At 40.6% G+C, this 57671-nt stretch carries 62 protein-coding genes and 1 riboswitch (2 of these 63 only partly in view); of the genes, 28 read left to right on the top strand and 34 right to left on the bottom strand.

Annotation, left to right across the window (positions count from 1 at the left end):
- A protein-coding gene (gene queC / locus CFH81_00955) for a 7-cyano-7-deazaguanine synthase QueC (protein DAB41401.1) crosses the window boundary here: on the bottom strand, positions 1 to 597 show its 5' portion. Its footprint begins 81 nt before the window's first position; 597 of the gene's 678 nt are visible here — the first part of the coding sequence; its start codon is at positions 595 to 597; the stop codon falls past the left edge of the window.
- Between the two features lie 46 nt (positions 598 to 643).
- On the opposite strand from queC, the gene CFH81_00950 reads away from it, so the two are divergent.
- Both CFH81_00950 and CFH81_00945 read left to right on the top strand, forming a co-directional pair.
- Positions 644 to 1081, top strand: coding sequence for an rRNA maturation RNase YbeY (locus CFH81_00950; GenBank protein ID DAB40903.1), 438 nt, complete (start codon positions 644 to 646; stop codon positions 1079 to 1081).
- Positions 1078 to 2010, top strand: a complete 933-nt coding sequence (locus CFH81_00945) for a sodium:proton exchanger (GenBank protein DAB40902.1) — start codon at positions 1078 to 1080, stop codon at positions 2008 to 2010. Before CFH81_00950 ends, CFH81_00945 begins: the two co-directional genes overlap by 4 nt.
- A gap of 30 nt (positions 2011 to 2040) precedes the next feature.
- On the opposite strand, the gene mrdA is transcribed toward CFH81_00945, so the two are convergent.
- The 9 genes from mrdA to CFH81_00900 all read right to left on the bottom strand — a co-directional run bounded on the left by mrdA (position 2041) and on the right by CFH81_00900 (position 8271).
- Positions 2041 to 3831, bottom strand: a complete 1791-nt coding sequence (mrdA, locus tag CFH81_00940; GenBank protein DAB40901.1) for a penicillin-binding protein 2 — start codon at positions 3829 to 3831, stop codon at positions 2041 to 2043.
- Positions 3828 to 4283, bottom strand: a complete 456-nt coding sequence (locus CFH81_00935) for a hypothetical protein (protein ID DAB40900.1) — start codon at positions 4281 to 4283, stop codon at positions 3828 to 3830. Before CFH81_00935 ends, mrdA begins: the two co-directional genes overlap by 4 nt.
- A gap of 19 nt (positions 4284 to 4302) precedes the next feature.
- Positions 4303 to 4767 (bottom strand): GNAT family N-acetyltransferase, encoded by a 465-nt coding sequence (locus CFH81_00930; GenBank protein DAB40899.1) that lies wholly within the window; start codon positions 4765 to 4767, stop codon positions 4303 to 4305.
- The gene (locus tag CFH81_00925; GenBank protein ID DAB40898.1) at positions 4764 to 5387 is read right to left on the bottom strand and encodes a YihA family ribosome biogenesis GTP-binding protein; all 624 of its coding nucleotides are present in this window, start codon (positions 5385 to 5387) and stop codon (positions 4764 to 4766) included. Before CFH81_00925 ends, CFH81_00930 begins: the two co-directional genes overlap by 4 nt.
- Positions 5384 to 5800: a lipopolysaccharide transport periplasmic protein LptA gene (gene lptA / locus CFH81_00920; GenBank protein ID DAB41400.1), complete on the bottom strand. Its 417-nt coding sequence runs from the start codon at positions 5798 to 5800 to the stop codon at positions 5384 to 5386. Before lptA ends, CFH81_00925 begins: the two co-directional genes overlap by 4 nt.
- A 95-nt stretch (positions 5801 to 5895) precedes the next feature.
- Entirely contained in the window at positions 5896 to 6408 is a 513-nt protein-coding gene (locus CFH81_00915; GenBank protein DAB40897.1) for a hypothetical protein, read from the bottom strand.
- Complete coding sequence (locus CFH81_00910; GenBank protein DAB40896.1) at positions 6399 to 6896, bottom strand: 3-deoxy-D-manno-octulosonate 8-phosphate phosphatase; 498 nt, start codon at positions 6894 to 6896, stop codon at positions 6399 to 6401. The genes CFH81_00915 and CFH81_00910 overlap by 10 nt, the downstream gene beginning before the upstream one ends.
- Entirely contained in the window at positions 6893 to 7465 is a 573-nt protein-coding gene (locus tag CFH81_00905) for an imidazoleglycerol-phosphate dehydratase (GenBank protein DAB40895.1), read from the bottom strand. Before CFH81_00905 ends, CFH81_00910 begins: the two co-directional genes overlap by 4 nt.
- 17 nt (positions 7466 to 7482) lie before the next feature.
- Positions 7483 to 8271, bottom strand: a complete 789-nt coding sequence (locus CFH81_00900; GenBank protein ID DAB40894.1) for a septal ring lytic transglycosylase RlpA family lipoprotein — start codon at positions 8269 to 8271, stop codon at positions 7483 to 7485.
- A 168-nt stretch (positions 8272 to 8439) separates the two neighbouring features.
- Here CFH81_00900 and CFH81_00895 point away from each other — a divergent pair, with 168 nt between their 5' ends.
- Together CFH81_00895 and CFH81_00890 are read left to right on the top strand one after the other, a co-directional pair.
- The gene (locus CFH81_00895; protein DAB40893.1) at positions 8440 to 9414 is read left to right on the top strand and encodes a hypothetical protein; all 975 of its coding nucleotides are present in this window, start codon (positions 8440 to 8442) and stop codon (positions 9412 to 9414) included.
- 153 nt (positions 9415 to 9567) lie between these two features.
- On the top strand, positions 9568 to 10038 hold the full coding sequence (locus CFH81_00890) for a peptidylprolyl isomerase (protein ID DAB40892.1): 471 nt from the start codon (positions 9568 to 9570) through the stop codon (positions 10036 to 10038).
- Between the two features lie 138 nt (positions 10039 to 10176).
- Here the strand turns inward: CFH81_00890 and CFH81_00885 are convergent, their stop codons facing one another.
- Entirely contained in the window at positions 10177 to 11442 is a 1266-nt protein-coding gene (locus CFH81_00885) for a hypothetical protein (GenBank protein ID DAB40891.1), read from the bottom strand.
- A 258-nt stretch (positions 11443 to 11700) separates the two neighbouring features.
- Between CFH81_00885 and CFH81_00880 the strand changes: the two genes are divergently transcribed.
- On the top strand, positions 11701 to 12303 hold the full coding sequence (locus CFH81_00880; GenBank protein ID DAB40890.1) for a hypothetical protein: 603 nt from the start codon (positions 11701 to 11703) through the stop codon (positions 12301 to 12303).
- Positions 12304 to 12316: 13 nt separating this feature from the next.
- Here CFH81_00880 and CFH81_00875 read toward each other — a convergent pair whose 3' ends face one another.
- From CFH81_00875 to CFH81_00865, 3 genes are read right to left on the bottom strand one after another with little or no spacing between them, the layout of a single operon-like run.
- Positions 12317 to 13438 (bottom strand): ABC transporter permease, encoded by a 1122-nt coding sequence (locus tag CFH81_00875; GenBank protein DAB40889.1) that lies wholly within the window; start codon positions 13436 to 13438, stop codon positions 12317 to 12319.
- Positions 13438 to 16143: a multidrug ABC transporter ATP-binding protein gene (locus CFH81_00870; protein ID DAB40888.1), complete on the bottom strand. Its 2706-nt coding sequence runs from the start codon at positions 16141 to 16143 to the stop codon at positions 13438 to 13440. Before CFH81_00870 ends, CFH81_00875 begins: the two co-directional genes overlap by 1 nt.
- A 1-nt stretch (position 16144) precedes the next feature.
- A complete protein-coding gene (locus tag CFH81_00865) occupies positions 16145 to 17149 on the bottom strand; it encodes an efflux transporter periplasmic adaptor subunit (GenBank protein ID DAB40887.1) in 1005 nt (334 codons plus the stop codon).
- 216 nt (positions 17150 to 17365) lie between these two features.
- Here CFH81_00865 and CFH81_00860 point away from each other — a divergent pair, with 216 nt between their 5' ends.
- Positions 17366 to 18988 (top strand): hypothetical protein, encoded by a 1623-nt coding sequence (locus CFH81_00860; GenBank protein DAB40886.1) that lies wholly within the window; start codon positions 17366 to 17368, stop codon positions 18986 to 18988.
- Positions 18989 to 18994: 6 nt separating this feature from the next.
- On the opposite strand, the gene CFH81_00855 is transcribed toward CFH81_00860, so the two are convergent.
- Positions 18995 to 20086, bottom strand: coding sequence for a lytic transglycosylase (locus CFH81_00855; GenBank protein ID DAB40885.1), 1092 nt, complete (start codon positions 20084 to 20086; stop codon positions 18995 to 18997).
- A 3-nt stretch (positions 20087 to 20089) separates the two neighbouring features.
- Positions 20090 to 20860, bottom strand: coding sequence for a hydrolase TatD (locus CFH81_00850; GenBank protein DAB40884.1), 771 nt, complete (start codon positions 20858 to 20860; stop codon positions 20090 to 20092).
- A 114-nt stretch (positions 20861 to 20974) separates the two neighbouring features.
- On the opposite strand from CFH81_00850, the gene CFH81_00845 reads away from it, so the two are divergent.
- The gene (locus CFH81_00845) at positions 20975 to 21502 is read left to right on the top strand and encodes a hypothetical protein (protein ID DAB40883.1); all 528 of its coding nucleotides are present in this window, start codon (positions 20975 to 20977) and stop codon (positions 21500 to 21502) included.
- Here the strand turns inward: CFH81_00845 and CFH81_00840 are convergent.
- Together CFH81_00840 and CFH81_00835 are read right to left on the bottom strand one after the other, a co-directional pair.
- A complete protein-coding gene (locus CFH81_00840) occupies positions 21499 to 23031 on the bottom strand; it encodes a DNA recombination protein RecN (protein ID DAB40882.1) in 1533 nt (510 codons plus the stop codon). The genes CFH81_00845 and CFH81_00840 overlap by 4 nt on opposite strands.
- Positions 23028 to 23906 (bottom strand): NAD(+) kinase, encoded by an 879-nt coding sequence (locus tag CFH81_00835; GenBank protein DAB40881.1) that lies wholly within the window; start codon positions 23904 to 23906, stop codon positions 23028 to 23030. Before CFH81_00835 ends, CFH81_00840 begins: the two co-directional genes overlap by 4 nt.
- A 157-nt stretch (positions 23907 to 24063) precedes the next feature.
- On the opposite strand from CFH81_00835, the gene CFH81_00830 reads away from it, so the two are divergent.
- The 3 genes from CFH81_00830 (at position 24064) to CFH81_00820 (ending at position 27219) form a co-directional block, all read left to right on the top strand.
- Positions 24064 to 25815 carry an aspartate--tRNA ligase gene (locus CFH81_00830; protein DAB40880.1) on the top strand — a complete coding sequence of 584 codons (1752 nt, stop codon included), beginning with the start codon at positions 24064 to 24066 and terminating at the stop codon, positions 25813 to 25815.
- A 65-nt stretch (positions 25816 to 25880) separates the two neighbouring features.
- On the top strand, positions 25881 to 26468 hold the full coding sequence (locus tag CFH81_00825) for an adenylate kinase (GenBank protein ID DAB40879.1): 588 nt from the start codon (positions 25881 to 25883) through the stop codon (positions 26466 to 26468).
- Between the two features lie 202 nt (positions 26469 to 26670).
- On the top strand, positions 26671 to 27219 hold the full coding sequence (locus tag CFH81_00820; GenBank protein ID DAB40878.1) for a hypothetical protein: 549 nt from the start codon (positions 26671 to 26673) through the stop codon (positions 27217 to 27219).
- An 86-nt stretch (positions 27220 to 27305) separates the two neighbouring features.
- Here CFH81_00820 and CFH81_00815 read toward each other — a convergent pair whose 3' ends face one another.
- From CFH81_00815 to CFH81_00790, 6 genes are all read right to left on the bottom strand, one after another.
- The gene (locus tag CFH81_00815; protein ID DAB40877.1) at positions 27306 to 28190 is read right to left on the bottom strand and encodes a radical SAM protein; all 885 of its coding nucleotides are present in this window, start codon (positions 28188 to 28190) and stop codon (positions 27306 to 27308) included.
- 4 nt (positions 28191 to 28194) lie between these two features.
- Positions 28195 to 29265: a hypothetical protein gene (locus CFH81_00810; GenBank protein DAB40876.1), complete on the bottom strand. Its 1071-nt coding sequence runs from the start codon at positions 29263 to 29265 to the stop codon at positions 28195 to 28197.
- 129 nt (positions 29266 to 29394) lie between these two features.
- Positions 29395 to 29970, bottom strand: a complete 576-nt coding sequence (locus CFH81_00805; protein ID DAB40875.1) for a hypothetical protein — start codon at positions 29968 to 29970, stop codon at positions 29395 to 29397.
- A complete protein-coding gene (locus tag CFH81_00800; GenBank protein DAB40874.1) occupies positions 29970 to 31607 on the bottom strand; it encodes a hypothetical protein in 1638 nt (545 codons plus the stop codon). Before CFH81_00800 ends, CFH81_00805 begins: the two co-directional genes overlap by 1 nt.
- 57 nt (positions 31608 to 31664) lie before the next feature.
- Positions 31665 to 32264 carry a paraquat-inducible membrane protein A gene (locus CFH81_00795; GenBank protein DAB40873.1) on the bottom strand — a complete coding sequence of 200 codons (600 nt, stop codon included), beginning with the start codon at positions 32262 to 32264 and terminating at the stop codon, positions 31665 to 31667.
- The gene (locus CFH81_00790; protein DAB41399.1) at positions 32251 to 32904 is read right to left on the bottom strand and encodes a paraquat-inducible membrane protein A; all 654 of its coding nucleotides are present in this window, start codon (positions 32902 to 32904) and stop codon (positions 32251 to 32253) included. The genes CFH81_00795 and CFH81_00790 overlap by 14 nt, the downstream gene beginning before the upstream one ends.
- A 93-nt stretch (positions 32905 to 32997) precedes the next feature.
- Here CFH81_00790 and CFH81_00785 point away from each other — a divergent pair, with 93 nt between their 5' ends.
- The 5 genes from CFH81_00785 (at position 32998) to CFH81_00765 (ending at position 36539) form a co-directional block, all read left to right on the top strand.
- Entirely contained in the window at positions 32998 to 33681 is a 684-nt protein-coding gene (locus CFH81_00785; GenBank protein DAB40872.1) for a hypothetical protein, read from the top strand.
- A gap of 126 nt (positions 33682 to 33807) precedes the next feature.
- Positions 33808 to 34506 (top strand): hypothetical protein, encoded by a 699-nt coding sequence (locus tag CFH81_00780; GenBank protein DAB40871.1) that lies wholly within the window; start codon positions 33808 to 33810, stop codon positions 34504 to 34506.
- A complete protein-coding gene (locus tag CFH81_00775; GenBank protein ID DAB40870.1) occupies positions 34503 to 34868 on the top strand; it encodes a dinitrogenase iron-molybdenum cofactor biosynthesis protein in 366 nt (121 codons plus the stop codon). The genes CFH81_00780 and CFH81_00775 overlap by 4 nt, the downstream gene beginning before the upstream one ends.
- Positions 34869 to 34896: 28 nt before the next feature.
- Positions 34897 to 36114 carry an MFS transporter gene (locus CFH81_00770; GenBank protein DAB40869.1) on the top strand — a complete coding sequence of 406 codons (1218 nt, stop codon included), beginning with the start codon at positions 34897 to 34899 and terminating at the stop codon, positions 36112 to 36114.
- A 77-nt stretch (positions 36115 to 36191) separates the two neighbouring features.
- Positions 36192 to 36539 carry a hypothetical protein gene (locus CFH81_00765; protein ID DAB40868.1) on the top strand — a complete coding sequence of 116 codons (348 nt, stop codon included), beginning with the start codon at positions 36192 to 36194 and terminating at the stop codon, positions 36537 to 36539.
- Positions 36540 to 36560: 21 nt separating this feature from the next.
- On the opposite strand, the gene CFH81_00760 is transcribed toward CFH81_00765, so the two are convergent.
- Together CFH81_00760 and CFH81_00755 are read right to left on the bottom strand one after the other, a co-directional pair.
- Positions 36561 to 37844 (bottom strand): PIF1 helicase, encoded by a 1284-nt coding sequence (locus tag CFH81_00760; GenBank protein DAB40867.1) that lies wholly within the window; start codon positions 37842 to 37844, stop codon positions 36561 to 36563.
- Between the two features lie 112 nt (positions 37845 to 37956).
- Positions 37957 to 38313 carry a sulfur reduction protein DsrE gene (locus tag CFH81_00755; GenBank protein DAB40866.1) on the bottom strand — a complete coding sequence of 119 codons (357 nt, stop codon included), beginning with the start codon at positions 38311 to 38313 and terminating at the stop codon, positions 37957 to 37959.
- Positions 38314 to 38566: 253 nt separating this feature from the next.
- On the opposite strand from CFH81_00755, the gene CFH81_00750 reads away from it, so the two are divergent.
- From CFH81_00750 to CFH81_00715, 8 genes are all read left to right on the top strand, one after another.
- Positions 38567 to 39136 carry an SAM-dependent methyltransferase gene (locus CFH81_00750; protein DAB40865.1) on the top strand — a complete coding sequence of 190 codons (570 nt, stop codon included), beginning with the start codon at positions 38567 to 38569 and terminating at the stop codon, positions 39134 to 39136.
- Positions 39137 to 39311: 175 nt separating this feature from the next.
- The gene (locus CFH81_00745) at positions 39312 to 39857 is read left to right on the top strand and encodes a hypothetical protein (protein DAB40864.1); all 546 of its coding nucleotides are present in this window, start codon (positions 39312 to 39314) and stop codon (positions 39855 to 39857) included.
- Positions 39858 to 39995: 138 nt separating this feature from the next.
- Positions 39996 to 40529, top strand: a complete 534-nt coding sequence (locus CFH81_00740) for a transposase (protein ID DAB40863.1) — start codon at positions 39996 to 39998, stop codon at positions 40527 to 40529.
- Between the two features lie 199 nt (positions 40530 to 40728).
- A complete protein-coding gene (locus CFH81_00735) occupies positions 40729 to 41271 on the top strand; it encodes a hypothetical protein (protein DAB40862.1) in 543 nt (180 codons plus the stop codon).
- 55 nt (positions 41272 to 41326) lie between these two features.
- Positions 41327 to 41656, top strand: a complete 330-nt coding sequence (locus CFH81_00730; protein ID DAB40861.1) for a hypothetical protein — start codon at positions 41327 to 41329, stop codon at positions 41654 to 41656.
- A gap of 90 nt (positions 41657 to 41746) precedes the next feature.
- Complete coding sequence (locus tag CFH81_00725; protein DAB40860.1) at positions 41747 to 42298, top strand: hypothetical protein; 552 nt, start codon at positions 41747 to 41749, stop codon at positions 42296 to 42298.
- Positions 42298 to 42516, top strand: coding sequence for a hypothetical protein (locus CFH81_00720; GenBank protein ID DAB40859.1), 219 nt, complete (start codon positions 42298 to 42300; stop codon positions 42514 to 42516). The genes CFH81_00725 and CFH81_00720 overlap by 1 nt, the downstream gene beginning before the upstream one ends.
- Before the next feature lie 50 nt (positions 42517 to 42566).
- Positions 42567 to 43109 carry a flavin reductase gene (locus CFH81_00715; GenBank protein DAB40858.1) on the top strand — a complete coding sequence of 181 codons (543 nt, stop codon included), beginning with the start codon at positions 42567 to 42569 and terminating at the stop codon, positions 43107 to 43109.
- Positions 43110 to 43190: 81 nt separating this feature from the next.
- On the opposite strand, the gene CFH81_00710 is transcribed toward CFH81_00715, so the two are convergent.
- Positions 43191 to 44174 (bottom strand): hypothetical protein, encoded by a 984-nt coding sequence (locus CFH81_00710; GenBank protein DAB40857.1) that lies wholly within the window; start codon positions 44172 to 44174, stop codon positions 43191 to 43193.
- Between the two features lie 317 nt (positions 44175 to 44491).
- Between CFH81_00710 and CFH81_00705 the strand changes: the two genes are divergently transcribed.
- A complete protein-coding gene (locus CFH81_00705) occupies positions 44492 to 46414 on the top strand; it encodes a nitrite reductase (protein ID DAB40856.1) in 1923 nt (640 codons plus the stop codon).
- Positions 46415 to 46565: 151 nt separating this feature from the next.
- Here the strand turns inward: CFH81_00705 and CFH81_00700 are convergent, their stop codons facing one another.
- Positions 46566 to 47075 carry a metal-dependent hydrolase gene (locus CFH81_00700; protein DAB40855.1) on the bottom strand — a complete coding sequence of 170 codons (510 nt, stop codon included), beginning with the start codon at positions 47073 to 47075 and terminating at the stop codon, positions 46566 to 46568.
- A gap of 111 nt (positions 47076 to 47186) precedes the next feature.
- Here CFH81_00700 and CFH81_00695 point away from each other — a divergent pair, with 111 nt between their 5' ends.
- Positions 47187 to 48062, top strand: coding sequence for a CoA ester lyase (locus tag CFH81_00695; protein ID DAB41398.1), 876 nt, complete (start codon positions 47187 to 47189; stop codon positions 48060 to 48062).
- 9 nt (positions 48063 to 48071) lie between these two features.
- Positions 48072 to 49061, top strand: a complete 990-nt coding sequence (locus CFH81_00690; protein ID DAB40854.1) for a murein transglycosylase — start codon at positions 48072 to 48074, stop codon at positions 49059 to 49061.
- A 66-nt stretch (positions 49062 to 49127) separates the two neighbouring features.
- Here CFH81_00690 and CFH81_00685 read toward each other — a convergent pair whose 3' ends face one another.
- The 6 genes from CFH81_00685 to CFH81_00660 form a co-directional block, all read right to left on the bottom strand.
- On the bottom strand, positions 49128 to 50012 hold the full coding sequence (locus CFH81_00685; GenBank protein ID DAB40853.1) for a hypothetical protein: 885 nt from the start codon (positions 50010 to 50012) through the stop codon (positions 49128 to 49130).
- Between the two features lie 191 nt (positions 50013 to 50203).
- Positions 50204 to 50278: riboswitch (cyclic di-GMP riboswitch) on the bottom strand.
- A gap of 86 nt (positions 50279 to 50364) precedes the next feature.
- Positions 50365 to 50988, bottom strand: a complete 624-nt coding sequence (gene pcm, locus CFH81_00680; protein ID DAB40852.1) for a protein-L-isoaspartate O-methyltransferase — start codon at positions 50986 to 50988, stop codon at positions 50365 to 50367.
- The gene (gene amrB, locus CFH81_00675) at positions 50985 to 51794 is read right to left on the bottom strand and encodes an AmmeMemoRadiSam system protein B (GenBank protein DAB41397.1); all 810 of its coding nucleotides are present in this window, start codon (positions 51792 to 51794) and stop codon (positions 50985 to 50987) included. Before amrB ends, pcm begins: the two co-directional genes overlap by 4 nt.
- Positions 51791 to 52801, bottom strand: a complete 1011-nt coding sequence (gene amrS, locus CFH81_00670) for an AmmeMemoRadiSam system radical SAM enzyme (GenBank protein ID DAB40851.1) — start codon at positions 52799 to 52801, stop codon at positions 51791 to 51793. Before amrS ends, amrB begins: the two co-directional genes overlap by 4 nt.
- Before the next feature lie 85 nt (positions 52802 to 52886).
- Entirely contained in the window at positions 52887 to 53159 is a 273-nt protein-coding gene (locus CFH81_00665; GenBank protein DAB41396.1) for a hypothetical protein, read from the bottom strand.
- A gap of 201 nt (positions 53160 to 53360) precedes the next feature.
- Positions 53361 to 53816: a hypothetical protein gene (locus CFH81_00660; GenBank protein ID DAB40850.1), complete on the bottom strand. Its 456-nt coding sequence runs from the start codon at positions 53814 to 53816 to the stop codon at positions 53361 to 53363.
- Between the two features lie 257 nt (positions 53817 to 54073).
- Between CFH81_00660 and CFH81_00655 the strand changes: the two genes are divergently transcribed.
- Both CFH81_00655 and CFH81_00650 read left to right on the top strand, forming a co-directional pair.
- Complete coding sequence (locus CFH81_00655; protein ID DAB40849.1) at positions 54074 to 56389, top strand: copper-translocating P-type ATPase; 2316 nt, start codon at positions 54074 to 54076, stop codon at positions 56387 to 56389.
- A gap of 208 nt (positions 56390 to 56597) precedes the next feature.
- Positions 56598 to 57671, top strand: partial view of a TIGR00341 family protein gene (locus CFH81_00650; GenBank protein ID DAB40848.1) — the 5' portion only. The gene runs 945 nt beyond the window's last position; 1074 of the gene's 2019 nt are visible here — the first part of the coding sequence; it begins with the start codon at positions 56598 to 56600; the stop codon falls past the right edge of the window.

Below are 57671 nucleotides of genomic sequence, written 5' to 3'. Positions count from 1 at the left end.
GCAAGCCTTTTCTTCGGACTGATAACAACTCCAGGTGTGCTCCAATGGTACGCCCAACTCCAATGCTTTTTGTACAATCTGGCTTTTGCTAAGTCTCACCAAAGGCATTTTAATCTCTAAGTTTGTTTCTTTTTTGGTTCCCAGATTGATCGCTTTTTGCATCTGCTTTATGTATACCTCAGTGCAATCGGGGTATCCGCTGCTGTCTTCTTCCACTACGCCGATAAACAAAACAGTTGCGCCGTGTTTTTCTGCTATAGCAGTTGCTATGGATAGAAAAATACCATTTCGAAAAGGCACATACGTCACAGGAACCCCCTCTTGCAAACCACCGGTAGGCACGGCAATATTATTATCCGTTAATGCCGAAGCACCTATCTGCTTAAAAAAATTTAAATCTATCTCATAAGAGCATGCAGCATTAATATCTTTGGCAACATATCTAAAACATTCCAACTCTTTGGTTTGGGTGCGTTGCGCATAATTAAAATGCAAAGCAATTATCTCATACCCTTCTTTTTGGGCAATTTTTGCACTCAAAGCGCTATCCATGCCTCCGGAAATGATACATACTGCTTTTTTCTTTTTCATTTTGATCCTATTTTTTAATCTCATTTTACCAAGATTCAGGTAAACTTAGAGCATGCTAATAGACCTAGAGAACCAAACATCATTGCCATTTGAATTGGAAATATTGGAGAAGATTGCTGCAAGTCTTACCGCCAAACACATAGAACTTATCATTACCGATAACAACACGATACAATCGCTCAATCAAATACATAGAGGCAAAGATGCCCCCACTGACGTACTCAGTTTTCCTCTGGAGGATGCCTTTTCGGGAATGCCTTTGGGCTCCATAGTTATCTCTGAAGAATTTGTTAAAAATAAATCCAAACTCTATGGCCACACCATACAGGATGAATTGAATTTACTTTTTATTCACGGACTGCTTCATTTGCTTGGCTTCGATCATGAATGCGACCGGGGAGAAATGCGTGCCAAAGAAAAAGAGCTTATCGAAGTTTTTGGTTTGCCGACAAGCCTTATTGTTAGAACAGATGCCCAGGAAGCTGAATGAATTTTTTGATTTTCGTTATTGCGATGGGTTCCTTGATTTGGGGAGTCGAGCTACTCATCAATCAGAGTGAACGCATTGCATTGAAATTCAATATGCCGGAGTTTATCATTGGGGCCACACTTATTGCTTTTGGAACCAGTTTGCCCGAAATGGCTGCCTCTATCGCTGCAAGCTATACAAATAAACCGCAAATTGCCATTTCCAACGTCATAGGAAGCAATATCATCAACATTACTCTTGTTTTAGCTTCAGTATTTCTTGTGGCAAAAAAAATAAACCCCAGCAGAGACTTTTTTGCAAAAGACAGCACATGGGCATTGATGCCCGCATTAATTTTTCTTTTGATGATATTGGATGGAATAATTTCCAGATTTGATGCAATCCTTTTGCTGCTGCTAATGGGAGCATATCTTCTTTTTTTGACACAAGATGCCAAAAATATAGTACAAGAGCATCTCAGCGAAATAGATATGCTTCAATTTTCTTGGATAAAAACGCTCCTTTTGCTGTTTGCGGGTTTGATTTTGGTTATTATCGGCGCCCATTTTACCATAGAAAGCGCATCCGAAATCGCCAAAAACTTTGGTATTAGTGAGTGGATTATCGGTATTATTATGATTTCATTTGGAACTTCTTTGCCGGAGCTGGCTGTGAGTATCTCGGCAGCCGCAAGAGGCAAAGTAGATATGGCGATTGGAAATATCATCGGCTCGAATATGGCAAATACTTCGGTTGTATTGGGAACTGCGGCTTTGGCAAAACCGATGCCTATCGAGGGTATGACCCATATGTTTGACATTGCCACAATGATCATAGCAACATTTCTGCTTGTTTTTATCACAGCAAACAAACTCTATAACAAATCAGCAGGTATTGGATTGATCATTATTTTAGGACTTTTTCTCAATAATACCCTGCAAAACATTTAGGTGTTTTATATTTAAACGGTTTACAAAAAACTACTCTTGTTTCTTGAAGTATCCATTTTTATAAAGCCATCTATAAATGTTTGCAGCAATCGGTCCGGCTGTACTGCCCCCATGTCCGCCATGTTCAACAAGTACAGTCACAATATATTGCGGATCTTCATAGGGGGCATAGGTGGTGATCCAGGCATGAGATCGATGGAAATAAGCCAACTCTTCTTCTTTGAGCCTTTTAACAGCTGCCTGAGGGATGGATGTTACCTGAGAGGTTCCCGTTTTACCGGCAACAACTACAGGCAGACTTCCCATTGCGGAAAATGCTGTCCCTTTTCTTGTATTGCAGACATCATACATACCTTTTCTGATTTCACTTAAATAATACGGGTTAAAAGAGACAGGGGTGATGCTTGCATTAAGTTCTTTGTTGTCCACCTGTTTTGTAATATGCGGTATCACGAGATTAGAAGTCGCGATCAGATTGGTATGCCGCACCAATTGCAATGGCGTCACCAGATCGTACCCCTGGCCTATAGACGCGATGACGGTCTCGCCTAAATACCAAGGCTGCTTATAGCGTTTCATCTTCCATGCCTTATCCGGAATTACGCCTGCATATTCATCAGGCAGATCAACCCCTGTAGATACACCCAAACCAAAAGACCTAAGGTATTTTGCCATTGCGTCAATGCCTACCTTTAAACTCTTGTTGTAAAAATAAACATCGCAGCTTTCACGAATAGCTTTTCGTAAATCTACACTGCCATGCCCCCATGTTGACCAGCATCTGAACTTATGATTACTTGTCCCTAATTTGATATGTCCGCTGCAAAATTCACTTGTATCCAAAATTCCTTTTTTGGCTTTGGAAAAAGCCAGCGCCATTCCCATTTTTATGGTTGAGCCGGGAGGATAGGTCCCATGTATAAATTTGTTGGTAAAAGGATGGGCAAGATCTTCCTGAAGCGCTCTCCAGTCTTTACTGCTGATGCCTCCGACAAAAAGATTGGGATCAAAAGAAGGGTAACTCACCGCAGCCAGAACCTCTCCATTGGTTCGCATCACTATGGCAACGCCTGTTTTATCTGCAAACTCTTCGTGGATCATCTTTTGTAAATTAATATCAATATTAAGCTTAAGATTTTTATTGTCTTTGGGATCTTCTTTTTCTAAAATGTCAATTGCCTGATTGGTTGCTGTTACTTTACTGACTTCATATCCAAGTTCACCCTGCAAAACATCATTATAATATTTTTCCAATCCGCTTTTGCCCACCTTGCCTACCTCATTGACAACAGGGTCTTCTTTATTTTCTTTTTCATTAGACCTCCCCGTGTAGCCCACAATATGTGAACAATATTTTCCGTATGGATAGTAACGTTTTGTTTCAGCCTCTATTTGGATTTGAGGCATAAGGCTTAGTTTAGGATAAGCACCCATCATGTCCGGGTAATGGATAAAATCCACCACTTTAATAAATTTATGATTATAGGGAGAATTATTTTTTTCATAAACTTTCATCATAACCGTTTTATTGAGATCGGGAAAACTGGCAACCAATGTATCAACAACACTCTCCAGCATAGCTGATTGTGCTTTTAGATGGGGTTCGATGGAGATAGAAAAACCTATCTGGTTCATTGCAAGAAGATTACCATGGGTATCCATTATCTCCCCTCTTACAGGCTTGATAAATTGTTTTCTCTCGATATTTTCTTTGGCAAGCTTTTGATAATAAAAATTTGATTTAATACTCACATGATATAATCTAACTATCATTACCCCCCAAAAGAGCAAAAACACGCCCAATGCAATTTTATATCTCATAATATAACCACGATCAGCAGATCTACTATCAATGAATAGAGCAATATTGAATCCAAAATGACGCTTGTATCTTCAAATAAAAAATCGTAAAAAAGCAAAAATCCCAAATAGAAACCATCCAAAAGCAACACGGTTAGTATTCGCGCGCACGCAACACATCTCCTAAAATGTCTCAAATAAGGGTAAAATAATACATAAATCAATAAGGCAGAAATAAAAGTTAAGAAAAAAGGCAAAGAGAGGTTTACCTCTAAATTAATATAATAAAGCGATGCAATGAGCACATAAGTTATTTTTCCTTTTTCTATCCCTTCTAGCAACAGGTATCCCATAACGCCTATCAGCAAAGGCAAAAAAACATAAATGGAGATAAACATAGGATAAAAGGCAATAAACAAAACAATCAGCGTCCAAAGAATGGGATGCTGTATGGCTGTATAAAATCTGCCCATAATATTACGCATCAACCTTTTATGATAATTTATAAATCAGCGCGACCTCGTTGCATACCGGAAAATGTATACACTTGATGCAGTCTGCCCAAATTTTATGTTCCGGGATCGCTTCTTTATTAATTTCATGAAAGCCTAATTTTTCAAAAAATTGCGGCACATATGTTAGTGCAAGCACATCTTCTTCTACCTTTAAGGCTTTTGCTTCATCCAGAGCAAATTGAACCATGCGCTGTCCTATTTTCTGACCTCGATAGGGCTGGTCAACAACGAGGCTGCGAATTTCTGCAAGACGTTTTGAATGGATATGCAACGCTGTATACCCAACAAGTTTCTCCCCTTCTTTTGCTAAAACATACGAACGTATATTCGTTGCGACTTCGTCTTCGGTTCGCTTAAGAATGACGCCTTTTTGTACCTCTGCAATTACCATGGCTTGCATTTGGGGAATATCATCCAGCGTTGCTTTTACAAGTGAAATCAAATTTTAACTCCTTCTTTTTCTATACCGAATATCGTTTGCAATATCTCCAAATGAACTTTGTCGTGCCCTTTCGTCTTAAGATTGGACAGCACAATACAACCGGGAAAATCATTTTTGAGCTTTGCCCGTTCTTTTTGGTTAAGCTTGTCAATCTTAGTAAAGACGGTAAGATAGCGCTGATCAGGTCTTATAAACTCTTTAATATACTTTTCCACCTCATGATCGATTTTTGCATGAGGATGTCTCGCATCCCTAAGATGAATAAAAAGACGTATAGAAATACGCTGCTGAATAAATTCAACAAGATTTTTCTGCCATACCTCTTTGAGCGACTTGGATACCTTGGCATATCCAAAACCTGGCAAATCCACAAAACGGACAGGATACTCTTCTTCGTTATATCTGTATCGTGTTTCAAAAAAATTGATTAGTTGTGTTTTTCCCGGTGTTGCCGAACTTTTTGCCAAATTTTTTCTGTTCGTAAGAGAATTAAGCGTAGAGCTTTTCCCTACATTAGATCGCCCCAAAAAAACAACCTCACTCATATCTTCTGGCAGACTATCTGCAATACTTTGCGCGGATTTTATAAATTTAGCCTCTACAATTCGGGGCATACTCATTTTTTCTCCTCCATATCGAAGATAAATTTCACAGGTTTTTTCTTGCTTCCCTGGACATCTGCATTACCCGTCATCATATCTAAGGTAATCGCCTCGCCATTTACACGGCGCTTATTTAGCAAATCATCTATTACCGCATTACCCTGAAGCATATAATAGGATTTTTGAGGATAATAGATTACTTTCTGTGCACTGCCTTTGTAAAAATTTTTTTCGTTTTTAAGTTCAAAAGTAACCCCGCCGGAAGCTTCATACATTTTGGTTTCATTGTTTTCGTCAAAATAAACAATCACTCTCTCTCCATGCAACCAGCTCTGCGACTGCTTAATCATAACATTGCCGATAAAATGAACCTCTTTTTGCAACTCCCGCGCATTCATAGACTCTGAAGTAATTTCTATCTTCTCAGCCATTAAAAAAGTGGCAAAACCAAAACAAAGTAAAAGTATCCATTTAAAAAAATACAATGCAAAACCTTTCAGAAAAATCGCTATATTGTACCATGATATTACTTTTCTGCAGTATAAATCACAGCTGCGATATCTTTGGCAAGCACCTCTTTTTGGCGCAAATTATAACGCATAGAATTCCCCCGTATTGTGTTTTTATTCATTTTGGCAAAAAAAGGCGAAGTAACATCAAGTATCTCTATTGCTTTGTCATATACGGCATGTTGTGCTCTATATTCAAATCCTTCTTTTTGGCGAACAAAAACATCACCGTCCAAAAAAATCTTATCATCACGGTAAGTGCCTTTTTTTGCACGTAAACGTTCTAAATTGCTGCTGTGATAATTTAACTCATTAAGCATCAAAACACCATCCGCTCTAACACCATAACCGCTATGGGCAATACTTTGCATTGCCTTCATATCAACTTCGATCAAAGTGGTATCCGTAAATTCAATCTCTTTGCCGGAGAATTGCTTTTTGATATCAATATCACTTACTTTTATGCCAAAAGTCAATACCAATATGGCTCCCATTATAAATAGGAGCACTAACTCCAATCTTACTCCCATAATGCCAAATACTTTGCTTCAAGACCTTCTTTTTTAATAAGATATTCTATCATTTCGCGAACAGCGCCATCTCCGCCTTTTTTACCAAGGACAACGGTAGCCATTTTGTCAACATAAGCACTTGCATCCTGTGGCACAAATGAGATTTTAGCAGATTTAAGCATTTGCAAATCATTGAGATCATCTCCTATGGCAGCCACATTTTCCATTGTCAAATGAAGTTCGGCCAAAAGCGATTCTAGAATTTCTTTTTTATTGTGTACGCCTTGATAAAAATATTCAATGCCCAACTCTTTTGCGCGGCGCGCAACAATCGCTGAACTTCTTCCTGTAATGATGGCTACTTGTTTTCCCAATTTTTTCCAACTGGCAATTGCCAATCCATCTTTTACGTTAAATGATTTAATTTCATCCCCCATTTCACTGTAGGTAATACGGCTGTCCGTCATTGTGCCGTCTACATCCAAAACAATTAATTCAATACTCACAATACACCCTTTGTGCTTGGGATTCCGGCATTTTCATTGATAGCTGCAGCTCTTCTAAGCGCCACAGCAAGCGCCTTGAATGCTGCTTCTATAATATGGTGTTTGTTTTTACCGCGGTTGTAAACCAAATGCATCGTAAAGGGTGCATTAAACGCAAGTGCTCTAAAAAATTCTTCGACAAGCTCAACGTCAAATTGGCCCACCTTTCCCCCTACCGGAAGATCAAAAAAAAGAAAACCGCGATTTGATATATCCATATCGCATGTTACACTGGCTTCATCCATCACTACCGTTGCATTTCCAAAGCGCTCTATGCTTTGCACAGGATAAAGCGCTTTATGAAGTGCTTGGCCTATAGCAATACCTACATCTTCAACACTGTGGTGGTCATCAATATGAATATCTCCTTTGCAAAATACTTCCATATCCATATGCGCATGCTTAACAAACGCTTCAAGCATATGATCAAAGAAGCCAACACCCGTATTGATCTTAGACTGACCCGTCCCATACATATTAAGCTTTATGCAAATGTCGGTTTCTTTTGTGGTTCTACATATTTCTATCATTGAACACTCCATATTTTTTAATTTCTTACAATAAACGCACCCTCAAGACCATGACACAGGATAAAATCTTTAGCCTCATCTTCAGTTTTAAAGCCCATCAGCCATACGCGATAAAGTGGGGCACCCTCTACATCATCGAAACGTTTAACGATCGGCTGATAGCGTTTGTCAAGTTGAGCATATTTTTTCTTATAAATCTGTGCGCCCTCAAAGCGTCTAAATGCTCCGACTTGTATACCAAAGTCGGTAATGACAACACGCGCTTCTGTGTGTTCTCTGATATTTCTGGCGATTGTAGCATCTGACTGAACTTCTCCCGCGAATCCTACTACCTTGATTTGCACTTTGGCAATCCCCATCCTGTCAAGTCCAATCGCTTTTCCTGCCGCATAACTGCAATCAATGATCCTGCCTTGCACAAACGGTCCCCTGTCATTGATCCTCGCTATCGTGCTTTTTCCATTTTGAAGATTTTTAATTTTTACCATGGTATCCATCGGCCATGTTTTGTGCGCTGCGGTTTGGCCATGCATATTATACACTTCGCCATTACTCGTCATTTTTCCGTGAAAATCAGGCCCATACCAACTTGAGATACCATTCATCGTTTGCCCTACACTCACATAAGTGGGCTTATAGTTTTTTCCCAATACGCAATACTCTTTCATCGTCCATTTATGACGTGCGGCACTTGTAAATTTTGTGGCTTTTGGCTTATGCATACTCGATTTTTGAGAGCATCCCGTATTTAAAAATACCGCCACTAAAAATACAAATAAAGATAAAATGATATTCAATTTTTTCATAAGGCCTCTGCTGTATTATTGGATATTATTATCCCTTTATTTGACTTTAGCTTTCCTTGTTTAAAATACAAGGCAGCAGCCAAAGGCATACTTGGCTCACCGGGCAATGTCTGCACGATAAAATAAAAAAATTTGGCTACAATTGCACATCAATTTTAAAGGGTATATATGCGTTACTTTTACGGTTCATTTATCATAATGGCAACAGGTCTTTTTGCGGCTTACTTTTTGGGTGGTCTCGCTGCTCTTTATATCACTTTTTTGCTCATTATTCTTGAGATATCGCTTTCTTTTGATAATGCGGTAGTAAATGCCAAAGTGCTCGACACAATGGATCCTGTCTGGCAAAAACGATTTATCGTTTTTGGTATACCGATTGCTGTTTTTGGAATGCGTTTTATCTTTCCTTTGGCTATCGTTGCAATAGCGACAGGTATGGGAATTTTTGAGACGTTTGATGTTGCCATGAATCAGCCTGAACAGTATGAAGCGGTTTTAAAATCAACAGAAAAAACCATTTTTGCCTTTGGCGGTGCTTTTTTATTGATGGTTTTTTTAGATTTCTTTTTTGAAGAACGGGATATAAAATGGGTTACCTTCATCGAGGGTTCAAGGGTTATGGAACGCTTTTCGGGTGTAGCAAACATCGAACTGATCATGGCCATTATGACCGGGATTGTATTGGGGCACATCACTCAGGATTTTAATGTTTTGCTCGCATTTATGTATGGCGTACTGCTTCATTCGCTTCTGGGAATGCTCGATCATTTTCTCTCTTCTGAGACAGTTAAGAGCGGAATTGCCGGATTTATCTATCTTGAAGTTCTTGACGCAAGTTTTAGTTTTGATGGCGTCATTGGAGCATTTGCGCTTACAAGTAATATTTTTATCATCATGATAGGACTTGGTGTGGGCGCTATGTTTGTGCGTAGCATCACTCTCTACTTTGTGGCACACAAAACTCTTGCTGCCTTCCGTTATCTTGAACACGGTGCGCACTATGCCATCGGTATTTTGGCCTTCATTATGCTTGCCAAAATCACAATGCACATCAGCGAAATCGTAACAGGAACAATCGGCATAGGGCTAATCACGATCGCATTTTTACACTCTGTCTGGAAAAATAAAAAAGAAAATGAGTAAAAGGCGCAGAAGCTCTTTCTGCCTGCCGCAGCACTCTTGTTCTTGCGCAATTGCAAGAGAACAAAAGCTTGCAGGCTCAGTCTAAAATCCGGTTCACTTCTCCTCCTCTGTATTTTTACAGTATAATAATTTTATTGAAAAAAAAGGACCCTTATGGTTATTACCAAAAACAGACTTGTCGCTCTGGAGTATCGTCTTGCCGATACCGAAGGCAATCTCCTCAACGAAGGCCAGGAGTCCGTTATCTATTTGCACGGCGGCTATGGACATATTTTTACGGCCCTGGAAGAAAAACTGGAAGGAAAATCAGAAGGGGACACCTTTTGTGTCACACTATCTCCGCTTGAAGCATTTGGCGGGTATCAAGAAGACCTGGTTGTCACCGAAGCACTCAGCGAACTCCCCGAAGATCTCTTTATTGGCATGGAAGTAGACGGATACATGGAGGATGCTCCCGAGGATATCCTTATCTATACAGTCACCGAGATTCATTCTGACTATGCCGTATTGGATGCAAATCACCCGCTTGCAGGCATCAGTCTCACTTTTGAAGGATCAGTTGAAGAAATTCAGGAGATAAACGAAGAGGCTATCAAGGAGATACTTGAGCATCATGACCGCTGACGCCGTCAACAATAAAACAAAATCGGATTAAATGTAAATATATCTATGCTATCTCGCGTTAATCCGAAAACCGTACCTCTTTATTCTTGCTCTTTCTCGGCAAACAAAAAAGCATTGAAGTCAAATAAATTATATTATTTATAAATCATTTCCATAAAAATTAAGTTTATTTTCTCTTTTTTTGGTATACATTTTTTTATCTGTCTGCTTGAAAAAATCATAAATACTCTGCCCCTCATATTGGCCAACCCCAATACTCAATCCTATCGAATAACGTTTTTTAATATCCGAAAGATCAAAGAGATCTTCGAGTTTTTGTGTTATTTTTTGAGCATTTTCTTCTGTTATGGAATACAGCAAAATCACAAATTCATCCCCGCCGTATCTAAATATATCATCATTTTTTCTGACATATTGTTTTAAAAATTTTGCAATGAGCCTAAGCACTTCATCTCCCTCTTCATGCCCCATGGTGTCATTGACCATCTTGAAATTATCAAGATCCACAAACATCATTGAAAAATTTTCACCTGTCGTTTCATATCTGTCAACCGCTGCATTTAATTTCAAGTCAAGCATTTTTCGATTAAAGAGTTTTGTGAGCACGTCCAGATAAAGATCTCTATTTAACTGTTGCTTATTTTCCATTTCTTCATCATAATTTTTACCAATAGAAACAAATCCTATAACACTTTCGTTTTTAACAATAGGAGTAATAGTTTGTTTTTCATAATATATCTCACCCCTTGAATTTCTATTGCAAAAAAGTGCTTCAACCGACTCTTTGTTGAGAAGTTTTTTCCATAAATTAGAATAAAAATTATCTGAATGATCCCCAGAATGTAAGATTTTTGTTTTTTGCCCCACAAGTTGAGAGATATCATAGCCGCACCTTTTTAAATAAGAAGCATTGGCATGGATATACTCTCCCCCTGCATTAAACAAAGCTATGGAATCATGGTTTTGGTCAATCGCTTTTTTAAAAAGCTTTATATGATCAAGTAGTTTCTGGGCGATTGAGACATCTTTTTGGATGGAAATGAAAGCTATCAAATTTTTATTTTCATCATAAACCGGCGATATATTCCACTCCACCCAATATTCTTCTTTATTCTTGGTGTAGTTTATAGTTTTACCTTCAAAATACGCTTCATTTTTTAGACACTCTTTGAGCCTTTTCAAGACCTCTTTGTCCGTTTTTTCGCCCTGGAGTATTCTGGGGGTTTGGCCTAAAATTTCCTCTTTTGTGTAGCCACTCATTTTTGTGAAAGCATCATTCACATATATGATTTTTGGGTGATCGTCTTCCAGGAAAGGGGTTGTGATGACCATTGGACTGTATGATTGTTCAAATATAGTGAGCTCAAATGGATTTAGCTCTAAATTTCCATTATTTAAAATCAAAGTAACCTCTCTCTTTTGTCTAGGTCTAAACTAAAACCGGACAACCCCTCTTTTTTATAATTGCTGCTTATATTGTACCTTAAATTTTATAGGGGACAATAACTTTCTGCGGCTTCTTGGTATGAAAGAATGAAAAATCGGATATTTTCGGCTATACTCTACTCTGTTTGGTTGCCAATGACAAAAATAGGCATAAGAAAATGATAAGTTAATATAATATTATTCGCCATGAATAGTTTTAAATCAAAAAGGTTAAATATGAATGAAAAAATTAATGGCATTGCACAACAAATCAGAGAGCTGCAAGTCGAATTAGAAACGGAACTCAAGAAAAAACAATCAGATTTTTTTTACAGGATCGAGAACAGCAAAGCTGTCTTTGAGCAAAAAGTGATCAATGAAGGAAGAGCTAAAATTATTAGTTCATTGGAGTATCTTTCTTCGTTTTCGATGCTTGCTGTTTTAACCATTCCTTTTATTTGGGCCATGATGATACCGGCATTTCTGGTTGATATCTTTGTGACCATTTTTCAATATATTTGCTTTCCTATATACAAAATTCCAAAAGTAAAAAGAAGTGATTATATCGTTATGGACAGATACACTCTTTTTTATTTGGATCAAGTCGAAAAAATAAACTGCTGGTATTGCGAATACTTCAACGGCGTTATCTACTATGTCAGAGAGATCGCCGCACGAACCGAACAGTTTTGGTGCCCCATCAAGCATTCAAAAAACATCAAAGACAAACATTCAAGGTATGGCTATTTTTTTGAATACGGAGACTATGCGACTTACAGAAAGGAGCTTGAAGAAAGAAGAAGCGATTTTAAGGATCTTAAAGAAAAAGATACTATCTAAACCGTACTGATTCTCAACTTTGCGATTTTAAACTCTTCTTGAAAACAAGCAGCGAAAATAAAAAAAAGAATAAACCTATAAAAAAGATGGCAACCAAATCTTTCCAGACGATCTCAAATCCGGCTCCTCTAAACAGTATTGCCTGTGCGACATTGATATAATGGCTAGTCGGCGATAAAGACATAAGATACTGCAAGCTCACCGGCATGCTCTCATAGGGCGTTACACCGCCGGAGAGCATAAGTAGTGGCAAAATAACCAAAATAAACATCATCCCCAGCTGCGGCATTGATTTTGTAACAGATCCCATGAAAATACCTATGGATGACGTAGAAAAAAGAACCAAAAACGAACTGAACAAAAAAAGCGGCATGGAACCCGATAACGGAACCTGCAGGATGGTTTCAACTACGATTTTCAACGAAAGAACAATCCCCAGCAAAATCACAAGCCCCATCGACCAGACTTTTGCCAGCATAATCTCAACGGCGCTTAAAGGCATGACCAAAAGATGCTCAATGGTTCCGTGTTCCCGCTCCCTCATAAGCGCTGCACCTGAGAGCAATATGGACAATGTCATGATATTGCTGATAACCTCATTGATGCTTCCAAACCAGCTGCTTTCCAAATTTGGGTTGTATTGATAATTCACCGCCAAAGAAATCTCCGGTTTTTGCGACGGTGCTTTTAAAAAAACGCCGACCTCTTGGGCTATAATCTGCTGAATGTATCCCGCCCCTATGCCTGCTTGCGTCATTCTTGTCGCATCGATGTTCAGCTGTACTTCGGTTTTTATGCCTTTTAGGATATCTCTTTCAAAATGGCTTGGGATAACCACCACAAACGTATAGACACCCGCATCCATTCCTTTATCCATCTCATTGTACGAAATTGTTTTTGGCGGAAGAAACCTCGGCTTATAAAATGCGTCCATTATTTTTTGAGAAAGCATGGACCGATCTTCGTTTACAAAAGCGATAGGGGCGTTATGCAGCTCTGTCGAGGAAGCGGTAGCACTGATATATATCGCAAAACTAAACGAATGAATGATGAGAAACAGCATGATTTTATCTCTCAAAAGCGTTCTTAGCTCTTTAATCCCCAGATGATAAATGTTAAAAATTGTTCGTAACATTATCGCTCCTGTTTTTTTAGCGTGATCAAGCTAAGTGCCGTGATCACAACGATTGCAGCAAACAGCGCCGCAAAGTCAAAATAATGGCCCGACAATCCTACATCCTTGCTAAAAATCCCTCTGCTGACATTGATAAAATAGGTCGCAGGAAAAATGTTTCCGATCACTGCCCCGACCCCCTCAAGCGAACTGACAGGATCTTTCAGGCCTGAAAAACTGATGGTTGGAAGCATTGTGAGGATCGCCGTTGAGCCCAATGCGGCTATCTGTGTTTTTGTAAAAGCGGACATCAAAAAACCGATCCCGGTTGTTGCCGTAACGTACAAAAGTGCAGCAAAAAATAAAATGGCAAAATTTCCTTTGATCGGCACCCCAAAAACAAAAACAGCCAATACAATCAACCCTAAAAAACTTATCATGCTTACCGCAATGTAGGGGAGCTGTTTGCCCAGTAAAAACTCGAGCCTTGTAACAGGGGTAGCATAAAAATTGATAATCGACCCCAGCTCCTTTTCTCTCACGACACTTAGCGCCATCAAGATGGAAGGGATAAAGATCAGCAACATCGGGATGACGGCAGGCACCATGGAAAATATGCTTTTAAAATCTTGATTATAACGATACCGCATCTGTATATCAAGCGCCGAAAAAGCATCCGCCTGGGATGATTGCCTCAAATAATCCCCGTGAAGTCCCTCAATATAGCCTTTGATCGTTTCGGCCCTAAAGACGGTTGTCCCATCGATCCAAACGCCCACTTCAACTCCGCTGCCTTTTTTCAAACTTCTCCCAAAATCCGGAGGAATTTCAATCGCTATGCTTATTTTTCCGCTTCTCATCTTTTCATCTAAATGGGTTTGTGAAACAAGCGGCTCATCTTCCATGAAATACCTTGACCCGGAAATATGCTGGATATACTCTCTGCTTTGCGGTGTTTGATCGTGGTCAAGAACCGAGAATTTTAAATTTTCAACATCCATATTGATACCGTATCCCATCACGAACATCAAAATCACCGTACCCATCAGCGCAAACGTCAATCGGATCGGATCGCGCAGCAGTTCCAAAGATTCCCGGTAAGCATAGCCCAAAAATCTGATCAAAGAAAAAAACTCATTTTTTTCTTTTTTAGCGCTTTGCTGCATGGCAATCATTTCGCCCGGCCTGTCTTCTTGCGCAATCTCATCGTACATATACTCTACAAAAGCCTCTTCAAGGCTATCTTTGTTTTTTGTTTGTGCCAAAACCGAGGGCGCATCGCTTGCCAGTACCTTTCCCTGATGCATCAGGGAAATCCTGTCGCACCTTTCGCCTTCGTTCATAAAATGCGTAGAAACAAATATCGTAACATTGTCTTTTCTTGAAAGATCGATCAAATAGCGCCAAAACTGATCTCTTGAGATCGGATCAACTCCGGAGGTAGGCTCATCGAGTATCAGCATTTTTGGCTTATGGATTACCGCGACAGCCAGTGAAAGACGCTGTTTTAACCCCAAAGGCAAATCGGCAGTGAGTGTATTTTCATATTTTTGAAGATGAAACCGCGCAAGCATCTCTTGGGTTCTTTCGCGGATGAGTTGTTTGTCTATTTGATACAGCCTGGCATGCAGGAGCATATTTTGCCCCACCGTAAGTTCGCCGTAAAGCGAAAATGATTGGGTCATATACCCTACGTTTTTTCTTGTTTCTATATCGTTTTTTTGAACGGGCTTTCCAAAAAGCCGGATATTTCCCTCAGTAGGGTTCAGCAAACCCGTAAGCATCTTCATGGTGGTTGTCTTTCCGCATCCGTTGGAGCCTAAAAAACCGAAAATTTCGCCTTCCCTGATCCGAAAGCTCACGTGATCCACAGCGGTAAAATCACCAAATTTCATCGTAAGATTTTCAGCTTCTATCGCATAGGCATCATACGAATCTGTTTGAGGGTACGGTACGATTTTTAACTCATTGTGATTGTTTCTTTCCTCTTTTGGCAGCAGATATATGAAGGCCGAGTCCAAATTCTTTGTGCCGGTCTGGCACATTATGTCTTCAGGTGTACCGCTTGCAAGTATTTTGCCCTCGTTCATCGCAACAATATGATCAAACTCCTGTGCTTCCTGCATATATGCCGTTGCAACCAACACGCTCATGTTTTTCCGTATATGCCTGATTTGATCTACAATCTGCCAAAATTGCCTTCTGGATAACGGATCGATCCCGGTTGTAGGCTCATCCAAGATGAGCAGATCGGGATCATGGATCAATGCACAGCAAAGCCCGAGTTTTTGCTTCATTCCGCCTGAAAGCTTTCCTGCGGGCCTGTCTTTAAACTCCAAAAGCCCGATACCCTTTAAAAGTTCATGAATTCTTATTTGTCTCTCGCTGCGATCCTGCTTAAACAGCCGCCCGAAAAATTCGATATTTTCATATACCGAAAGCGACATATAAAGATTTTTACCCAACCCTTGGGGCATATACGCTATTTTGGGGTGGATACTGCTGCGGTATGCGGCCTTATCGATGTCTCCCCCCAGAACCTCCACTTTTCCTGCTTGAACCTTGCGAACACCTGCGATGATCGATAGTAACGTAGATTTTCCTACACCGTCCGGCCCGATAAATCCCACCGTACAGTTTGAAGGGATTTCTAATGTAATGGCATCGAGGGCTGTTGTTTTGCCGTAGACGTGAGACAAATTTGTTATTTTGGCGATGGCATCCATTTTAACGAGAATCTTCTCTATAGCTTTTTGGCACATTGCGGAGTTGTTCCGGCCAAGGAATCGTCTGATCGATACGGATATACGCAACCCCGGGCAATCCGGTTTTGATCTTGTCGATATGCTCTTTTAGCAAATCGCTATCGATCGCCACCTTTACTCTAAACATCAGCTTTTCTCGTTCATTTTGTGTTTCTATCTGCTTGGGAGTAAATTGTGCTTGAGGCGATATAAATGTTACTTTTGCCGGAATCGCGATACGGGGAAACGCATCCAGCACGATTCTTGCTTCCGAATCATAGTTTATAACGCCTGCTTGGGCCGTGGGCAAAAAAATGGTCATAAACGTATCAAGCAAATCAAGGATCACCAACACTCTTTGGCCGCCTGCGACCACTTCTCCGGGCTGTAACAACTTGTATAATACTCTTCCTTTTTTTGGCGCATAAAGCGTACTGTCATCGATAGTGACCCTAATGGCCTGCGCTTGAGCCCGGGCAGCTTCTATGGCCGCATGGGACGCTTCTACGTCTGCTTCGGCCGATTTGAGATTTGCCAATGCAATTTTATAAGCGGTTTCATATTGCTGATACTGGAGCAATGAAATGCTTTTGCTTTGATAAAGAGATTCGCCTCTTTTGTGATTCTCCTGCGCCAATGCCAATTCGCTTTTTTTTTGCTCTACAATCGCCATTGTGCGATTTTTGTTTTGTTCTGCCTGTTTTATCTGAGCGCTTGCCACTTCCCATCTGGCCTCAAGCTCCGTCGTATCAAGCCTTGCAAGCATTTGACCCTTTTCGACGATATCGCCCTCTTCTACGTAGATTTCAAGCAATCTGCCCGAAACTTTTGGTGCAAGATTGATTTGTGCCGCTTCGATCCTTCCGTTTCCGTAAGCGAAATTTTCAGGAATTTTAGGTTTGTTGATCGCGTTATATGCAGCGTAAAAAGCAAATATACCGGCCACACCCGCCAGAACATACAACACAATTTTTATAATTTTTTTCAACTTGCTTCCCTCTTTATTCTCTCTAAAACCAAAATCACCCGATCATATTTTGTGCACTTTCTACTTTCTTGCTTTATTGATTATATCACGTAAGAAATAAATTTTATGCGCTTATGCAATACTTTGAGAAGATATTACATCCTTGGCTATCATCCAAAAAGTTTTGGCTATTTTCGGCTATACTCTGCAATTAAATTTAAAAGAAGAAATATACCCATGAACCTTTTATCAAAAAATGCGCCTCTGGAGCAATCAATTGCAAAAATGAAAGCTGTTTTGGCAGATGCAGGGTGCAAAATCACTTTTTCTGAAGAAAAGCATCCTTTGGAATATTGCTATTGGGTCAATCTTTCTTCTGCGGAAGCGCCAAAGCATATCTATTCCAACGGAAAAGGAATATGTTCTGAAGCGTCAATGGCAAGCGCTTTAGGTGAATATATCGAACGCCTGCAGACCAATAATTTTTTTACCGACTTTTATCTGCCCGGCCGAAACTATTATCCCGATCAGGTTGCATTTGATTTTGGAAAAGATTGCCTCAATAATACGTTGCGACAGATCTATGACCCCCATCAAGAACTCCATGATGAAGATCTTGTAGACTACAACAGCGACTATGAAGACAAGATTGTCTCATTGCCTTTTACTAATCATACAACCAAAGAGCGGGTCTATTTTCCTCTTAATATTCTCAACAATCTCTATACAAGCAATGGTTTGGCAACGGGAAATACACCACAAGAAGCCCAAGTACAGGCACTCAGTGAAATCTACGAACGTTACGTCAAATTGGAGATTATCAAAAAAGGTTACGCGCTCCCCGCTTACCCGGAAGACATTCTAAGCTCATTTGAAAAAGTTTATCATGATGTGGCGGCATTAAGGCAATCGGGCTATATTGTAGAAGTGCTTGATGCATCGCTGGAAGGAAAATATCCCGTCACCGCCATTTCTCTTATCAATCCTCGCAACGGAACCCTATTTGTCTCTTTTGGTGCACATCCTCTTTTGGAAGTATCGCTTGAGAGAACACTGACTGAGCTCATGCAGGGCCGCGGACTGGAAAATCTCAATACGTTTGAAACGCCTACATTTGATATGAGTCTTGTTGCAGACAATTTCAATCTTGAATCACACTTTATAGACTCTAACGGTAAACTGGGGTTTGGTTTTTTGAGTGCCCGCAAAAGTTTTGCCTATACTCCGTGGGCGTATGATGGCGCCACAACTCAAGATGAACTTGACTACCTCGTCGGAATTTTACATTCCATGGACAAAGAGATGTATCTTAGAGAGTATGATTATCTCGGGTTTTATTCGTGCCAAATCATTATTCCGGGAGTATCGGAGGTCTATCCGATAGAAGATCTGGTCTACAATAACAAAAATGCCGGCAAACAAATCCGTGACATGGTATTGCATTTTACAGAGCATGATCCAGAAGAGATACTTGATACCATAGAACCGCTGGATGAATCACTGGATGTGGGAAATTATATCGGTGTTATTTTTGAAAATGGTTTTACATTAGCCCAACTTAAAGCACAAATGTATCTGCTCTTAGGCTATACTGAAAATGCGCTGATACTGCTTGAATTTGGATCCGACCGTATGGGGCATATCGTTGCAGAATTGATTCGGATGGAAAAAGAAGGTTGTCTTTTTAAAGAGTACAAAGAGGCTTTGTTTGCTGTTTTTACTCCTCAAAAAGTCGAAAAAGCCCAACGCATACTTAAAGGAGAAGCATTTCTTATAGATACAGCCTTTCATCAGGATTATCACAATATATTGGCATTATATGATCGTCTGGAGCATAAAAAAATCACTCAAAAAAAGTAAAGCATTTTACTTTTTTTGAGAACAGGAGACAAATACCTTATGATTCACAGGGATCACCAAAAACTGATCTACCGATAAATACTCTTCGCTGAGATGATTGACAATCTTGATCTCTTCGGCGGTCGTTTCATAGTTTGCAGCTATATCCTCCAGTGTTTCGCCAAGTGCAACATAGTGGGAAACCATAAAAGGCTTGATGGGATTTTTCTTTTCCGGTAATTCATAGCGCAGATAAAAAAGAATCATCTTCTCTTCCGGGATCATCACCTTATAGCTAAACCTATCTGAAGGAATTGTTTCATTTTTAAACTGCGGATTTAAGCCAAGCAGCTCTTTGGGTTTCATCTCAAGAAGTTTTGCCAGTTCGCTTAGCTTTGCACCCCCTTCCACTTCAACTTCAAGCACCCCTCCATTGGTTGATGAAAATTCCAAAGCCAGTCCTTCTCCTATCATAGCGGCAAGCAGAATTTTCTTGATATACTCGCGTGTTTCCGGCGGAAGATATTTTTCTTTCTCATCAAGCAAAATCGGCAAGGCATCGCTGCCGGCCTTTTCGATAGCTTTTGCCAGCCTTCCTTCTCCGCAGTTATATGCCAAAGCGGCCAAATACCATTTGCCAAACCGATCATGAAGTTTTTGCAAATATGCTATGGCCGCATTCGTTGAGCTGATCGGATCACATCTTTCATCAAATCTTTGACATACTTCAAGGTTGTAATGTTTTGCCGTTGCCGGAATAAATTGCCACAATCCTACGGCATTTTTATGCGAAGCGGCAGAAGGAGAAAAGCCTGACTCGACCATTGAAAGATAAACAAAAAGATCCGAAAGGCCATCTTCAAGCAAATACCCTCTCATCATCGGCAAGAAATTTTTGCCTTTTTTGAGAGAGCACTGATAAAACGACATAATCTGGCTCTCATGCATTAAAACAAAACGTTCAAAATCCTCATCATAAACATAAGACTGATCGACTCCAAATTCTGAAAAAACATAGGTATAGCTGGGATACTTTTGAGCAACAGAAAAAGCAAAAGAAAACAGAGGAAACACCCCTGCAATCAAAATAATTTTACTGATACCTTTTTTTATCGACATATTTTAGATACCAAAAAGACGATAAGCGTTTTGCGTGGTAATTGCCTCAATCTCCCCTCTTGGGAGATCACTCAATGCAGACATCTTCTCTGCTATAAATGTTGTATAGGCAGGCTCATTTCTCTCTCCTCTGTGCGGATGGGGCGTAAGATAAGGCGCATCTGTTTCTATCAGCAATCTTTCTTTTGGTATCTTAGGATAGACTTCGATAAGCTTGCGGGCATTTTGAAAAGTAAGAACCCCTCCGATCCCAAAATAAAAATTTCTTTTTGCAAGTTTTAAAAGCTGTTCATCGGCATTATAGCAGTGCAACACACCGCCTTGTTCTCCGGCATACTGCTCAAGCAGCGCCAGACTATCTGTGCCGGCTTCCCTTATATGCACGATCAAAGGTTTTTTCAATGCTTTGGCCCAAAGTATTTGATCTGTAAAAACTTCTTTTTGCAAATTTTTATAGGCTTCCCTTTTTTTTTGATCCTCTGGCAGCCTGGAATAATCCAATCCGCACTCACCGATAGCTACACATTTGGGGTGAGAAGCAAAAGGCTCGAGTTTGCTCTTATCATAGTGCATCGCATCATACGGATGAATCCCGACAGCAAAATAAACATTCTCATATTTTTGGGCGATCTCAAATGCCCGCTCTAATGTTTGGGGGTCCGCGCCCGGAATGATATATCTCTCAACGCCTTTGTCTTTTGCACGCTCCAACACCTCTTCAAGATCTTCTTTGTACCGTGAATCATCCAAATGGCAATGTGTATCTATTATCATGCGTCACCTATTTTTAGATAAATTATAACCTATTTAACGCTTATTTTACGCAAATGAACCTTATTGTAAAACGAAATAAGATATAGTTTATTCTGGAAAAGAGAGGGGAATGTGATGTTTTTTTATGGCACTTTGCTTATATTTATTTTATTAATAATTTTAATTATCTACAATGAATACAAAAATGAAAAAAACTATAAAAAAGAACGGGAGAGGAAGCGTTATCAAAATACTCGACAAAACGAATCAAAAATTACAACAAACGCCCCTTCTCCTTCAATCCGAATTAAACCGGTCACGTCTTTTCCTCAATTTAATTATCCGCCTTTTAACCATGCGCGGCTTATTGCCATGGGTCTCTCGCAAGAGGATGCCAAAGAATTTGTCAACGAATTAATATCCCAAATAGACGCACAAATACCTCTGATTGATGAAGCCATGAAAATACCGGATTTTAACCGAATGGAACGACTGACACACAGCCTCAAAGGTTCTGCGACAAATCTGGGAAACGGAGGTATTTCGGACCTTTTGGTGGACTTCAATACCTATCTTAAAGGCGGGCGAGATTTTTCTGCTGCGCAAACCTATTTTGCACACTTGAAATACTATTTAAAAATGCTGAAAGAACAATACGACTAGACATTTCTCAATTTTTTTGCAAAAGCAAGAGCTTGGGGAGTGGGATTTTCGCCTCCTATAATACGGGCAATCTCTTGCACTCTTTCCTCCTCATCAAGTTCTTTTATCCGGCTTTTTGCACCCTCTTTTGTCACCAAAATATGCTGCCTCGCCTGTGCAGAAAGATGCGGCTGATGAGAGATAGCAAATACCTGATAAGCTTTAGAAAGTTTTGCGATCATCTGAGCAATAGCAATCGATTCGTCTCCGCTGACATTTGCATCTATTTCATCAAGAATCAACACCCCCTGTGCTTGTCTGGTTTCATCAATACAAACCGCCATCAATGCCAAACGCATACGATTGAACTCCCCCCCGCTCAATGTAGCTGTTTTTGAACCGCCAAGCATTATGTCTGCATGATCAACACCGTTTTCACACAGCAAAGTATTGTCAAAAATAAATTCAACGCAAGGCAGTTTTAATGCCTGCAAATATACATCTAAAGCATTTTGAAGACTTTTGGCCTCTTTTTGGCGCAACACCGAAATTTGCTGTGCAATCATATGCAACTCAGAAAACTCTCTCGCCAAAAAAGACTCCAGCGCACTTTTGTTTTGTTCGCTATTTTTATATCCTGCAAGTTCTTCTTTTTTTTGATTCTTGTAATTTAGGGCTTCCTGAATGGAACCATAACGATTTTTAAGCCCGTTCAGATCTCCCAGTCTATCTAAAACCTTCTCTATATCAATCTCTTCAAGCTCATCGGTTAAAGCCTGGGCTTCTTCAAAATCACTCCTTAGCTGATTCATTGCTTCGGAAAAAAAAGAAATATCTTTATTGAGCAAACGATATGCTTCTTCCACGCTTGCCTCATAAGCAAAAAGCTCATTTGCATTTTGCAAAGCATCTTTGATCTTGTCAATTTTGGAAAGCTGCTGTTTGATTTGCATCAGTTCTTCTTCCTCGTCTATGCGGGGATTGATCCGTTCTATTTTTTCTATTTCATACGCAGCAAATTCGATACGTTCAGCAAGTTTTGTTTCATTCTCTTTGATTTTTTTAAGCTGCTCTGCTTGAATTTTATAAAAAACATAACGTTTTTTGTACTCTTTGAGTAATTTTTTAAAAACAGGATTTTTATCGTCCAAACTGCTGTCTATCAATCCCAAAAGTGCGGCGGATTCAAAACCGCCCTTGTCCCGTACGCTTAGATACTGCACATAAGGCGCAAAAAGTTCGGCCAATGTTTTTTTGGAGATATTTTGACCATCAAGATAAGACCGCACTTTATCCTTTTTAAGTGTTTTGAGCGTTACTTCCTCTTCAAGCGCATACAGTTCACTTTGAAGTTCCGTCGGTTTTTGAAGTGTCACTTCGCACAACGATGCAGTCCCTAAAGCGCTGTATCCAAAACTTGAAAGTATTGAAGATATCAAAACGGATTTTCCTGCTCCGCTGGGTCCGGTCAAAACCACCAAGCCTTGATCGAACTCTAGTTCTACTTCATCAAAACCGACAAGTTCACGCAGGTACAATCTCTTGATCAACTTTTATCCCCCCATAAAAGTTTTTCACGAAGCACGCCAAAATAACTCCTCTCTTTTCTGTGCAAAAGTTTGGCTCCTATCTTTGCGCCTTCGACAACCAATACATCGCCCGGCTGCATTTCATAAGCATCCTGCCCATCTATCATAGCAACTACCCTGTCTTCGGTCGAAGCAAGCTCTATCGTAAAATCTGCCGGCACGACCAGCGGTCTTTGCCGCAAAGAATGCGCACAAATAGGAGTCATGATAAATGCTTTGGTTAAGGGATACATCACCGGTCCGCCCGCTGCAAGATTGTATGCGGTGGAACCGGTGGGCGTGGAGATAATAAGTCCGTCTCCGCGGTACGTGTTAAACCAATCTCCATCAATGGAAGCATCTATTTTTACCATCTTTGAAATCGTAGGGCGCGTAATGACGACATCGTTGAAAGCATAAAAACTTTTCGTTCCTTTGGATGTTTTAATGTAGCCTTCTATCATCATGCGCTCATCAATACGATAGTTGCCTTGCTGCATTTTAATTAAAAAATCATCTACTTCATCGATTGTGATATCGGCCAAAAAACCCAAATGGCCTGCATTGATCCCCATAACCGGCTTGTGGTGCCCATAACTTCGGCGAACTAAAGATAGCAATGTTCCATCTCCGCCCAAAGAGACTAAAAAATCTGCTTTCTCACAAATCGTTTCAAAAGGGAGGCCTTTTATACCTATCATCTTTGCTGACCGCTCTGCAATCAACACTTCAATTCCTCTTGCTTCAAATTGTTTTTTGATCTGCTCGTAGAGGGGTTTAATCTGCGGTGTATTTGGCTTAAGCACAAACCCTGCAGTCTGTATCTGCTCTAATGGTTTCAAGATATCCTGCTCCATGCACTTTATTTAATTGTTGTTAGCAGGGTAACATAAATGTACTTTAAAATTTGTTTTTCTGTTCTTTTATTGTATATTCGCATCCAAGAGGAATCCGAATTTGTATCTAAACAACTATTCGATATAATCGCAACAAACTTAAGTTAGAGGATTTTCCGTGAGAACACATTATTGTGCCCAGATCAATGAACAACATAATGGTGAAGTAGTTACCGTGGCCGGTTGGGTTTCCAGCCGCAGAGACCATGGCGGGGTTATATTTATCGACCTTCGCGACAAAGACGAAGTACTGCAGCTTGTCTGTGACCCTGCAGACAATGCTGCGGCCCACAAAATTGCTGAAGATGTCAGAGACCAGTTTGTGCTTATCGCTACAGGCACGATAAGACCCAGGGGAGAAGGATTGGAAAATCCAAATCTTAAAACGGGCAAAATAGAAATGGTCGTCGACAAGCTAGTCATTGAAAACCGCTCAAAACCGATGCCTTTTGAAATCGGGGATGAAAAAGTAAATGAAGAGATTCGCCTTAAGCACCGATATCTTGAACTGCGAAGCCAACGGTCTTATACTATTTTCAAACTGAGATCCAAAGCAACGATTGCAGCAAGAAATGCGCTTGACGAACTAGGTTTTCTAGAAGTAGAAACCCCTATTCTCACCAAATCAACTCCGGAAGGAGCAAGGGATTATCTCGTACCAAGCCGCGTACATCATGGTGAATTTTATGCTCTTCCGCAATCTCCGCAGCTTTTTAAACAGCTTTTAATGGTGAGCGGTTTTGACAGATATTTTCAGATAGCCAAATGTTTTCGCGATGAAGATCTTCGTGCAGACAGACAACCGGAATTTACGCAAATAGATGTTGAAATGAGCTTCTGCAATCAAGAAGATGTGATTCAAATCGCCGAAAAACTGATCTACAATGTTTTTACAAAATGCGGATTTGAAATTCCCCGCACCTTCAAACGTATGACTCACCATGATGCAATGGAAAAATACGGTTCAGACAAACCGGATATGCGTTATGATATGGCCATGGTTGATGTGATTGATATCTTTGAAAGATGCGACAATGAAATCTTTTCAGCTATTGCCAAAGCACCTAAGAAAAACCGCATCAAAGCGCTCAAGGTGCCAAACGGGGATACTATCTTTTCAAAACGCCAAATGAAAGGCTTTGAGGACTATGTACGCAAATTTGGCGCACAGGGTCTTGGCTATTTCCAGATGAAAGAAGACGGACTTAAAGGGCCTCTTGCCAAATTTTTCACCGATACGGATCTTCAGGCCATTATAGACCGATGCGAACTTGAGGTGGGAGATGCTGTATTCTTCGGCGCAGGCGAGAAAAAACTAGTGCTTGATTATATGGGCCGTTTCCGCATCTATCTTGCAGAAACGATGGAAATCATCCCCAAAGGTACATTTGAATTCTTGTGGGTCGTTGACTTCCCCATGTTTGAAGTTGAAGACGGCAGAGTCAAAGCGCTTCATCATCCGTTCACCCAACCAAAATCACTAGATTATGAAGATATCGAAGAGATAGAATCCATTGCGTATGACATTGTTCTCAATGGAACAGAGCTTGGCGGAGGATCTATTCGTATCCACAAAGAAGCAATGCAGTCAGAGATCTTCAAACTTCTAGGTATCGGCGAAGAAGAAGCGCAAGAAAAATTTGGTTTTTTACTTGATGCGCTTAAGTATGGTGCGCCTCCGCACGGCGGGTTTGCACTGGGACTTGATAGACTCATTATGCTCATGGCAGGTACGGACAGCATCCGAGATGTCATTGCATTCCCTAAAACGCAAAGAGCGCAATGCCTTCTTACCCAAGCACCAAGCACTGTCGATAATGAACAGCTCAAAGAGTTAGGGCTAAGAATGAGACAAACAGCAGCCATATAAAACTATAGATTTTGGCTCCGTTTCAAAATCACAAAAGATACAATTTTACCAGAAAGGATTATATTATGAAAAAACTATTTCTCATCATCGGAGCTCCCGGTTCGGGCAAGACAACAGACGCCAGCATCATTGCCAAAAAACATACAGATAAAATCGTACACTATTCAACCGGTGACATGCTCAGGGAAGAAGTAGCCAGCGGAAGCGAACTCGGCAAGACTATTGAAGGCTTTATTTCCAAAGGTGCTTTGGTGCCGCTCAATATCATTATCGACACCATCATCTCAGCGATCAACAATGCACCCGTTGATGTGGTACTTATTGATGGATATCCTAGAAGCGTGGAGCAGATGACGGCACTGGATGAAATTCTTGCCGGAAACCATGAAATAGAACTTAGTTCTGTTATAGAAGTAAGGGTAAGCGAAGAGATTGCCAAAGAAAGAATCCTCGGACGTGCTGCTGAAGCTGAGGTTGTAAGAAGCGATGACAGCGTAGAAGTTTTTTATGATAGAATGAAAATCTATACAGATCCCTTGGCACAAATTCAAGCTTTCTACACAGAGAAAAATTTACTCAAAGTTATTGACGGCGAAAGAACACTTGAAGTCATTGTTGACGATATGGATGCATTTGTCCAAAGCAAAATTTAACTTTTCTTTTTTGGAGTTAAAGTCCTGATTAAATCATAGACTAGATAAGGGTCAAGTCTGCAATGACGAAAATTTCATTATCTTGACCCCCGAATCAAGTTCGGGATGACAGAAAAATTTTTTAGCCTCATCCCTTTAGCTTATACACAGTTCATTCATCTTTCTTTGCTATAATAAAAAAAATTAATAAAAAGGCGAGAGTATGAGATTTAATCAATTCAAACCGATGTTACTAATGGCGGTATTGGTTCTATTGAGCGGTTTTGGGATGGCTGAGCCGGCTTCTGTGATAGATGCTAAAGCCAATGAAGCAATCAGACAATTTACGCAGAAGGTAAAAGGCGGCGAAAGGTTTTTGGCTCAATCTAAAGGCTATCTTGTTTTCCCAGGCGTCTACAAAGGCGGATTTGTCGTGGGTGCCGAATATGGAGAGGGAGTGTTGCGCGTAAATGGCAGATCAAAATACTATTATAATATAGCTTCAGGTTCTGTCGGTTTTCAGCTTGGAGTACAAAAAACTTCTTACATCATCGTCTTTGTAACGCAGGGCGCACTAAACAATTTTATCAAAAGCAACGGATGGGAAGCCGGAGTTGATGGATCCATTGCTGTTGCAGATTGGGGAGCAGGCAAAGATGTAAGTTCTATTAGTTTTGAAAAGCCTATCGTTGCATTCGTGTTTAACCAAAAAGGACTCATGTACAATCTTACACTCGAAGGAACGAAATTTACCAGAATCGTTCCCCATTAATACCTCCAAAGACCTTCTTCTTGACAAGAAAAATTTTTGAAGAAGGCAGAGTGGCAGAAGCGATCTCTTTTTCGGAGCAAAGGTTTTTATAAAAATGATACTTTAGATTCAAACCTTTTTTTGTAACTGCATTTTTGACACAATTCTTCTGTTGCCCTATTCTCCTTGAAGCCTGCAGCTATCTCCAAAGCCCGAGAGGAATTGACTATCTCTTTCAAACTCTGTTTATGCAGATCTCCCAGCTCCATAACTCCGTCACAGTCAAGACAGCATGGCACCACTTTTCCGCCGGCCAGGATAGCGATATGAGACTGCAGGCCCTGGCAGGTTCCGTCTCCATAGTTTTGATTCTTCAAAGAGGGCCACTCAAAATAGGTATCAAAATGCAAACGTATCTTGGGGGCCAAACGAATTGATTTGGGGCGCTCCCGACAGACAGCATCCAAATCAAGTGTAAAATTGAAATGTTCAGAAAAAGCCCCAAAAAGCATTTGATTAAAATTGCGCTCACTCATCGCCTCATCGAGATTCCATATTCGAAGATTGATAAACAGCTCCTCTGTTCTTTTGAGCTTTGCCTCGCATAGATCCAAGATGGGAGCAATATACTGATCAAATGTCAGGGCTGTATCATTTTTATTGAAACTGTTAAGCGATAGATTGATCTGCTTTACGCACGGATGGAAAAGTGTATTGTATGTATGCTTTTTAAGAAAATATCCGCTGGTCGTAAGTATCGCTTTGAGGCCATGCTTATGGATAATTTCCAGATAGTCATAAAGATTTGAGAGTGTCAACGGATCACCCACCACGTGACAGGCTATCTCTTTTGTGTAAGCTTTTGCCTGCTCTATGATGGATTCAAAGAAAATGAGATCCATGTGTTTTGAAGGCAAATTTTTCGTAGGACAAAAACTGCAATGCAAACCACACACATTAGTAAGTTCTATATAAATACGATAAAATTTCACAAGACTATTTCATACATGCAGAAAGTTCTGTGATATTTTGTGCGCGACTAATGCATGACATCCTCGATTTTAAGTTTGAAATCTCTTTATCCATTCTCTCAAGGTGGGCATTTTCTTCCTTATCATTCCAAAAATAGATAAAAGGCATTTTTTCTCCCATTTCTTTTTTAATAGCTCTAAGTTCCCTGATACATTCGTTAGCCTCCCTGAGGCTCTCGACACGCTGTATGCATTCTCTGCTTTTTTCTAAACTAAGAAGTAATTGAGGCAAACGTTCTTTTTGATTTTCATGCATACTTTGCCCCACACGATTGAGAAATTCTATTTTTGTCTTATCACTGCTTTGATTTGTATCGTTTACATCCATCCCGCTGACCACAAAATTACCCTTTAATATATCTTTAAATATCTCAATAACCTCTTTAGGTTTGCGTTTGTTTTTTGTCATACCAATCCCTCTGATAAGACCAAATTCTTCTATGGAAAAATCCGGCACCGTACATTTGTCATCTGAAACATTAATATCAAAATTTACATCGGAAGCTTTTTTGGTATATGCAATACCGTGAAGTCGGATTTCAAGCAAAAGGGGCACTCCTTCGTAAAGACACTTTTTTATTCCCGGCCCCTCCCATACATCACATGACAAACCGGCTATTTCCATTGTTCCGGTTTTTTTCAAATTTCGAATTTGGGCCTCTCCGTGGACACTGTATTTACTGCTGCTTTTTCGTTCCAAAACTTTTTCAGTTTTATAATAGGCGTGAAGTGTTGTATCTTTTTCCTGCTTGACCAAACTGCGAAAAGCCTGCTTCTCTCTGATCGCTCCAGCCGCCGTTACAGCGCCTCTCTCCTCAACCAGCGCAACAGCCCCCCACTCTTTAAAACGCAAACGAGCTTTTCCAGAAACAGTAAGATTTGTCTCCCGGGTAAGCTGTCCGCCCCCGCTCAACTCATAAAGCACCTGTCCGGACTCTATCTCATATATTTTAAAATCCTTATTTGCACCCGGTGCCGCAACAGTCAATACAAAAAAAGATAAACAAATAATTTTGAATAGATTTAAAAGCGACATTTAATTCCTTCATTTAAATTCCATACGGACGTTATTGTAACATAACTATAAAATTTATTCTTTACCCACGACAGAGATCCCGCAGCGGGGTCGATAAATATAGTTTTTTATTTATCGGATATTAAAAAATTAAAAGCGATGAATACCCTTTGCAATATCCTCTTCAAGTTTTCCAAATGCTTTATCCATCGCATCTACTATATTTTTAGTATCATGTTTTGTCGGGACGCTAACACTAAACAATTGCGCATCACTTTTGTGTGTTTGCAAATCTTCAATGTGCCAATTGGCATCAAGGTATACAAAATTCCCTTGCGCGATATAGCGTGTAATTTGTACCCGTACTTTAATGTTTGGCTGCGTATCTACCCCCCATGGATAGGCGTAAACTTGAGGCTGGTGAAACTTTTTTTGGATGAAACCGATAAGCCGATGTGTCAAACCTTCATTCATATCCTCTGCCCATGTGCCGTCGTTCAAAAAAACCACTTCACTGTTTGATTTGGCTATCGCTATCTCTCTTTTAAAAAGATATTTGGGAACACTTATCTTTTCAATACCTATTGTTTTTTTGTTTTGCATATACGTTGCTGCAGGTGAGGGTACCGTTGAGAGAACATAATAACTGCCCGTTGTCACACATCCATGCATCATCATTAGTATCACCGCAAACCATACTGATCTTTTTATAACTATTTCTTTCATTATTTGTCTCCAAATATCATTGAGGTAGGCTTTCTGTTTAGCATTCTTATAAACTCTTGCATCTCTTTAGATGTTTCCGCTACCACTTTCAACGTCTGTGCGATCTGCTGCGTTAGCAGTGAATCCTTATCGTATCCCTTCACCAGCTGTCTGGTAGCCTTAAGGGTTCTGGTGAGTTCTTGCATTGTTTGTGTGAGTTCATCAGGCATTGCTTTGAACGATTTTTGGTCTGTCATCGCATTGAGATTGCTTACCGTTTTTTGAAGATCAACCATCACTTGATGTAAAGGCTCAGCATTATCATCAACAACATTGTTAACTGATGTAAGCAATTTTTCTAACGGCAAAGCATTAAGTTTTGCCAATACATTTTGCACCGAACCTATGATGTCTGAATCATCAGGCTCTACCGTAGGCAATACCGCATAATGCTCTTTTTGTATTATTTTTTGATTGGTCGCATTTTTTTCAAAAATCAAATCCACATAAAGCATTCCCGTCAACGGATCTGACGATGTAATTTTTGCACGCAAACCCTCTTCTACTGCCTTATAAAAATTGTTCTTTCCTGAAAGATTTTGATCTTTTTCGTCTTCAAAAAACGAAGTATCAATCTGCAGCAAAACACTTCCGGTCATCTTGTGCGTTTGGGCGTCGTAAGATGTCTTTACCTCTTTGACCTCCCCCACATCAAAACCGTCATAACGAACCGAAGCATTTGCTTTCAGCTTGGCAATGGATTTTTCAACAAAAATTTTAAACATATTGCGTGATTTACCGCCCTTTCCCGTCTTGTTTTGGGCCATACTGTAATTTTTATAAAGAGGAAAAATAAACTTATCCCTTACTTTGTCTTCTGTATTTTTTCCCATGGAAGAAAAAGCAATGCCTCCATGAATCAAGTGGGTTACCGGAGCGATATTGACGTCCAGTCTTCCATTGGAAAAATCTACATCAAAAGCACTCATCACCCAGAATTTTGAATCTTCATGCACATAAGCGGCGTATTGATTTTCAATAAAAACAACAAAATCAATTGAATTGCCATCAAGCGCAATAGTCACATGCTCCACTTGGCCCACTTCAATATTTTTAAAATAAACCGGAGTACCCTTGGTTATATTATACGAAAAGGGGGCATTGAGTTGAAAAAATTCTCCTTCACCTGTTTGTTTGTAGGCACGGCTAAGTCCTTCAAATTTATCTTTGAATCTCCTTTTTGTTGTTGCCTCTTTGCCTCTATGCATTTTGATATAAGTCCCGGAAATCAAAGTGTCTAGTCCGCTTACTCCTCCTAAACCCACTTCTGGCTTTACAATCCAAAATTTTGTATCGCCATCAAGATATTTTTTAATATTTTTATCCATTCTTGCAACAACAACTACTCCGTCCCCATCTTCTTGCAATTCGATCTTCTTTACGGTGCCTATTGGCACATCTCTGTATTTTATTTGACTTTGTCCGGCTTGCAAACCTTCATTTTTAGGAAAAATAATCCTAATCTCCGGACCCAGTTGAGCAAAATATTGAAATGCCAGCCAGCCGGCTATAAGCAATGCAACAAATGGAACAATCCATATGGAGGTGATAAAATTAAATTTTGTTGACTCTTCTATTACGGGTATCTGTTTTGGCATCTATCTTTTTTCCTTTATTCTTTTGACTCCAAATTCCGGCACTATCATTCTATGCACTTAACTTCTTCCTTCAATCAATCGTTCATCAAATGCATGGGCAGCCAAAAGTGTAAAAAACACAGAGAGCGCAAATGCGGTTGCAGCGGTTCCGGCGATGATCTGAATATTGGCAAGGTGTATAAGTGCTGCAAGTATAGCAACAACAAATACATCGATCATGGACCACGGACCTACTGCTTCTGTTAAAAAATACATTTTATGCTTATTGATCTTTTTATCTTTTCCCAAAGGGTATTTTACACTAACAAGCAGATAAATTAAAATAAGAAATTTTAAAACAGGAATAACAATAGAAGCAACAAAGATCACCATAGCGATGGGATACGAACCGTGTTCCCACAGCATTACAATGCCGCCCAAAATCGTGCTGCTCTCTCCTGATCCGAATTGTTTGGTAATAAGCATCGGATAAAGATTGGCGGGAATGTATGCGACAATAGCCGTTATAAGATATGCCCAGCTTTTTTGTGTCGTAAATTTTTGGTGCCTATAGATCGTGCATCCGCAGCGGCGGCAAGAACTGTTTGTTCCTCTGTCAATATTGACCGCTTCACAAACCGGACATCTGATAAGCTTCTTTTCATCAATCTCTATCATTGCTTCTCTCTTTGGAAAAAGTACGTTTTCGCAACATCCATATCTCGTAAATGTGCAAGTTTTTTGTGATATACAGATCCAGCACCACAAAACCTATCAGCGCCCAAAAAGAAACCCCTATATGTATCTGCGCGTACCCGATAAGCTTAACCAATGCCACCAAAATACTGACAAAAAATATATCGCTCATGCTCCATGGCAAAATACGGGACAGCAAAACAAGCAGCTCCTTGATCGTTTTTTCTCCTCTTTCTAGTTTAAGCAAAACAAAAAGAGTACTGTAAATCAAAAATATCATCAAAGGAAAGACAAAAATAAGAAAAGCACAAATGAGGCCCACAAGATAAAAACCGCTCTCAAAAAGGCTTAAAATAGTTTTTGAAATTGTAATAAATTGCTCATGTCCGAGTATTTCTATCTTAACTAAAGGAAAAATGTTGGCCAAAACAAACATAATAAGTCCGCTGACACTTAACGCCAAGCCATGTTCTGTGAGCCTGCTGTCGTATTTGTACAATACTCCTCCGCATTCGCTGCAACATGCTTTTGTGCCGTCACGTATAGGTATCTCTTCATGCAATGTATGGCATTTGCGACAAATAATATAGTGATCCAACGCATCTTCATTTTCAAGTATCATGGCTATAATTATAGCCAATATCAAAGAATTTCGGCTGTTTGCGGAGAATAAAACAAGCCCTAATTTTCGCAAAACATCACAAAAGGTTAACTTATGAAAATTCTTTCGGTGGGAGGAAAACTTTATCACCCTGCTCTTGAAATCACATCCATACAAGAATCCTCTCTTGCAAATTGCCGCACCATAGAGCAATATGCTTATATCATTATCAACGGAGGCGACGGAACGATCCGAAGAGTACTCAAAAAGCTTCACTCTTTAAATCATTTGCCCGTCTTTATCCTTAATCCCATAGGCTCTTTCAATGTTGTTGCCAAACTGCACCGTACACCAAAAATCCAGACAGTCCTGGAGCTGCTTGCAGATGGCAAAAAGCCTAAAATTGAGAAGCATCAAATCTTTACACTCAACGATGAACTTTTTCTTTTTTCCGCCGGAAATATGGGTGATCTTCAGCACATCTTTCTTTCTGAGACACTGCGTTTTGGCATTCTGGAAAAAGGTCTTTTGAAATATCTGCTTGCTGTTATTTTTCTTTTGCCTGTTCATCTCATAATGACACCGTTTATGCTGCTAAGTTCTAAACGTTTTTTTATTTTTACACCTTTTAAATTCATCAAAAAACTGGGAAGTTTTTATGGCGAAGTAAAAAAAGAGATGCGGATAGACCTTGAATATGAGTACAACCTGCTTGAACTTGATGGCGATATTGTAGCCATTCACAGCAGATACCTTCATATCAGACAGGCAGGTTATGTGTCTATTGTTACCCGATAACACTCGCCTGCCGCATTGCAATCGTGTTAAATACAGCTATTGTAAAAACAAAAAACTTGACTTTTGAACATATGTCCGTTATAATAGTTTTTGTCAAAGGCGAATTAAAGACGAGGAGTTTCCCAAATGTTACTGGGCCGGAAAAAAATTATACGGAATATCGAAAAAAATCATAACAAAGTATGCTTTAAACCTTGCGGGATAGAAACCAAATGCATTGAAAAAACCATACTTGAACATGACGAAATGGAAGCGATACGACTAAGTGATTATGAAAATTTATATCAGCAAGAATGCGCAGAACGCATGGGGATTTCAAGAACTACATTTTCAAGGATATTGGTAGGTGCACACAAAAAAGTAGCAGATGCCCTCCTCAATGGTAAAGCCATTATCATTTCACAAAGAAATGAATTCCCCAAACAAAAAGAAGGACAAACGATGAAAATTGCCATACCGGTCAAAACAAACAAAGAAAATCCTGCCGTTGCACCGCTTTTTGGGAAAGCAAAATGGTTTGCATTTATCCAAGACGGAGAAATATCCATAAAACAAAACAGTGCAGAGGGCGGACAAGCCGTTGTACAATGGCTTACAGACGAAGGTGCCGATACGCTTATCATACAGCAAATGGGAATGATGCCTTATAAGTTACTAAAAACACAAGAAGGCATAAAGATTTATCATTCGGGGTTTGAGCGCATTACCCTCGAGGAAGTATTGAAAAATTTTGAAGAAAATTCTTTAACCCTGCTTGACGAAGCACAAATGGCCGATATCATAAAACATCATGAAAATAAACATTCACACAAGGAGACAAAATGAAACTGATTTTTCCCACAGACGAAAACATGGGATACCTTAGCAAACGAGGTGCCCATTTTGGCAAAGCAAAATTCTATACGATCATTACATTGGAGGATCAAAAGATTAAAGAGGTGGAGGTCGTTCAAAACCCTGGCCATAGCGGAGGCGAATGCGGCAACGCAGTGGCCAATATCATGAGCCTCCATCCCGATGCCTTAATCGTCAGCGGCATAGGCGGATCGCCTGCTCAGGGCTTTGCGCAGGCCGGGCTTGACCTTTACTTTGACAATATTTCTCAAAACGTTCAAGAGAGCGTGATGCTTTTTATTCAAGGAAAATTGGAAAAAATAAACAGCAACGGCACGTGTTCGGCACACTGATATGACAATTCTATAAAAACGGCAGATAATGTTCAAACTTGATGACCCTAAAAATAATTATAAAAATGTGATTCATGCATTTTTTCTTTCGCTTGCCATCACGATAGCCGAACCCTCTACGATTTTACCGCTGATGGTGCATCATTTCAGCGACAGCGTTATCATCGTAGGGATTTTTGCTTCCCTGCTTCGTGGCGGGGCTATAGTGATACAGCTTTATGCAGCCTTTCATGCGCAAGCCTATCAGCGTGTTTTGCCTTATCTAAGCAAAGTATTTTTCTTTAGATTCCTTTCATGGCTGATGATAGGGGTAAGCATTTTTCTCTTTGGGGAAACTAACAAACCTTTGACGCTGTTTTTTATCGGGGTTGGACTCTTTTTCTTTTCGTTTACGGCAGGATTTGGCGCCATCTATTTTAAAGAACTTCAAGCGAAGCTTTTTTCAAAAACATATCGCGGTAAAAGCATGGCGCACAGGCAGATTGCAGGCTCTGTAGCCTCCATCATAAGCGGAGGTGTTGCCGGATATGTGCTTCACCATTTTGATGCGCCGCTTAATTACGCTTATCTTTTTATCGTAAGCAGCCTGCTTATGGCAATAGGCTTTGTTGTGTTTTCGACCATAGAAGAGCCGATAAAACAAAATGTTTCCGTAAAAGAAAAAAGTTTTAAGATTTTTATGAAAAATTCCAAACTTCTCTTAAAGAGTGATGCAAGACTTCAGCAGCAAATCATCGTCATTTTTTTGAGTTTCAGTTATCTTTTAGCCATGCCTTTTGTCATTTTAAATGCCAACAACTCCTTTACCTTGACCGGATGGATGCTAGGCGGCTTCATCACGGTACAAATGCTTGGAAGCATCATAGGAAGCAGTTTATTGTGGACACGCATTGACAACTACGAAAAAATGCTTTCACTTAGTTTTTTATTTATCATTATCGCTTTTGTTATTGCTCTTTTTGCAAAAGACGCTTATGGTTATGCTCTCATCTTTTTATTGTTCGGCGTAGCTTTGGATGGATTCAACAACAGCGGTATGAATTTGGTTATAGAGATTGCTCCCGAAGAAAAACGGCCGGTTTACACCGCTATTCAGACCAATATCACTTCAATTGGGCTTTTCTTTCCTATTCTGGGAGGGGTCATTCTTAAATTTGTAGAGAGTTATACCGTGATATATCTCCTGACCATCACGCTGCTGCTGATCGGATTTTTTTTAAGTTTAAGGCTCAAAAAGATTAAATAGGAGTAATTTAATCCTTTTTAAGGAAAAACAATTTATATTATAAAAAATTAATATATTTATAACAAAGGATAATCACTATGATACCATTTTCAGACGAAGAGATATATCACGCGGTAAAGATCAATCTGCCAAAAGTAAATATGTATGTGAATTCTCACGGAGGGGCCATAAAGTTACTGGGGGTAAGTGACGGCACGGTCTACATAGAACTCACCGGCACATGCCACGGATGCAGCATGAGTCTGATGACAACCAAGATGGTCGTTCAAAGGCAGCTTCGAGAGCTGATCCACCCGGAGCTCAATGTTATCAATGTGGACGGATCAAAAGAAAATAAACTCCCCGAACACTACTTTACAGATCACACAGAAGAAGAGATCACAACAAAAGAAAAATTGATTGATAAAATTAAAAAATACTTTTAAATCTGTAAAATGATATTTTCTCTAGTTTTTAGAAATTTTATCGTAGTATTCCGCCACTCTTTTATCGACATGAATCACCCGCTTAAGATAATGCGTCAAGTCGCCTTTATTAAAATCAATACGCAGTTTTTTAGGATCTATTGCGCGTGAGATTGCTACATAAAACTGACTGGGCGCAAAGATATTGTCTACATTGCAAACCAGATTATTGATGCTCATGCCTTGACTTTTGTGTATCGTTACCGCATAGGCCAGTTTTAAAGGAAACTGTGAAAGTGTGGCCAAAGAGACCGCTTCAACTCCACCGTCCTCCCTGACTGCTATATCCAACAGGTCAAAGTCATGACGTTCTACCCGAACACAGCCTTCTTCTTTTTCGACAATGAGATATTCGTCTGCTATCTTTCGCAAAATACCGCGCTCCCCGTTGACGAATTTTCCCCATTTGTTTACCGTAAAAAGTACAGGAACGCCTTCTTTAAGAGTGAGATACTCAGAAACAGGAAGCAAATTTTTCCATCCTGAGAGCTTCTTTTCATGTACTTTTTGAAACATCTCCAAATTGGCAAAAAGGATCGTCTCTTCTGTATCAAGTTCATTAATCTTGGCTCTATTGGTCCGTTCGGCTTCAAGGTTGCGTCCAAAAAGATAGGTAGAATCTTTATCTGAAATTTGGGTGTTCCAAAGTCTTTGCATGTAGAGAATGACCTCATCATCACATATGCCGCATCGTACCTTATTTAAAATATGGGTAAACTCTGCATCATGGGTACGCTTCATTTGGGTAAGTTCAATGACCTTTAACGCAAAAGCTTCCCACGCATTGCTCTCAAAAGCATAAAGCCTGTCACCAAAAAGATGATTGGAAGCTGATTTCTGCACAGGAGGAAGCTGGAAAAAATCCCCCACAAAAAGCAATTTCCCCAAATAACCAAAATGGTTAAGTCTATAGGCGACCATATCTAACAAATCCGCACTCACCATCGAAATTTCATCGATAATGACAAGATCCGTGGCCTGAAGCACTTTTTTAAGATCAGCAAGGCGCTTTTTGGCCCGCTTATCATGGACCAAAAGCTCTTCAAAATTACCGGCAATACCAAAATCAAAAAAACTGTGTACCGTAAAACCCCCGATATTTACTGCACTCACACCGGTAGAACCAAGCGCAACAACCTGCTTGCCGCGCTTACGGTAGTCGCTGATGACTTCATTGGTAATATAGCTTTTCCCTACCCCGGCCCCGCCGGTGAGAAAGACATTGGAGTGTTTGAGGGCTTCGAGTATATCCGTTTTATCCATCATGCCCTCCTTTTGAACTCTGTTTTGCGTATTATACAGAAATTCTTTTATGGCAGGACCATGGGACTCCACACATTCTCTCGTCCCCAAACAGGAACCTTGCAGCAAGAGAAATTTAGAATGTCAATACCTTATCGCACTCCATTACCCACTCAGCGAGTTTACTCATAGTTCCCTTTATTTCATCATTGAAATACGGCTTATTTTTATTAATGCCGCAGCGAGTAATACATGTTCCGCAAACGCTAAGATCAACACCGCTATTGTAAAGACTCTTAAGCATCTCAACCAAATCATACTCATACGACTCAGGTTTTTTTGTCACATCACGCACCAAATCAACAGCATCATTCATTAAAAATATTTTAACAATCTCCCCTCTTTCATGTAGGGTTTTGGCCAGACGCAAAGCATTCCATGTTACATCGGTGCCGTCATAGGGTTGGTGATTTAAGATCATGAGGTTTTTCATCAAAAGTCCTTTTCTGATTTTATATTTAGCAAAATAGATAAATACTTTTATTATACTACATCAATAATGCTACCATATTAACACATCAAAGCATCTTTTGCTCCCGACAGAAGAAAAGTAAAAATTTCCTCTCGTCGCCCGAGTCGGAGGTCATAAAGAGGAAAAAGGATTGCTGAATGCTGAAAAGTTTTGGTCAAAACCGATATGTGCGCACGCATCCTCAAGCCGGAGCTTGGGGATGAGGGAAGGAGTTATGATGTCTTTTAACAATCTGGGGTTTATATTTAAACATTTGGGCTCGCTGGTATACTCCAAACCCATATTGGACGACCTGTGTGTATTTTTGCGGGGTTTTACCGACAAAGAGAGCGTTTTGGATATCGGGGCGGGCACGGGAGTGATGAGCGAGTTCGCCTACAGGTGCAACGACACGCTGAAGTATACAGCTCTAGACCCGGCCGAGGGGATGCTCAAATACGCGCCGCCCTATCTGGAGGTACACGTAGGGATCGCGGAAGCCCTGCCGTTTGAAAAAGAGAGTTTTGATGCGGTTTTCATGGGGGAGTCGCTGCACCATTTCAACAACCCCGACGCCGCATTCAAAGAGGTCGTGCGGGTACTCAAAAACGGCGGAAGGCTTTTTATCTACGATTTTGACAAAGGCACGTTTTTGGGCAAAAGCATCTGCCGGATGGAAAAACTCTTCGGGGAACCTGCCAATTTTTATGAGCCGAGCGTACTGAAAGAAGTGCTTGAAGGTCACGGTTTTACGGTGCAGATCAATAAGCATAAATGGCGGTATACCGTTAGCGCTGTTCTCTAACGACAGTATATTTCCCTCGTACCTAAGTTCCGGCTTGGGTACGAGGAAAAATAAAAAAATATGATAAATTGTAATATTTATTAAAATAGCCGGATATTTTTTATATACTACTAACACTTCAATAAAGGGGATAGAGGATATTGTGTTCCTCTAATAAATAGTTAGCTGGACATTTATGGAAAATTTAACAATTAAAGAATTACATTCACTTCGTATAGCAATATTTGACAACGCAGAGAATTTGCAAAAAGAAGCCAAGCTGTTACTTGACCATGAAATGTTCAGCAGAGCTTATCTCCTTGCTTATTTTTGTTTTGAAGAATTAGGGAAAATTCCAATTATAGTTGGGGCTATTGCAAAAATTGAGTTAGGTGAAACTATTGATTGGAAGAAATTAAAAAAACGCTTCTATAATCATACAAAAAAAATTACATCTCAAAACTTTCATTACTATATGTTTGGTTTGGAAACTGACCTACAAAACAATAGTGATGTGGAATGGTTAAAAAAAGCTAACATTTCAGTTGGCAGTTTTTTTGAAAAAAAGAACTTAGCTACATATGTAGATGCTAAAAATAAAGAATTTTTGCTTCCATCTGAACAAATCACAAAAGATGAATGCAAAGAATTAGTTGATTTTGCATTTAAATGTTTACGAGCACATTGGCATTCAGAAACACTTACGAATCCAATACTAAGTAAGCTTGCTAACAAAACATAGTAGCTAATAAGTTCCCTAGCGGTATAACTTATTAGCTATACTCAACCGTTCCCTCGTTCCCATCGTCCCCGATGGGAATGCATACCCCAAGGTCAGTCGCACATAACACCATAAACAAAAATAAGATACAATAAACAAATGGGAAGAAGTCGCTACAAAATTTATGAAACAACACATCCTCATTTCTTTACCTGTACGATACTCAACTGGCTTCCTGTATTTACAAGACCGGAAAGCGTAGATATCATTCTTGACAGCCTAAGATATCTGCAAACAGAAGAGAATCTCAAACTTTACGCTTATGTCATTCTTGAAAACCATATGCACTTGATAGCCGGCAGTGATGATATCGCAAGAAGTATGAAGCATTTTAAATCATTTACCGCCAAAGAGATACTAAAGCTGCTTCAAAAAGAAAATGCTACAACATTACTCGAACAGTTTGCTTTTTATAAGAAAGCACATAAGACTACAGCAAGCTATCAGATATGGCAGGAAGGCACCCAACCCAAACTTATACAAACAGATGCTATGATGATAAACAAGATAAACTATATCCATCAGAACCCTGTTAAAAGAGGCTATGTGGATGAGGCAAAACATTGGAGATACTCCAGTGCCAGAAATTATGAGGGAATCGATGGACTCATAGAGATCGAGAGGTTCTGGTGATGCAAAATTCTAGTCTGCATTCCCATCGGGGACGATGGGAACGAGAAAAAGATTTTAGATAGAAAACAGTAAAAATATTGCAATTTGTCATATTTTAACCACTTAAATGAACATTTTCAGCATCCGTTTATCTGTCAAATGTCAAGCTGTTTGTTATATAATGTTTGTTGAATAAATAGTTAGCAAAAAAAGGACAAAGATGCTCGGCTTCATAAAAAATCTTTTTGGGCAAAAAAAGAAAGATGACTTGGTAAGTGTTACAAAAAAAATACTTGCAGACATGCACTCCATTGAAGAATATGCCAACTTCGTCGCTACAAATGTTGATGATTGTTCAAAAGGTTTTGAAACTTCATTTGACTATCACCAAAATGATAATATCTACATCGTTTTGGCCAATATTTTTGCAAAATTCAGTGATGATCTACAATTTAATGAGCAAGAAGAAGATTACCATCAACAAATACTGATGCTCATTTTAGTGAGATACGAGGGGATGGATAAACAATCTAGATGGAATGAGTTTATCGAGAGCATATCTTATTTTGAGAACAAATTAGCTTCAATTGATATGTCTTCAAAAACTCCGGGAGAATATTTGTTTACACTGTGTAGTCAGTATGCTCAGTATTTATATCCAAAAAATGAAGCGCACGATTTGCTGGCTCAAACAATGTATTTAACTCAATGGGTTCCAGTAATTGCAGTACTGGCAAAAGAGCAAAAGAGGTTTTATTCATAATTACCACTCAATCTTACTGCTTGAGCTGGTTAATACTAAATCGATGAGAAAACAAATGAGAATATTAGAGCCAACTGATTTTTTTGCAGAAACTTTAGGAGGTAGACCTAGCCAAATGGATACATCTGCTTATGACGGTCATCCTTTTGAGTGTGCTTGTGGTCAAATCCATGATTTCGATTCTCTTAACGTAGCAGTTTTAAGGGAGTTAACAAAAATGCGGTTAGTTTTGGCATGCCCTGTAAATGATGGGTACATAACTTGTGTCAAAGTAAAAGGTTGGTTTAGGTTTAAAGGTTTTGAGTCATTGTTTGGGACCAAGGTTGAAGAAGAATTAGATCCACTTAATACTTTGAGCAAAGCTATAAACAAAAAACTTGGGTAGTGGTGCTAACAAATCAGTGGAGCCAATAAATTACCCTGCGGCTAATTTATTGGCTCAATTCAAACGTTATGTTCAAAGGAAAGCACAGTAATGAAGCCTATAAATGAGATATATTCAGAGTTTTTACTTGGACATGTGAAATTTCACAGAGCAATTGAAAATGATATGTTTCGCGACGCACTAATGTTTTACATGGATAGAAAGTTTAGTACGTGCGCCAGTCTATGTGCGACTCTTTATGAGATGATTTTTACAACTCGTCTAGTTCGGCAAACGGCTAATCCTGATGGCTTCATTCCAAGCAAAGAAAATATTGAAGAACAACTTCAAAATCTAATGAATAGAGAAGACGAGATTATTAATAAAGAGAAACTCTCCTTCAGAAAAATAACCACAAAGCTTCTTGAAACTGCTGTTTTAACAGATAAGGAAAAATTAGACTATGACACATTTTATACTGACATACGCAATCCTGTTGCACACGGCCTTACTTTTAGGCTTTATGAACCCTTGTTAGGACATGCACCTGCCCATACATTTGAAGTTGAAACAAATTACCAGCCAGTTTATAAGAAGGCATCAGAATTGCTCATTAATAATATATTCGTATTAATGTCATCAAAAAAATTACTAAAACAATAATGACTAGTGAACATAACAATTCAAAGGAGACCAATCAAAAACCCGCGAGCGGCTTTTTGATTGCTCATTTTAAACGTTCCCTTGTCTCCAAGCTGGAGTTTCATAGAGAGAAAGCAGCACATCTCAACCATAAAATTCTCATAGCGGTTGAAATAGCCGAACATTTTTTATATACTACTTTTATACCACTTGATGAAAATGAGGAGAGTGCCTCATAGAGGATGCAAACAAAATTCCTCTCATCGACAACTAAAGCCGGAGGGTTATCATGGAAGAAATGCAGATCAGTAAAGCGTTCACGCTGATGGAACCGGGCCCGGTTGTGCTTGTTACCACCAACGACGGGGAAAAGCAGAACATCATGACCATTTCGTGGACTATGGTGATGGACTTTACACCGATTTTCGCCATCACCACAGGCCCATGGAACCATTCATTCGCCGCTCTTGAGAAAAAGAAAGAGTGCGTTATCGCGATCCCCGCGGTTGACATGCTTGATAAAGTCATTGGGATCGGGACCTGTTCGGGCAAAGAGACAGACAAATTTGAAAAGTTCGCACTGACCCCGGTGAAAGGAAAATATGTCCAAGCGCCCCTCATCAAAGAATGTCTGGCAAATATCGAGTGCAAAGTGATAGATATCATCAAAAAGCACGATATCGTCGTCCTCGAAGGCGTCGCCGCTTACTTCAACAGCGCACGCAAAGAGAAACGAACTTTTCACGCCATCGGTGACGGTACCTTCATCGTAGACGGGCGCAAGCTGGATAGAAAAGAAATGATGCGCTCAAAAATTCCGCCCGGAGTGTAATGCATTAGCGCGTTGATAAAATTGTGCTGCTGAGCTTCGTATCATATTTTAAAATATGATACTTATATTGTAAAACGCGCTCTAAAACCCTGCCCTGTCGATGCGGCCTTGGGAACATCTGCTTGGTGCGCGCTTGCCTTTTTTGAGCCCGATCGCCAAATCATCGCTTTGCCCCCCGATATGAAGCCACAACTCGGTAATAAGCCCTCCTTTGCATTCCATTTGCATATGATGGCCTGTACCCAAGCCAAAAGCTCGGTCAAACTGTGCCCTTACCTCCTTGATAGACACGACTTTTCCTGCATTTTGCACAAAAAACCTTTTTATCTCGGATCGGTTAAGCTGATCAAGCAGTTTGACAGCCGTTTCAAAGTAGGTATCCGCATCTGTCCCGTAGCACGTGCCGTGTTTGATCCATTCGTGTTTATGCAAATGCGATACATATCCGGGCATCGCTTCTTGCAGCGCCTTTTCAACCTCATCGCTTAACTCGGGATCAGGAAGACGGTCCCACCGTTTATCTCTGTCAAGTTTGACCCAATGCGAAGGCACGCCGCAATACATTTTGCTTTTGGGCTGCGGCCAAAGTCCGTGCAGTACAAAATAATGTTCTTTTTGCTTAAACCGAAACAATGTATCTAGGTTTCTTTTGCACTCTTTTTTGTACCGATGCGTTTGGCAAAACGCATGATGCCAGCTAAGCGCCAAAATATTATCTTTGGAGATTTCAGCGGGGCCGGTATATTTATATTTTTTAGTATTTAATACTTCTTTGGCATCGCTTCGGCTATTTTGGGAAGAAACATTCTTTGGAGCTTCATCCGGAAAACACCTATAGTCTACCCAGCGCTGTGCGGGATTTTCTCCTTGTATCAGCACCAATGTTTGGTTTTTATGGTGACGCTCAAGTATCGTATAGCGGCGATTTGGATCCAAATAAAGATTATCGGTGTTTTTGGTATGTTTCATATTGTCAAATGCCTGACATGCTTCGAGAGGATAGGATTCATATCTGGCAGACAGTACTGCAGTAAAAAATAACAACATGATAAAAAATTTATTCATCGATAAGGCCTTCGGATAATTTTGGCGAATTATACACTAAAAATTTTCGGGCATATCCGTAAAGATACCTCAGGCAGCACATCCAAGCAAATCTTTCAATAAAAAACAATATACAATTTAATTTAACATAAATTTAACAATTGATATATAAGATTTATATAAAATCCAAAAAAATCATTGCAAGCACAACATCCGTAACGAATATTTTTATCAAAATATCCTGCATAAAATCCAAAAAAGGAGGAGACAAAAATCAATTTTCAACAGGTTAATACCCAATAACATTATCATCAACTCAATACAAAAAAAGGAAAAAAATGAAACTATCGATAAAAACAATAACCAAGTATGCGGCTGCAACAGCTTTGTTTGCAGTGCTTGCAACCGTTAGCATGCCGCTTCAGGCGGCACAATGGAGAGGATCTCCCGGAGGAAGCGGAGATCCTGCAGCAGGAGAACAGCTCTTTAGGTATAAATGCAGCGGCTGCCATACTTTCGGCCACGGCGACCATCTTGGACCTGATCTTGCCAATCGCCACAACCAAGACGGATGGTTAAGAAACTTTATCTCCGATCCCGAGTGGTCTACAACCAACACAAATTACGGCAAACAGCTCTTGGAAAAATGGGGATACGTCATGCCGGATTTTGATCTTTCCAACCAAGAGATTGAGAATATTATCGCTTTTCTTAATGCGCAAGACAGTCTTGGCCCTTTAAAACATACATCTCCGGCAGAATTGACCGATACTCAATTTGAAGCAACAAAAAATATCTACTTTGATCGTTGCGCAGGCTGCCATGGACTTTACCGTACAGGTGCAACCGGACCGCTGATTGATGAAACACGTTCTGAGTGGATCGGTACAGACGGACTTGCTGCCCTATTGCGCTACGGTACCCCAAGAGGCATGCCAAACTTTGGCCACAGCGGGATCTTGACTGAAACACAAATCACAAACTTGGCATCATATCTTCAGCTACCGCCGCCTGATGCACCTCCGTTACCTATGGAAGATATCCGTGCAAGCTGGAATCTCATCGTCCCGGTAAGCGAGCGCCCCACACAGCCTGCCCATTCGCGTGACTGGGAAAATTTCTTTGGTGTTGTGGAGCGAGATGCCGGAAAGATCTCCATTTTTGATGGCAGCACCCATGAACTTGTATCGCGTGTGGATGTCGGCTTTGCCGTTCATATTTTACGCTCCTCCTCAACAGGGCGCTATTTTTATGCTATCGGACGCGACGGACTGGTTACCCTCATCGATCTTTGGACCGAAACACCGACGGTTGTAGCGACAGCAAAAGGCTGCCATGACGCACGAAGTGTTGATGGAAGCAAGTCTCCCGGATATGAAGACAAATATCTTATTGAAGGCTGTTATTGGCCGCCGCAGTATGTGACGTTTGACGGATTGACGCTTGAACCGCTGACACGTGCCGATCTGCCGATGACCGACATTCACGGCGAAACACTTAAAGAAAACCGTGTTGCTGCCATCATCGCATCGCATACTGAGCCTATCTGGGTGGTATCGCTCAAAGAAGCAGGCTATGTAAATATCGTAGATTATTCGCAGCCAAACTTTCCGACAGTGTCAAGCATTGCCGCTGAAAAATTTTTGCATGACGGAGGCTGGGATAGCACCAAACGCTACTTTATGGTTGCCGCAAACGCCAATAACAAAATGGCCATCATAGATGTCGCCGACCGAAGCCTTGAAGCGATCATTTCAACAGGAAACACTCCGCATCCCGGACGCGGTGCCAACTGGTTAGATCCTGTGTACGGATGGGTCAATGCCTCAACGCATATCGGTGAAGGAAAAATGACCGTTTACGGTGCAGATCCGGTCAACCACCCGCAATATGCTTGGTCTGTTGTACGCGAAATCACACTTCCTTCGGCAGGATCATTATTTGTAAAGACCCACCCAAATTCTCCATGGGTACTCATGGATATGACATTAAGCGCAAACGGCACATCCCATAGACAGATCTGCGCCTACTCTAAAGAAAATGCCGCTATTGACAGATGTTTTGATGTGGCGCAAAACGGTCGAGCCGTACACTTTGAGTTCAACAAAGACGGCAGTGAAGTATGGATATCTGATTGGGCAACGGATGGTGCGATCATCATCCTTGACGGCCAATCGCTTACTGAAATTGACAAAATCATCGGCTTGCAAACCCCGACAGGCAAATTCAACGTCCACAACACGGCCCATGATGTCTATTGATTCGTATATTTAAAATAAACGAAAAAGTCAAAAATATTTGACACTGACTCAAAGCCGGCCGGGATTATCCCCGGCGGCAAAAGCAGATATGGCTTATTTGTAAATAAGCCATACAGTATACTTTTATCCTATCAAATATCGCCAACTCCTTCTAAGACTCGTAAAGCTTTCCAAAATGCTCCAAATGAATCAAATAAAGCCTTACATCAAATTCAAGCTGATGATATGCGGGCTCTATGTGGGTGCAAAGTTTATAGAATGCTTTGTTGTGTTCTTTTTCTTTAAGATGCGCCAATTCATGCGCAACGATCATGCGTAAAAACGCTTCCGGCACCTTTTTAAAGAGATGCGAGATGCGTATTTCATTTTTGGCTTTAAGTTTGCCGCCTTGCACCCTTGTAATAAATGTATGCGTTCCCAGGGCCGATTTGAGATCGTGTATCTTGGCATCATACAGTACTTTAGCTATCGGAGGAGAACTTTTTAGATGGCTGGTTTTGAGTTCTTGGATATAATCATACAGTGCTTTATCGGTTGTATATTTATGAATATCATTTTGGTGATAACGAGAGAGGAGATGCTCTCCCAAACGCTTCTGCTCTATGAGCATCTGCACCTTTGCAAGGATTTGGCTATCGTATCCGTTTAAATATTTCAGCATAGCACATTATAGCCATTTTAGTCATAAATTACTTCCCATAGTGTACAATAAGCAAAAAGTACGAATATGATTTTTGATTCATTGGATTTTTTAAACGGCATTAAGACGGATATGCTGCCGGTACACTTTGGCACTGCTTATAAATCACCTTTTAAGCAACCCCTCAGACGCTCAAATATGATGCTAAATCCCCTCAATCTCAAGCATCTCAACCGCATCGACGAAATGGATGCAGATATGATCACGCTCAACCTTGAAGATGCCATCGCTCCAAGCCGCAAAAAAGAGGCGCTTTATACTATTGGGCTTTTTCTCTCACATATGGAGCATTCAAACAGTTTTATCATCGTACGAACCAATCCCTTGGGTGAAGGAGGAGAAGAAGAGATCACCTTTTTAAATGACTTTGGTTTTGATGCAGTGCGCGTAGCCAAAATTAAAAATCATACACAGATCGCTCAGGCGCTTACTCTTCTTGAGCCCGGCAAAGAGCTGCACATCTCTCTTGAGACCAAAGAAGCACTTCAAAACCTTAGTACTCTTCGTATAGACAAACGTCTTACAACAGCCAATTTGGGTATCCTTGATCTGCTGGCTTCCCTGGGATTGCCTCAATCCCTGATTGCCCTGGAAAACCCTGCTATCGACTACATCCTAAGCAAGTTTCTTGTTGATGCCAAAACAGCTGGCATTCATCCTGTTTCGTTCATGTTCCAAGACTATCACGATACCCAAACGTTCAGGGCATGGTGCGAACATGAAAAGATGATGGGCTTTGAAAGCAAAGCATGCATGGGTCCCAAACAAGTCCGGATAGCCAATGAGGTCTTCAGGATAGACCTTAACGCAATAAAACGGGCCAGGCACATCAAAGAAGTTTTTGAAGCCAACGCCGCCAAGGGCATCAACGGTTTTATGGATGACAAATATGGTTTTATCGACGAGCCGATCTACCGAGACAGCCTATTGATACTAAATAATATATAAGGAAAATGCTTGAAGTTTTTTAAACAATTTTTACTCATCTTTTTGGCTCCGCTCTTCTTGATTGCCAATGATGACAGGCCGCCTGTTCCCTATGATTTTCTGGCAAAAAAAGAGGTCCGAAGCTTTGTGGATATGATGACAAAAAAACACCGCTTTAAACGTTCTTATGTAGAATCGGTACTAAAAGATGCAAAACTCGATCGCGATACGCTCAATAGATATACGGGCCGCTACAAAGTCGGATCGACCAATGGTTCATGGGAACGCTACAAAGCCCATGTGCTTGATCCGCTTACGCTTCAAAAAGCAAAAAAATTTAAAAAGAAATATGCCAAAATCCTTGCCAGGGCAAGCAAAGAGTATGAGGTGCCCGCAGAGTATATCGTAGGATTTATAGGCGTAGAAAGCAAATTTGGAGAATATACCGGAGATTACCGCACCCTGGATGCGCTTGCCACCCTTGCGTTTCATCCAAACCGCATGAAAACGTTTTTTAAAAATGAGTTTGAGCACCTTTTTTTAATGGCCAGAGAACAAGGGTATGATATCACCCGATTGCAAGGCTCTTTTGCCGGAGCGATGGGATGCGTGCAACAGGTTCCTTCAGTCTATAGAACCTTTGGGATGGATTACAGCAAAGACGGCAAAAAAGACCCGTGGGATTTGAAAGATTGTATCGGTATCATTGCAAGATTTATGCATCAAAACGGCTGGAAAAACGGTCTTCCCGCTGCTGTGGGAACCGATTTTAAAGGGAAACGCTATCGAGGAAAGCTTCAAGCCACTCACAGAAAAACCTATCCCGTCCAAACACTTAAAAACTATGGCATTCATCCCCGAGAAACCTTCCGCGAATCAAGTGCCTATCTGCTCCTCACTTCCAATGCTTCGCATGATGATCTTTGGTTGGGAGGAAGAAATTTTCGCGTACTCACCCGTTACAACAATGCTGCAACTTATGGTATGGCGATCCATCTCATTGCTGAAGCTGTCAAATAGCCATTGATACAAAAAAGAAGAAAGAACGGAGAGGAAAAGTTCCGCTCAAAAGCGGAACTTTCACTGTCATAGTTGATAATCATCCAAAGGATCAATGATATCTTGAGTGGTTGTTTGGTTTGGCGACACTGTCACATTATTTACAAATCCCATCACTGCTTCAAAATCACCATTGACATCATATGCCAAAACTACAAGATCGTAGGTTCCAACAGTTAACCAAGGAAGGACATACGTGCCGTTTGATACTTTCGTGCTCGAAACCGCATGGCTGAAATTGTTTGTTGAGTTTGTCTCGTTCTCATCCCATGTTCCGTCTGCATACGCATAAATGACCGCCGTCGAGCCGTTCGTATCTACAGTTATGCTGCCGTTAATTTCCCCTACTTCGCTGTTATCGACGATTTTAATCGTCGGCTTAAGTATATATCGGCCATTTCCCGTAACAGTCAAAGATTTTCTAAGATCGAAATCTGCCGTCACATTGACTGTTCCGCCTGCAGGTATCGTAAATTCGCCGATTGCTTTATAACCTGTTTGATCGCCGCTTGGAACTTCGAGTGTTTGATTTTGCTCATCAACTACGATATAGCACTTTTGGGTATCGATCATAAATCTCACATGCGAAATCTCTCCCGCCGGCAGATCAACTTGATTCAGCAGCGTAGTATTGCCGTCTTGCAAAGCAAGAAGATTGATGGTTCTTGATTCGGTTAGATTAACTTCCTGCCAGCTGTCATTGCTGTCAGCATATTGATAGTGCAGACTATCAAAAGTGATATATACACCGCTTATGGCTTCATTGTCTGCCGGAGCATCCGTCAGACTCAATGCTACCGTACCTGACGGCTCTGTGGTTGTAGTAGTACTGCTTCCGCCTCCGCATCCGCTCAATAACCCAGCCGCAAGTACGGCCGCTGCAATACTCATCGCTTTGTAAAATTTTTTCATATTTTTCCTTTTTTGGTTTTATGGATTGTTTTTCAAAAGAAGTAAAATTATTTTTGAAATGCGAAAAAATTTACATGCAATTAGCAACTTTAACACCTGCGCTTCTCATATTTGACAAAATAAAACAACAGTGAAATTAGGCAAATAACGAAAACCGAAGCGAAGAATAAAGCGGTACATAACGTGAAAGTGTTTGCAACCCGGCTATCTCAATAAGACCCGTGGCTTTCCGTCCTTGCTTCGCAACAAGTTTGGCATAAAAAATATAATTTTAAAACTTCTTTTAAAATACCATAAATTGTATCTTATACAAAATTAAATAATACTTATACGCATAAATAAGCTAGCGCATTTATTTGGAACGATAAATCAACGGCACAAACGCAAAGCCGGGATACTCTTGCTGTTTGATCTCGTGTTCTGATATTTTTTGATATAGAAAAATCGAATTTTGTATCGGGATGACCAAAATGCCGCCGATTTCCAGCTGATCAAGCAACTCTTCGGGAAGCTCCTCTGCGCTGGCAGAAACAAGGATTCTGTCAAATTTATCTCCGGGTTTTCCGAGCGTTTCGCCGGATTTTTCTATGGTGCAAGGGCTGTCAAATTTAAATTTCGAAATATTATTTTGACCCATTTCTGCAAGCTCATCGATTCTCTCCAGTCCCACTACACTTCCTTTATGCCCGGTCAAATAGCACAGCAAAGCCACCGTCCACCCAGATCCTGATCCGATATCGAGTATCCTGTTGCCGTCTTGGGGACTTAACAGTTCCAGCATAAATGCAACCGTCGTCGGCTGGGATATTGTCTGGTTTTTGCCTATGGGAAGCGGCGCATCAACATAGGTATACTCTTCAAATTCTTCAGGAATGAAATATTTTCTGTCTATCGTTTCAAACGCATCAATGATCCGAGGATTTTTCAAAACACCCGAAGAGATCATTGAATTGACAAGTTGTTGAAGATTTTTCATTGCTCTTGCTCCACAAAAGCCGCACTCATGTACCCCACGACTGCGGAATCATCCCCGCTTGCATCGGCACTGGTACGATAATCCAGCAAGATCGGTTTAAGTCCGATATTTTTAGCCGTGATCAGCATAGCTTCGATTCCTATTTTACCGCACGCTTCACATCCTTGATGCAGCATATCCGCATCAAGATTTTGTACAGCTTCCAGGCAGATACCGTCAAGGCGCTTGGCTTTATTGATATCATAATAATGGCTAAGATCAGTGCTGATAACCACCGCTGTATCGGTATCCTGCAAAAGATACTCAATGACTTTTGCCAATCTCAAAGGAGATTCATCGCCATATACCAACTCCACCACCACAGCTTCCTTGTCATACGTTGCTACAAAAGGCATTTGTACTTCCGTACTATGTTCATGATGCGCTTCAGGTATGTAAGAAAATCCAAATCTTTTTTTAAGCGTATCAACGAGTAAGACATCTATCTGCAAGTACCCAAACGGCGTTTCATACCGATCGTACTCAGATATACTTGTTCCTTTTAAATACACTCTGTGGCTTGGGCCAATCACGACGATCCGTTTTGCATGGCTGTTTTTCAGTATTCTAAAGGCAATATTGGCCGTAAAGGCCGAATAGACATACCCTGCATGCGGCACGATAATGGCTCTTGGTTTTTTATCAAAAAGCGCCTTATTGCTCAAATGCTCATCGAGTATCTTATTGTAATGTTCAAACATCTCTTTGATCTCTTGAGGGCTTGAAGGATAAAACTGCCCGCAAACCGATGTTTTTCTTGTGCTCATTTCCATACCCCCTCTATCACTCTTGTGCATTTTGGACAATGACCGTCTTGCAGATTGTTTATAACAACCGAATATCCGGTACGGTCTACAAGCAATTCACCGCACTGGGGACAATGGGTATCGCCGTGCACGGGAACATTGCCCATATAGATATAATATAGCCCTGCTTTTTTGCCGATCTCTTTGGCGCGCTGAAGAGTTTCGAGTTTGGTGCGCTCATGATCCATCATTTTATAGTCAGGATGAAAAGCGCTAAGATGCCATGGCACATGCTTCCCTAAATCATTGGCAATGAACTCTGCCATCTCTTTAAGATCCTGATCTCTGTCATTTTCGCCTTCGATCAAAAGCGTGGTTACCTCCACCCATATGCCTTCTTTTACCATGAGCCTGAGGGTATCTTTAACCGCTTCAAGCCCTCCTTTGAGCACCTTCTTGTAGTACGCATCATCCCAGCTTTTAAGATCAATATTGGCTGCATCCAGCCAGCTTGCCATATCTTGGATCACTTCAGGGGATTCAAAACCGTTGCTTACAAAGATATTTTTCAATCCTTTTTCTTTGGCAATCATGCCGATATCTTTGGCATAAGGGTAAAAGATCGTAGGTTCATTGTAAGTATAGGCGATCGATGAAGCACCATTTTCCAAAGCCAGATCAACCATTTTTTGAGGGCTGACTTCAATAGATTCATTGATATTTGTCTCTTGGGAGATATCCCAGTTTTGACAGAACGGGCACCTGAAGTTGCACCCTACCGTCCCAAAAGAAAGTGCTTTGGATCCTGGCAGCATATGGTAGATCGGTTTTTTCTCTATGGGGTCAAGATTGATAGCAACGGGGTGGCCGTACACCAATGTTTTAAGCTCGCCACCGACATTTTTGTTGACACCGCAAATACCGGTCTGCCCCTCTTTGAGTTTGCAGTAATGCCTGCACAGCAAACAAATGATTCTCTCTTTTCCTTCTTCTTTTTTATAATATTGCATTGGTTTGGTTTGAGTCATCTTAACTCCTTTTACTCACTAAACTTTATAATAAATGACTAAAGTTTGTTTATATTAGCACGTATCAAAAGAAAAGTCAATATCCCTATTTCTCCGGGACCGTTCCGATGTCTGTCTGCGTAAATCTCTGGTGGGAACCGTCGCAATAAGGCGGATTGCCGGTATGCTTGCAGGCACACATCCACTTTTGTGTTGTCGCTTTGGCTGTGAATTTCATGGGCTTAAATGAAGTCCCCTTATGGCTTCCGTCGCAAAACGGCTGTGTTTTTGCGCGTCCGCAAGTGCAAAAATAATACTCTTCTCCCTCTTTGAGTGAAGTTTTAATGGGCTGAACATCAGCTATCATCGGCTTTTCCATAAACTGCTCCTTTTGTTCTTTTAAGACCATTATAACAAAAAGGGATGCCATTCAATCACTATGTTCCTTACTAAAGAAAAATATTTTTTGAATGTGATTTAAAATTTCTTTGAAGACAAAGAAAAGCTTTTTATATTTTTTGATATTAGTAAAAATACAAACAAAACAGTGCATCCAATCACCGCATTGCGAGCAGAAGTTTTAAAACAGATATCCTGTATCGAGTAAAAATCTTGTTTTCTCCATCGGCTGATACTCATTGACATCGTAATGGACCAAAAACGACACCCCTGCGCCGATATGCACTTTTGGTTTGCCAAACGGTACAAACTCTATCTGCGGCGTGAGGTATCCGCTTGTTCCGCTGAATGCTTTAAAAGGCAGCATTGCCCTTAGCGGTTCATTGGTGTCCGTACCCATATCCGTGTCGCTGTTGTACGTAAAGGTATAATCTATACCGACATTGAATGTATCGCTAAGCGCTTTTGTCGTACCGAAAACAAAGTTCAGCTCATCTGCAAAATCATAGTCGTTGTTTGCTTTGAGCCGATAGGTGTATATAAGATTCGAATCAACCCGCCATCCCTTATCGATCATTTTTGATGCCCCCAAACCTGCTTTATACTCAAACTCTCCCGTTCCGATCTGCGTAGGCATGGGCGTGTTGACGCCTTCTGCGATTGGGAGTGTTTTCTTAAGGTATGTTTATATTGATACCCATTATCTTTATTGAGAAAAATATTTGCTTTATAAATTATCCAATATGATTTGATTTTTTTATAGTTTAATGATAAAATCACTATGATCTATCATTTGTATACCTATGTAAACATAGTTTGAAAAAACACAAGAGAAAAAGCAATTTGAAGGATATTGAGGAAAAAAAGTACCTAAACATATATAGGAGGCTAAAAATGAAAACCGATCCGGTTTGCGGGATGGATGTCCCTGATGATTCCAAATACTCTTACCGATATAAAGATAAAGATTACCGCTTCTGTTCTGAGCATTGTCTTCTCAAGTTTAAAAATTCTCCGCATAAGTATTTGGACAAAAAAGAGGGTACTTCTTACTGCTTGGACGATGAAGCTTGTCCTATAACCGCCGATACTTCAAAAATACTATATACCTGCCCTATGCATCCGGAAGTGGCACAAGATCATCCGGGTTCATGTCCCAAATGCGGTATGGCATTGGAACCTATTATGCCAAGCCCGGATGAGAAGAACGAAGAGCTTAAGGAGATGAGCCGCCGCTTTTGGATAAGCGCTGCACTTACGCTGCCCGTTTTCATACTTGCCATGAGCCTCGATATGCTCCCTTCCATGCCGCATAAAGATATAAGCATGAGGGGAATTCAGATCATAGAATTTGTGCTTGCCACACCGGTGGTCTTTTGGGGAGGCTGGCCTTTTTTTGTCCGAGCCGTCAAATCACTTCGCACGATGAACTTGAATATGTTTACCCTGATAGCTCTGGGCGTATCCGCGGCATGGCTCTATAGCGTAACGGCGCTTTTTATGCCTCATCTTTTCCCGCCGCAGATGAGGAGTGCAGACGGATCGGTGCATGTATATTTTGAAGCGGCTTCTGTCATAACGGCTTTAGTGCTTTTAGGTCAGGTTCTTGAACTGCGCGCCCGTTTGCGGACAAACGAAGCCATAAAGCTGCTCTTAAGTCTTGCTCCAAAGAGCGCACGCATTTTAAAAGATGACGGCAGCGAGGCGGATATCCCTCTAAAAAACGTACATGTGGGGGATGTTTTGCGCGTACGCCCCGGAGAGAAGGTTCCCCTTGACGGTATTGTGCTAGAAGGCATGAGCAACGTCGATGAGTCCATGGTCACAGGTGAGCCTTTGGCTGTTAAAAAATTTGCGGGAGAGAAGGTGATAGGCGCCACCCTCAACACTACGGGAAGCTTTGTGATGAGAGCGCAAAAAGTAGGTTCTGATACTCTGCTTGCACAAATCATAGAGATGGTTTCCCAGGCGCAGCGCTCGCGCGCTCCCATCCAAAAACTGGCCGATACTGTGGCGGCATACTTTGTACCTGCGGTAGTTTTCATAGCGCTTCTTACCTTCATGCTTTGGTGGATGCTCGGTCCTGAACCCAGGATAGCATACTCCGTAGTGAGTGCCGTCTCCGTGCTTATCATAGCTTGTCCGTGTGCGCTCGGGCTTGCTACCCCTATCTCCGTAATGGTTGCGACGGGCCGGGGCGCTGCTAGCGGAGTCTTGATAAAAGATGCCCGTGCGCTAGAGATCATGGAAAAGGTAGATACTCTGGTGGTGGACAAAACCGGAACTTTGACCGAAGGAAAGCCGAGACTGACCAATGTATATGCAGAAGCGGGATTTGACGAGACTGAACTTTTGTATCTTGCGGCAAGTTTGGAACAAGCCAGCGAACATCCGCTCTCTCAAGCCATTGTTGAAGGTGCACAAGCCGGAAATATCAAACCCGCAAAGGCCGATCATTTTGAATCTATCAGCGGAATGGGCATTGTCGGAGAGGTTGAGGGAAGGAAAGTAGCCATAGGCAATGCCAAACTTATGCAGAGTTTAAATATAGAAGCACATCAATTGTCACACAAAACGGATAAGGAGCGTGCCAAAGGGAAGATAGTCATACTCGTCGCGATAGATTTAAAACCGGCAGGTTTTTTATCTGTCGTAGATCCCCTTAAAGAATCAACTCCAAGAACCATAAAAGAGCTGCACAGACAAGGCATAAGGATTGTCATGGTAAGCGGAGACAATCGCGCAACCGCCCAAACTGTCGCCAAAGAGCTAAATATAGATGAAGTCCACGCGGAGGTACTGCCGCAGCAAAAAGCACAAATCATCAAAGAGCTTCAATCAAAAGGATATATCGTCGCAATGGCGGGGGACGGTATCAACGATGCTCCTTCTCTTGCCGCGTCGCATATAGGTATCGCGATGGGAACCGGTACCGATGTGGCGATACAAAGCGCTGACATTACGTTGCTCAATGGAGACCTAAACGGCATAGTAAGAGCAAGGACCCTAAGCAGACAAACGATGAAAAACATAAGACAAAACCTATTTTTTGCCTTTTTTTACAACTCGGTCGGCATTCCTATCGCAGCGGGAGTCCTTTACCCGTGCTTCGGGCTTCTTCTCTCGCCGATGATAGCGGCAGCGGCTATGAGTTTTAGTTCAGTCTCGGTCATAGGCAATTCGTTGAGGCTTAAAAATATACGGCTCTAAGTTGGCCAGTATCATATCTTGAAAAATTTCGATGCTGATGGAAGAATCTCTTCTTTTTAAAAGATACACTCAATAAAAAGGATAAGAGAGAAAATGATGAGCGAGCAGTGACGCCAATGCAAGCAGTCATTGCTTTTATTTATAATTTTAAAGATAAAATCTATACCATCAAAGCATAATAACGACAAACCATCACGGGAAAATACGCATGACAGAGCAAAACGAACAAAAAACCCTTTTCAAGCAAAAACAACTATCTGAAAACGAAAAAAGCCTCCCTCAAGCCAATACGGACCAATATTTAAAAAATAGTATTGCCGCAAAAGATGTATATATCTTGCTGACGCAGAACACAAACCAAGAAGCGCTTCTTGAATTTCAACAATTTTTTAAAACCCATTACAAAAAAGAGCTACAGCTTGAACTTTTGGAGCCAGAAAAAATCTATCACGAGCCTAATGCAATGTATTTTCTTTATACGGATGATGCAGCAATAAAGAATTTTCTTAAAACCCATAAAGAAGAAACACTCAATATTGCCATACTGCCCCATGATGCATGCAAAGAAACGCTTCTTCACTACGGCATCTCAAAAGATATTTACGAAGCAACCGAAGACGCCTTGAACGAAAAACTGCGCATCAATGATCAACTGCTGCTATGCAACGGAGAGGTCGTATTTCAAAAAGTTTCTATCGGCAATGTGCAAAACCTAAGCAAAAACGTTTTTGAGAGCTCTTTGTACAGCAATATTAAGGAATTTTTTAACAATCTAAAAAACCTCCGCTATCAGGCCGTTACACTGCAAACCGCCACAGAGCAAAAGATATACACAGTAATAAGCGGGATACTGGTGCTGGAAGATTATATGATCTTCAACACGCTAAAAACCATGGGCAGCACTTCTTTTCATGACGGAAAGCTCAACGCCCTAATCATAGCGCCAAAAAGCTTGATGTCTTATATTTATCATCTGGCAGCTATTTTTTTCTATCATAAATTTTCATGGGGAAACCTCCCAAAAAACATAGGATTTATCTCGACTTCAAAACTCAACATCGAAAGCAGCAAACCGTTTGATTTTACGATCGACAATACCGCATTGAGCGCCAAAACGATCGAACTGGAGATTTTTCCCTCAAATCTTACCGTCGGCTATGGGAAAAGCCTCGAATCATACATCGCACAAACAGAAGAAGAAAACCCAAGCGAAACCGTCAGTATCAACCATTTGCCCAAGGGAGAAATGAGAGAACTGCTTATCTCGGGAAAAGTTCCTTTC

This window comes from Sulfurovum sp. UBA12169 (genome assembly GCA_002742845.1).
In the GTDB taxonomy this organism is placed as follows: Bacteria; Campylobacterota; Campylobacteria; order Campylobacterales; family Sulfurovaceae; genus Sulfurovum.
Note: the sequence above shows the minus strand (reverse complement) of the source record. Positions and strands in the feature narration are given on the sequence as shown.

Coding starts and splice junctions, on each gene's coding strand:
- pcm (DAB40852.1), bottom strand. CDS start 50,988: ATGAAAAATCTTCAACAACTTGTCAATTCAATGATCTCTTCGGGTGTT.
- CFH81_00785 (DAB40872.1), top strand. CDS start 32,998: ATGAAAATTCTTTCGGTGGGAGGAAAACTTTATCACCCTGCTCTTGAA.
- CFH81_00765 (DAB40868.1), top strand. CDS start 36,192: ATGATACCATTTTCAGACGAAGAGATATATCACGCGGTAAAGATCAAT.
- CFH81_00715 (DAB40858.1), top strand. CDS start 42,567: ATGGAAGAAATGCAGATCAGTAAAGCGTTCACGCTGATGGAACCGGGC.
- CFH81_00825 (DAB40879.1), top strand. CDS start 25,881: ATGAAAAAACTATTTCTCATCATCGGAGCTCCCGGTTCGGGCAAGACA.
- CFH81_00685 (DAB40853.1), bottom strand. CDS start 50,012: ATGAAAAAATTTTACAAAGCGATGAGTATTGCAGCGGCCGTACTTGCG.
- CFH81_00945 (DAB40902.1), top strand. CDS start 1,078: ATGAATTTTTTGATTTTCGTTATTGCGATGGGTTCCTTGATTTGGGGA.
- CFH81_00735 (DAB40862.1), top strand. CDS start 40,729: ATGCTCGGCTTCATAAAAAATCTTTTTGGGCAAAAAAAGAAAGATGAC.
- CFH81_00705 (DAB40856.1), top strand. CDS start 44,492: ATGAAACTATCGATAAAAACAATAACCAAGTATGCGGCTGCAACAGCT.
- CFH81_00790 (DAB41399.1), bottom strand. CDS start 32,904: ATGATACTTGAAAATGAAGATGCGTTGGATCACTATATTATTTGTCGC.
- CFH81_00725 (DAB40860.1), top strand. CDS start 41,747: ATGAAGCCTATAAATGAGATATATTCAGAGTTTTTACTTGGACATGTG.
- CFH81_00900 (DAB40894.1), bottom strand. CDS start 8,271: ATGAAAAAATTGAATATCATTTTATCTTTATTTGTATTTTTAGTGGCG.
- CFH81_00780 (DAB40871.1), top strand. CDS start 33,808: ATGTTACTGGGCCGGAAAAAAATTATACGGAATATCGAAAAAAATCAT.
- CFH81_00855 (DAB40885.1), bottom strand. CDS start 20,086: ATGTCGATAAAAAAAGGTATCAGTAAAATTATTTTGATTGCAGGGGTG.
- CFH81_00745 (DAB40864.1), top strand. CDS start 39,312: ATGGAAAATTTAACAATTAAAGAATTACATTCACTTCGTATAGCAATA.
- amrB (DAB41397.1), bottom strand. CDS start 51,794: ATGAGCACAAGAAAAACATCGGTTTGCGGGCAGTTTTATCCTTCAAGC.
- CFH81_00775 (DAB40870.1), top strand. CDS start 34,503: ATGAAACTGATTTTTCCCACAGACGAAAACATGGGATACCTTAGCAAA.
- CFH81_00810 (DAB40876.1), bottom strand. CDS start 29,265: ATGTCGCTTTTAAATCTATTCAAAATTATTTGTTTATCTTTTTTTGTA.
- CFH81_00655 (DAB40849.1), top strand. CDS start 54,074: ATGAAAACCGATCCGGTTTGCGGGATGGATGTCCCTGATGATTCCAAA.
- CFH81_00700 (DAB40855.1), bottom strand. CDS start 47,075: ATGCTGAAATATTTAAACGGATACGATAGCCAAATCCTTGCAAAGGTG.
- CFH81_00895 (DAB40893.1), top strand. CDS start 8,440: ATGCGTTACTTTTACGGTTCATTTATCATAATGGCAACAGGTCTTTTT.
- amrS (DAB40851.1), bottom strand. CDS start 52,801: ATGACTCAAACCAAACCAATGCAATATTATAAAAAAGAAGAAGGAAAA.
- CFH81_00820 (DAB40878.1), top strand. CDS start 26,671: ATGAGATTTAATCAATTCAAACCGATGTTACTAATGGCGGTATTGGTT.
- CFH81_00695 (DAB41398.1), top strand. CDS start 47,187: ATGCTGCCGGTACACTTTGGCACTGCTTATAAATCACCTTTTAAGCAA.
- CFH81_00935 (DAB40900.1), bottom strand. CDS start 4,283: ATGGGCAGATTTTATACAGCCATACAGCATCCCATTCTTTGGACGCTG.
- CFH81_00875 (DAB40889.1), bottom strand. CDS start 13,438: ATGTTACGAACAATTTTTAACATTTATCATCTGGGGATTAAAGAGCTA.
- CFH81_00925 (DAB40898.1), bottom strand. CDS start 5,387: ATGAGTATGCCCCGAATTGTAGAGGCTAAATTTATAAAATCCGCGCAA.
- CFH81_00880 (DAB40890.1), top strand. CDS start 11,701: ATGAATGAAAAAATTAATGGCATTGCACAACAAATCAGAGAGCTGCAA.
- CFH81_00800 (DAB40874.1), bottom strand. CDS start 31,607: ATGCCAAAACAGATACCCGTAATAGAAGAGTCAACAAAATTTAATTTT.
- CFH81_00730 (DAB40861.1), top strand. CDS start 41,327: ATGAGAATATTAGAGCCAACTGATTTTTTTGCAGAAACTTTAGGAGGT.
- CFH81_00665 (DAB41396.1), bottom strand. CDS start 53,159: ATGGAAAAGCCGATGATAGCTGATGTTCAGCCCATTAAAACTTCACTC.
- CFH81_00760 (DAB40867.1), bottom strand. CDS start 37,844: ATGATGGATAAAACGGATATACTCGAAGCCCTCAAACACTCCAATGTC.
- CFH81_00905 (DAB40895.1), bottom strand. CDS start 7,465: ATGATAGAAATATGTAGAACCACAAAAGAAACCGACATTTGCATAAAG.
- CFH81_00915 (DAB40897.1), bottom strand. CDS start 6,408: ATGGGAGTAAGATTGGAGTTAGTGCTCCTATTTATAATGGGAGCCATA.
- CFH81_00660 (DAB40850.1), bottom strand. CDS start 53,816: ATGCCTACGCAGATCGGAACGGGAGAGTTTGAGTATAAAGCAGGTTTG.
- CFH81_00950 (DAB40903.1), top strand. CDS start 644: ATGCTAATAGACCTAGAGAACCAAACATCATTGCCATTTGAATTGGAA.
- CFH81_00835 (DAB40881.1), bottom strand. CDS start 23,906: ATGGAGCAGGATATCTTGAAACCATTAGAGCAGATACAGACTGCAGGG.
- CFH81_00805 (DAB40875.1), bottom strand. CDS start 29,970: ATGAAAGAAATAGTTATAAAAAGATCAGTATGGTTTGCGGTGATACTA.
- CFH81_00860 (DAB40886.1), top strand. CDS start 17,366: ATGAACCTTTTATCAAAAAATGCGCCTCTGGAGCAATCAATTGCAAAA.
- CFH81_00890 (DAB40892.1), top strand. CDS start 9,568: ATGGTTATTACCAAAAACAGACTTGTCGCTCTGGAGTATCGTCTTGCC.
- CFH81_00795 (DAB40873.1), bottom strand. CDS start 32,264: ATGATAGAGATTGATGAAAAGAAGCTTATCAGATGTCCGGTTTGTGAA.
- CFH81_00845 (DAB40883.1), top strand. CDS start 20,975: ATGTTTTTTTATGGCACTTTGCTTATATTTATTTTATTAATAATTTTA.
- CFH81_00850 (DAB40884.1), bottom strand. CDS start 20,860: ATGATAATAGATACACATTGCCATTTGGATGATTCACGGTACAAAGAA.
- CFH81_00740 (DAB40863.1), top strand. CDS start 39,996: ATGGGAAGAAGTCGCTACAAAATTTATGAAACAACACATCCTCATTTC.
- CFH81_00755 (DAB40866.1), bottom strand. CDS start 38,313: ATGAAAAACCTCATGATCTTAAATCACCAACCCTATGACGGCACCGAT.
- CFH81_00770 (DAB40869.1), top strand. CDS start 34,897: ATGTTCAAACTTGATGACCCTAAAAATAATTATAAAAATGTGATTCAT.
- CFH81_00710 (DAB40857.1), bottom strand. CDS start 44,174: ATGAATAAATTTTTTATCATGTTGTTATTTTTTACTGCAGTACTGTCT.
- CFH81_00720 (DAB40859.1), top strand. CDS start 42,298: ATGACTAGTGAACATAACAATTCAAAGGAGACCAATCAAAAACCCGCG.
- lptA (DAB41400.1), bottom strand. CDS start 5,800: ATGGCTGAGAAGATAGAAATTACTTCAGAGTCTATGAATGCGCGGGAG.
- CFH81_00750 (DAB40865.1), top strand. CDS start 38,567: ATGATGTCTTTTAACAATCTGGGGTTTATATTTAAACATTTGGGCTCG.
- CFH81_00870 (DAB40888.1), bottom strand. CDS start 16,143: ATGGATGCCATCGCCAAAATAACAAATTTGTCTCACGTCTACGGCAAA.
- mrdA (DAB40901.1), bottom strand. CDS start 3,831: ATGAGATATAAAATTGCATTGGGCGTGTTTTTGCTCTTTTGGGGGGTA.